Annotated in this window: 55 protein-coding genes (1 of these 55 cut by a window edge); 24 read left to right on the top strand and 31 right to left on the bottom strand. The window is 63.7% G+C overall.

The genetic code is table 11. The features are described from left to right. From AC1DYJ_RS04670 to AC1DYJ_RS04650, 5 genes are all read left to right on the top strand, one after another. Positions 1-703, top strand: the 3' portion of a protein-coding gene (locus AC1DYJ_RS04670; RefSeq protein WP_477287862.1) for an ABC transporter substrate-binding protein. 566 nt of this gene lie to the left of the window's left edge; the window shows 703 of its 1,269 coding nt (coding positions 567-1,269); the start codon falls outside the window, past its left edge; its stop codon occupies positions 701-703. A gap of 271 nt (positions 704-974) precedes the next feature. Then, positions 975-1,835: a carbohydrate ABC transporter permease gene (locus tag AC1DYJ_RS04665; protein WP_477287860.1), complete on the top strand. Its 861-nt coding sequence runs from the start codon at positions 975-977 to the stop codon at positions 1,833-1,835. After that, positions 1,832-2,668 carry a carbohydrate ABC transporter permease gene (locus AC1DYJ_RS04660; RefSeq protein WP_477287858.1) on the top strand — a complete coding sequence of 279 codons (837 nt, stop codon included), beginning with the start codon at positions 1,832-1,834 and terminating at the stop codon, positions 2,666-2,668. Before AC1DYJ_RS04665 ends, AC1DYJ_RS04660 begins: the two co-directional genes overlap by 4 nt. Before the next feature lie 11 nt (positions 2,669-2,679). After that, positions 2,680-3,759: an ABC transporter ATP-binding protein gene (locus AC1DYJ_RS04655; protein ID WP_477287856.1), complete on the top strand. Its 1,080-nt coding sequence runs from the start codon at positions 2,680-2,682 to the stop codon at positions 3,757-3,759. 30 nt (positions 3,760-3,789) lie between these two features. Then, entirely contained in the window at positions 3,790-5,823 is a 2,034-nt protein-coding gene (locus AC1DYJ_RS04650; RefSeq protein WP_477287854.1) for an aldo/keto reductase, read from the top strand. A gap of 223 nt (positions 5,824-6,046) precedes the next feature. Here the strand turns inward: AC1DYJ_RS04650 and AC1DYJ_RS04645 are convergent, their stop codons facing one another. Next, positions 6,047-6,475, bottom strand: a complete 429-nt coding sequence (locus AC1DYJ_RS04645; protein WP_477287852.1) for an Lrp/AsnC family transcriptional regulator — start codon at positions 6,473-6,475, stop codon at positions 6,047-6,049. 150 nt (positions 6,476-6,625) lie between these two features. Between AC1DYJ_RS04645 and AC1DYJ_RS04640 the strand changes: the two genes are divergently transcribed. Continuing rightward, a complete protein-coding gene (locus AC1DYJ_RS04640) occupies positions 6,626-7,729 on the top strand; it encodes a saccharopine dehydrogenase family protein (RefSeq protein WP_477287850.1) in 1,104 nt (367 codons plus the stop codon). A gap of 255 nt (positions 7,730-7,984) precedes the next feature. On the opposite strand, the gene AC1DYJ_RS04635 is transcribed toward AC1DYJ_RS04640, so the two are convergent. From AC1DYJ_RS04635 to AC1DYJ_RS04615, 5 genes are all read right to left on the bottom strand, one after another. Continuing rightward, the gene (locus AC1DYJ_RS04635) at positions 7,985-8,851 is read right to left on the bottom strand and encodes a glycosyltransferase (protein ID WP_477287848.1); all 867 of its coding nucleotides are present in this window, start codon (positions 8,849-8,851) and stop codon (positions 7,985-7,987) included. A 216-nt stretch (positions 8,852-9,067) separates the two neighbouring features. Further along, positions 9,068-10,456: a dihydrolipoyl dehydrogenase gene (gene lpdA / locus AC1DYJ_RS04630; RefSeq protein ID WP_477287846.1), complete on the bottom strand. Its 1,389-nt coding sequence runs from the start codon at positions 10,454-10,456 to the stop codon at positions 9,068-9,070. A gap of 203 nt (positions 10,457-10,659) precedes the next feature. After that, positions 10,660-11,967, bottom strand: coding sequence for a dihydrolipoamide acetyltransferase family protein (locus tag AC1DYJ_RS04625; RefSeq protein WP_477287844.1), 1,308 nt, complete (start codon positions 11,965-11,967; stop codon positions 10,660-10,662). 1 nt (position 11,968) lies between these two features. Further along, a complete protein-coding gene (locus tag AC1DYJ_RS04620; protein ID WP_477287842.1) occupies positions 11,969-12,982 on the bottom strand; it encodes an alpha-ketoacid dehydrogenase subunit beta in 1,014 nt (337 codons plus the stop codon). A gap of 3 nt (positions 12,983-12,985) precedes the next feature. Continuing rightward, positions 12,986-14,218 carry a thiamine pyrophosphate-dependent enzyme gene (locus AC1DYJ_RS04615; RefSeq protein ID WP_477425969.1) on the bottom strand — a complete coding sequence of 411 codons (1,233 nt, stop codon included), beginning with the start codon at positions 14,216-14,218 and terminating at the stop codon, positions 12,986-12,988. 346 nt (positions 14,219-14,564) lie between these two features. Between AC1DYJ_RS04615 and AC1DYJ_RS04610 the strand changes: the two genes are divergently transcribed. Both AC1DYJ_RS04610 and holA read left to right on the top strand, forming a co-directional pair. Continuing rightward, positions 14,565-15,500 (top strand): hypothetical protein, encoded by a 936-nt coding sequence (locus AC1DYJ_RS04610; RefSeq protein ID WP_477287838.1) that lies wholly within the window; start codon positions 14,565-14,567, stop codon positions 15,498-15,500. A 54-nt stretch (positions 15,501-15,554) separates the two neighbouring features. Beyond that, positions 15,555-16,598: a DNA polymerase III subunit delta gene (gene holA / locus AC1DYJ_RS04605; RefSeq protein WP_477287836.1), complete on the top strand. Its 1,044-nt coding sequence runs from the start codon at positions 15,555-15,557 to the stop codon at positions 16,596-16,598. Between the two features lie 243 nt (positions 16,599-16,841). On the opposite strand, the gene AC1DYJ_RS04600 is transcribed toward holA, so the two are convergent. The 7 genes from AC1DYJ_RS04600 to mnmE all read right to left on the bottom strand — a co-directional run bounded on the left by AC1DYJ_RS04600 (position 16,842) and on the right by mnmE (position 24,918). After that, entirely contained in the window at positions 16,842-17,624 is a 783-nt protein-coding gene (locus tag AC1DYJ_RS04600; RefSeq protein WP_477287834.1) for a DUF2182 domain-containing protein, read from the bottom strand. A gap of 27 nt (positions 17,625-17,651) precedes the next feature. Continuing rightward, positions 17,652-18,278, bottom strand: a complete 627-nt coding sequence (locus AC1DYJ_RS04595; protein ID WP_477287832.1) for a DUF1326 domain-containing protein — start codon at positions 18,276-18,278, stop codon at positions 17,652-17,654. A 590-nt stretch (positions 18,279-18,868) separates the two neighbouring features. Further along, positions 18,869-19,756 carry a ParB/RepB/Spo0J family partition protein gene (locus AC1DYJ_RS04590; protein ID WP_477287830.1) on the bottom strand — a complete coding sequence of 296 codons (888 nt, stop codon included), beginning with the start codon at positions 19,754-19,756 and terminating at the stop codon, positions 18,869-18,871. A 63-nt stretch (positions 19,757-19,819) separates the two neighbouring features. Continuing rightward, a complete protein-coding gene (locus AC1DYJ_RS04585; RefSeq protein ID WP_477287828.1) occupies positions 19,820-20,617 on the bottom strand; it encodes a ParA family protein in 798 nt (265 codons plus the stop codon). 62 nt (positions 20,618-20,679) lie between these two features. Next, entirely contained in the window at positions 20,680-21,312 is a 633-nt protein-coding gene (gene rsmG / locus AC1DYJ_RS04580; RefSeq protein ID WP_477287826.1) for a 16S rRNA (guanine(527)-N(7))-methyltransferase RsmG, read from the bottom strand. Beyond that, the gene (mnmG, locus tag AC1DYJ_RS04575) at positions 21,309-23,183 is read right to left on the bottom strand and encodes a tRNA uridine-5-carboxymethylaminomethyl(34) synthesis enzyme MnmG (protein ID WP_477287824.1); all 1,875 of its coding nucleotides are present in this window, start codon (positions 23,181-23,183) and stop codon (positions 21,309-21,311) included. Before mnmG ends, rsmG begins: the two co-directional genes overlap by 4 nt. 412 nt (positions 23,184-23,595) lie before the next feature. Beyond that, positions 23,596-24,918 carry a tRNA uridine-5-carboxymethylaminomethyl(34) synthesis GTPase MnmE gene (gene mnmE, locus AC1DYJ_RS04570; protein WP_477287822.1) on the bottom strand — a complete coding sequence of 441 codons (1,323 nt, stop codon included), beginning with the start codon at positions 24,916-24,918 and terminating at the stop codon, positions 23,596-23,598. 169 nt (positions 24,919-25,087) lie between these two features. Here mnmE and AC1DYJ_RS04565 point away from each other — a divergent pair, with 169 nt between their 5' ends. Next, positions 25,088-27,109 (top strand): thioredoxin domain-containing protein, encoded by a 2,022-nt coding sequence (locus AC1DYJ_RS04565; RefSeq protein ID WP_477287820.1) that lies wholly within the window; start codon positions 25,088-25,090, stop codon positions 27,107-27,109. 13 nt (positions 27,110-27,122) lie between these two features. Here AC1DYJ_RS04565 and yddG read toward each other — a convergent pair whose 3' ends face one another. The 4 genes from yddG to hemE all read right to left on the bottom strand — a co-directional run bounded on the left by yddG (position 27,123) and on the right by hemE (position 31,444). Further along, entirely contained in the window at positions 27,123-28,037 is a 915-nt protein-coding gene (gene yddG, locus AC1DYJ_RS04560; protein ID WP_477287818.1) for an aromatic amino acid exporter YddG, read from the bottom strand. Positions 28,038-28,395: 358 nt separating this feature from the next. Beyond that, positions 28,396-29,661 (bottom strand): transcription termination factor Rho, encoded by a 1,266-nt coding sequence (rho, locus tag AC1DYJ_RS04555; RefSeq protein ID WP_112560220.1) that lies wholly within the window; start codon positions 29,659-29,661, stop codon positions 28,396-28,398. A gap of 221 nt (positions 29,662-29,882) precedes the next feature. Beyond that, positions 29,883-30,413, bottom strand: a complete 531-nt coding sequence (gene hemJ, locus AC1DYJ_RS04550; RefSeq protein WP_477287973.1) for a protoporphyrinogen oxidase HemJ — start codon at positions 30,411-30,413, stop codon at positions 29,883-29,885. A 2-nt stretch (positions 30,414-30,415) separates the two neighbouring features. Further along, the gene (gene hemE, locus AC1DYJ_RS04545) at positions 30,416-31,444 is read right to left on the bottom strand and encodes a uroporphyrinogen decarboxylase (protein WP_477287814.1); all 1,029 of its coding nucleotides are present in this window, start codon (positions 31,442-31,444) and stop codon (positions 30,416-30,418) included. Between the two features lie 266 nt (positions 31,445-31,710). Here hemE and AC1DYJ_RS04540 point away from each other — a divergent pair, with 266 nt between their 5' ends. The 5 genes from AC1DYJ_RS04540 (at position 31,711) to dnaQ (ending at position 35,794) form a co-directional block, all read left to right on the top strand. Then, on the top strand, positions 31,711-32,667 hold the full coding sequence (locus AC1DYJ_RS04540; RefSeq protein WP_477426030.1) for a pyruvate, water dikinase regulatory protein: 957 nt from the start codon (positions 31,711-31,713) through the stop codon (positions 32,665-32,667). A 271-nt stretch (positions 32,668-32,938) separates the two neighbouring features. Next, on the top strand, positions 32,939-33,538 hold the full coding sequence (locus AC1DYJ_RS04535) for a Maf-like protein (protein WP_477287812.1): 600 nt from the start codon (positions 32,939-32,941) through the stop codon (positions 33,536-33,538). Continuing rightward, positions 33,531-34,367 (top strand): shikimate dehydrogenase, encoded by an 837-nt coding sequence (locus AC1DYJ_RS04530; protein ID WP_477287810.1) that lies wholly within the window; start codon positions 33,531-33,533, stop codon positions 34,365-34,367. Before AC1DYJ_RS04535 ends, AC1DYJ_RS04530 begins: the two co-directional genes overlap by 8 nt. Before the next feature lie 13 nt (positions 34,368-34,380). After that, complete coding sequence (gene coaE, locus AC1DYJ_RS04525) at positions 34,381-34,965, top strand: dephospho-CoA kinase (protein ID WP_477287809.1); 585 nt, start codon at positions 34,381-34,383, stop codon at positions 34,963-34,965. 124 nt (positions 34,966-35,089) lie between these two features. Next, positions 35,090-35,794, top strand: coding sequence for a DNA polymerase III subunit epsilon (gene dnaQ, locus AC1DYJ_RS04520; RefSeq protein WP_477287807.1), 705 nt, complete (start codon positions 35,090-35,092; stop codon positions 35,792-35,794). Between the two features lie 273 nt (positions 35,795-36,067). Here the strand turns inward: dnaQ and secB are convergent, their stop codons facing one another. Together secB and AC1DYJ_RS04510 are read right to left on the bottom strand one after the other, a co-directional pair. Next, positions 36,068-36,568 carry a protein-export chaperone SecB gene (secB, locus tag AC1DYJ_RS04515; protein ID WP_142867504.1) on the bottom strand — a complete coding sequence of 167 codons (501 nt, stop codon included), beginning with the start codon at positions 36,566-36,568 and terminating at the stop codon, positions 36,068-36,070. 325 nt (positions 36,569-36,893) lie between these two features. Then, positions 36,894-37,391, bottom strand: a complete 498-nt coding sequence (locus tag AC1DYJ_RS04510; protein WP_477287969.1) for an FxsA family protein — start codon at positions 37,389-37,391, stop codon at positions 36,894-36,896. Positions 37,392-37,589: 198 nt separating this feature from the next. Here AC1DYJ_RS04510 and AC1DYJ_RS04505 point away from each other — a divergent pair, with 198 nt between their 5' ends. Genes AC1DYJ_RS04505 through AC1DYJ_RS04490 form a run of 4 tightly spaced genes read left to right on the top strand, consistent with a single transcriptional unit; the run spans position 37,590 to position 40,303 of the window. Beyond that, positions 37,590-38,294, top strand: coding sequence for a Tim44/TimA family putative adaptor protein (locus AC1DYJ_RS04505; protein ID WP_477287805.1), 705 nt, complete (start codon positions 37,590-37,592; stop codon positions 38,292-38,294). 25 nt (positions 38,295-38,319) lie between these two features. Then, entirely contained in the window at positions 38,320-39,420 is a 1,101-nt protein-coding gene (gene mltA, locus AC1DYJ_RS04500; protein WP_477287803.1) for a murein transglycosylase A, read from the top strand. Continuing rightward, positions 39,417-39,938: a Smr/MutS family protein gene (locus AC1DYJ_RS04495; RefSeq protein ID WP_477287801.1), complete on the top strand. Its 522-nt coding sequence runs from the start codon at positions 39,417-39,419 to the stop codon at positions 39,936-39,938. The genes mltA and AC1DYJ_RS04495 overlap by 4 nt, the downstream gene beginning before the upstream one ends. After that, positions 39,935-40,303 (top strand): helix-turn-helix domain-containing protein, encoded by a 369-nt coding sequence (locus AC1DYJ_RS04490; RefSeq protein WP_477287799.1) that lies wholly within the window; start codon positions 39,935-39,937, stop codon positions 40,301-40,303. The genes AC1DYJ_RS04495 and AC1DYJ_RS04490 overlap by 4 nt, the downstream gene beginning before the upstream one ends. Positions 40,304-40,392: 89 nt before the next feature. Here the strand turns inward: AC1DYJ_RS04490 and AC1DYJ_RS04485 are convergent, their stop codons facing one another. From AC1DYJ_RS04485 to AC1DYJ_RS04470, 4 genes are all read right to left on the bottom strand, one after another. Next, the gene (locus AC1DYJ_RS04485; protein WP_477287797.1) at positions 40,393-40,623 is read right to left on the bottom strand and encodes a hypothetical protein; all 231 of its coding nucleotides are present in this window, start codon (positions 40,621-40,623) and stop codon (positions 40,393-40,395) included. Positions 40,624-41,011: 388 nt separating this feature from the next. Continuing rightward, on the bottom strand, positions 41,012-41,629 hold the full coding sequence (locus tag AC1DYJ_RS04480; RefSeq protein WP_477287795.1) for a transglutaminase-like cysteine peptidase: 618 nt from the start codon (positions 41,627-41,629) through the stop codon (positions 41,012-41,014). A gap of 191 nt (positions 41,630-41,820) precedes the next feature. Next, the gene (locus AC1DYJ_RS04475) at positions 41,821-43,098 is read right to left on the bottom strand and encodes a polyhydroxyalkanoate depolymerase (protein WP_477287793.1); all 1,278 of its coding nucleotides are present in this window, start codon (positions 43,096-43,098) and stop codon (positions 41,821-41,823) included. Between the two features lie 253 nt (positions 43,099-43,351). Further along, on the bottom strand, positions 43,352-43,711 hold the full coding sequence (locus tag AC1DYJ_RS04470) for a septal ring lytic transglycosylase RlpA family protein (RefSeq protein ID WP_477287791.1): 360 nt from the start codon (positions 43,709-43,711) through the stop codon (positions 43,352-43,354). 309 nt (positions 43,712-44,020) lie between these two features. Between AC1DYJ_RS04470 and AC1DYJ_RS04465 the strand changes: the two genes are divergently transcribed. Beyond that, entirely contained in the window at positions 44,021-44,206 is a 186-nt protein-coding gene (locus AC1DYJ_RS04465; protein ID WP_477287789.1) for a hypothetical protein, read from the top strand. A gap of 266 nt (positions 44,207-44,472) precedes the next feature. Here AC1DYJ_RS04465 and AC1DYJ_RS04460 read toward each other — a convergent pair whose 3' ends face one another. From AC1DYJ_RS04460 to tauA, 8 genes are all read right to left on the bottom strand, one after another. Next, on the bottom strand, positions 44,473-45,264 hold the full coding sequence (locus tag AC1DYJ_RS04460) for an ATP-binding cassette domain-containing protein (protein ID WP_477289458.1): 792 nt from the start codon (positions 45,262-45,264) through the stop codon (positions 44,473-44,475). 7 nt (positions 45,265-45,271) lie between these two features. Further along, positions 45,272-46,048 carry an ABC transporter permease subunit gene (locus AC1DYJ_RS04455; protein WP_477289460.1) on the bottom strand — a complete coding sequence of 259 codons (777 nt, stop codon included), beginning with the start codon at positions 46,046-46,048 and terminating at the stop codon, positions 45,272-45,274. Further along, on the bottom strand, positions 46,045-47,214 hold the full coding sequence (gene ssuD / locus AC1DYJ_RS04450) for an FMNH2-dependent alkanesulfonate monooxygenase (RefSeq protein WP_477289462.1): 1,170 nt from the start codon (positions 47,212-47,214) through the stop codon (positions 46,045-46,047). The genes AC1DYJ_RS04455 and ssuD overlap by 4 nt, the downstream gene beginning before the upstream one ends. 70 nt (positions 47,215-47,284) lie before the next feature. Further along, complete coding sequence (locus tag AC1DYJ_RS04445) at positions 47,285-48,238, bottom strand: sulfonate ABC transporter substrate-binding protein (RefSeq protein WP_477289463.1); 954 nt, start codon at positions 48,236-48,238, stop codon at positions 47,285-47,287. A 287-nt stretch (positions 48,239-48,525) separates the two neighbouring features. Beyond that, positions 48,526-48,696, bottom strand: a complete 171-nt coding sequence (locus AC1DYJ_RS04440) for a hypothetical protein (RefSeq protein WP_477289465.1) — start codon at positions 48,694-48,696, stop codon at positions 48,526-48,528. 86 nt (positions 48,697-48,782) lie between these two features. After that, positions 48,783-49,643 carry an ABC transporter permease subunit gene (locus AC1DYJ_RS04435; protein ID WP_477289467.1) on the bottom strand — a complete coding sequence of 287 codons (861 nt, stop codon included), beginning with the start codon at positions 49,641-49,643 and terminating at the stop codon, positions 48,783-48,785. Continuing rightward, entirely contained in the window at positions 49,640-50,425 is a 786-nt protein-coding gene (locus AC1DYJ_RS04430) for a taurine ABC transporter ATP-binding protein (RefSeq protein WP_477289469.1), read from the bottom strand. The genes AC1DYJ_RS04435 and AC1DYJ_RS04430 overlap by 4 nt, the downstream gene beginning before the upstream one ends. A gap of 164 nt (positions 50,426-50,589) precedes the next feature. Beyond that, positions 50,590-51,603 carry a taurine ABC transporter substrate-binding protein gene (tauA, locus tag AC1DYJ_RS04425; RefSeq protein ID WP_477289471.1) on the bottom strand — a complete coding sequence of 338 codons (1,014 nt, stop codon included), beginning with the start codon at positions 51,601-51,603 and terminating at the stop codon, positions 50,590-50,592. A gap of 216 nt (positions 51,604-51,819) precedes the next feature. Here tauA and AC1DYJ_RS04420 point away from each other — a divergent pair, with 216 nt between their 5' ends. The 5 genes from AC1DYJ_RS04420 to AC1DYJ_RS04400 all read left to right on the top strand — a co-directional run. Beyond that, positions 51,820-52,428 (top strand): histidine phosphatase family protein, encoded by a 609-nt coding sequence (locus AC1DYJ_RS04420; protein ID WP_477289473.1) that lies wholly within the window; start codon positions 51,820-51,822, stop codon positions 52,426-52,428. Positions 52,429-52,847: 419 nt separating this feature from the next. Beyond that, entirely contained in the window at positions 52,848-53,297 is a 450-nt protein-coding gene (locus tag AC1DYJ_RS04415) for an RrF2 family transcriptional regulator (RefSeq protein ID WP_477289475.1), read from the top strand. 16 nt (positions 53,298-53,313) lie between these two features. Beyond that, on the top strand, positions 53,314-54,681 hold the full coding sequence (locus AC1DYJ_RS04410; protein WP_477289476.1) for an FAD/NAD(P)-binding protein: 1,368 nt from the start codon (positions 53,314-53,316) through the stop codon (positions 54,679-54,681). A gap of 389 nt (positions 54,682-55,070) precedes the next feature. Further along, positions 55,071-55,424, top strand: a complete 354-nt coding sequence (locus AC1DYJ_RS04405; protein WP_477289478.1) for a winged helix-turn-helix transcriptional regulator — start codon at positions 55,071-55,073, stop codon at positions 55,422-55,424. A gap of 238 nt (positions 55,425-55,662) precedes the next feature. Further along, the coding region (locus AC1DYJ_RS04400; RefSeq protein ID WP_477426028.1) for a helix-turn-helix domain-containing protein at positions 55,663-55,831 on the top strand (169 nt) is incomplete at its 3' end.

Raw genomic sequence — 55,831 nt, 5'->3', positions numbered from 1 at the left:
CGACACCGAATTCTTCCGCATGATCTCCAACGAGCAGGGATGCGGTTATTTCGCCGAGGACGGGCAGTCGATCACCGTCAACCAGCCGAAATGCGTCGATACGCTGGCCAAGATCAAGGACATGAAGGACGCCGGCATCATGTCGTCGGCCGACTGGGGTACCAAGATCACCAACAACACCGCCGGCACCGTCGCCACCCAGATCTATGGCGGCTGGTATGAGGGCACCATCCGCACTGAATCGGCCGGCGAGAACGGCAAATGGGGTGTCTACCTGATGCCTAGCCTGACCGCAGACGGCCCGCGCGCCGCCAATCTCGGCGGTTCCTCGCTTGCCATCACTTCGGCCTCGAAGAACAAGGAAGCCGCCTACGCCTATCTGAAATACACGCTGGAGACCAACGAAGGCCAGATCACCATGCTGAAGGATTTCGGCCTGGTGCCGTCGCTGATCTCGGCGCTCGACGACCCCTATGTTGCGCAAGGCCTGCCCTATTGGGGCGGCCAGGCGGTGTGGAAGGACATTCTCGCCACGCTGCCCAAAGTGGTGCCGAGCCGCGGCACCCCGTTCCAGAGCGACGCCGAAATCATCATGCGCGCGGTGCAGACCAAATATCTCGGTGGCGGCTATCCGGATGCCAAGGCAGCGCTTGATGATGCTGCCAACCAGATCGCGGCGGCGACTGGATTGCCGGTCAAGTAAGCGCTTCTTACCTTCTCCCCTTGTGGGGTGAGCAGCCGGTTCGCCGCAGGCGAATTCATCGTGCCAGTGGCACGATGAAAGGCCGGCGAACGCCGGGACGCTGCGAAGCAGCGGGGACCCGGCAGGGTGGATCGGCCACCACGCCCCGGCCCTTCGCGGGCTCAGGGCGTTCGAAACTCGAAAAGCCAAGCAATTGGCTTTTCGTTCGCTAGCGCGAACCGCTTCTCACCCCACAAGGGGAGAAGGCAAGAAAGAAAGGAAGGAGGAAACCATGCGCACACAGAACGCCACCGCGTATCGCTTCCTCACGCCTTACCTGCTGATCTTCGCCATCTTCTGGGTGTGGCCGATCATTTCCTCGTTCATGATCTCCTTCCAGGCGACGCGCACCGTGCCGTGGCGCTGGGCACCCACCTTCAACTGGGGCCGGCTGATCGGCGACCCCGCCTTCTTCAACGCGCTGATGAACACGCTGCTCATCCTCGTCATCCAGGTGCCGGTGATGATTTCGCTGGCCATCGTCATGGCGGTGCTGCTGAACTCGCCGCTCTTGAAGGCGCGCGGCCTCTACCGCTTTGCCTTCTTCGCCCCGGTCGTCGTCGGCGAGGTCGCCTATTCCGCGGTGTTCCGGCTGATGTTCAATCTCGATTTCGGCATCATCAACAAGCTGCTCGCCGGCGTCGGCCTGGCCAAGATCGACTGGTTCTCCAACGTCACCCCGGCCATGGCGCTGATCATGATCGCGGTGACCTGGCGCTGGGCCGGCTACAACGCCATCATCCTGCTCGCCGGCCTGCAGTCGATCCCCGAGGACGTCTATGAGGCGGCGACGCTCGACCGTGTCAGCAAGGTCAAACAGTTCTTCTACATCACCTTGCCGCTGCTCAAACCGGTCATCGTCTTTTGCGCCGTGCTGTCGATCATCGGCACCATGCAATTGTTCACCGAACCGTTCCTGATCACCGAGCGCGGCGGTCCCGGCGGCGGCACCGAGACGCTCGGCCTTTTGCTTTACCGCCAGGGGTTCCGATCGCTCAATTTCGGCTACGCCTCGGCCGTCGCCTACACCATGGCGGCGCTCGCCATCGCCATCACTTTGGTGCAACTCTGGCTAACGCGGGAGCCGAAATGAGCTCGCTCTCGCAACGCCGTCTCGGCCGCAGCGTCCTGCTGCATCTGGTCCTGACGCCACTGGCGCTGGTCTGGTTGTTTCCGCTGTGGATGATGATCGTCTTCTCGACCATGCCTGACAACGGCATCTTCAGCCCCGGCATCGAGCTTCTGCCGCACGACAATTTCCTCGCAAACTTCCACAATCTCCAGCGCGACACCGACTTCGTCGGCGCCATCGGCATTTCGGTCTCGGTGGCGGTGACCTACACCGTGCTGTCGGTGCTGCTGACATCGATGGCTGGCTGGGCGCTGGCGCGCTATCATTTCGTCGGCAAAGGGTTTGTCGTCGCCATCATCCTCGGCACCATCACGCTGCCTTACGCGGTCGTGCTGATCCCGCAATTCATCATGGTGGCGCGCGACTTCCAGCTCGCCAACACCTGGGTGGCGTTGATCGTGCCGCCGCTCTTCAATTCACTCGGCGTGCTGTTCATGCGCCAGGCCTTTTCGATGATGCCGCACGATCTGTTTGACGCGGCCCGCGTCGAGGGCGTCAAGGAATGGCGCATCTTCCTGTTCGTCGCGCTGCCTCTGGCGCGGCCGATGCTGGCGGCGCTCTCCATCATCCTGTTCCTCGCCTCGTGGAACAATTATCTTTGGCCGCTTTTGATCAACAGCCAGCCCGGCGCGATGACGGCGCCGGTGGCGCTCGGCACGCTGATCGGCCTGACCAAAGTGTCGTGGGGCGGCCTGATGGCCGGCGCCGTCATGCTGACCGTGCCGATGCTCGTCGTCTTCGTGCTGTTGCAACGCCATTTCATCGCCGGCATCGCCGCCGGCGCCGTCAAGTAGGATAGAGCGATATGGCGGCAGTCACCCTCACCAATGTCCTCAAGCGCTTCGGCGTTTATGAGATCATCCACGGCGCCAACATCGACATCGCCGATGGCGAGTTCGTCGTCTTCGTCGGCCCGTCCGGCTGCGGCAAGTCGACATTGCTGCGGATGATCGCCGGGCTGGAGGACATCAGCGGCGGCGAGATCGCCATTGGCGGCAAGGTGGTGAACGATGTCGAGCCGGCCGAGCGCGGCATCGCCATGGTGTTCCAGTCCTATGCGCTCTACCCGCACATGACGGTCGAGCAGAATCTGAGCTTTGGTCTCAGAATGACCGGCAACCCGAAGGAGGACACCGAACGGCGGGTGAAACGGGCCTCCGAAATCCTGCGCATCACCGAGCTGATGGCGCGGCGGCCGAAGCAACTCTCCGGCGGCCAGCGCCAGCGCGTCGCCATCGGCCGCGCCATCGTGCGCGAACCGCAAGTGTTCCTGTTCGACGAGCCGTTGAGCAATCTCGACGCCGAGTTGAGAGTCCAGATGCGGGTCGAAATCTCGCGCCTGCACAAGGAGCTCGGCACGACGATGATCTATGTCACCCACGACCAGACCGAGGCGATGACGCTGGCCGACCGGATCGTGGTGCTGCGCGGCGGCCATGTCGAGCAGATCGGCCGGCCGCTCGACCTCTACGACAATCCCGACAACCAGTTCGTCGCCGGCTTCGTCGGCTCGCCGAAGATGAATTTCATCAAGGGCCGCGTCGTCGGCCGCAATACGCACAGCGTCACCGTCGAGTTGGTCGGCGAGGAAAAGGCCCGCATCACGCAACCGCTGACCGGCGCCGTGCCGGAAACCGGAGCCAAGGTGATTGTCGGTGTGCGGCCCGAACATTTCGGCAATGAAGGCGAAGGCGACGCCGACCTCACCGTCGGCATCGACGTCGTCGAGCATCTCGGCGGCACCACCTTCATCTATGCCCGGACCGCCCATGGCGAGGACCTGGTGATCCAGCGCGACGCTGCAAAGGTTCCGAATACCGCCGAGATCACCGTGTCCATCCGGAAATCCTATCTGTTCGACGAAAACGGCCAGCGGCTGCGCTGACCTCTTCCAGCCTTTCCAAGGAGAATGACCATGACTTCAACCGCGCCCATCCGCTGGGGGATCCTCGGGCCGGGCGACATCGCCAAGGCCTTTGCCGGCGGCGTGGCCGGATCGCGCACCGGCACGATCGTCGCGCTCGGCGCCCGCAACCCCGGCAAGGCAGGCTTGGCTCAGACGTTTCCCGGCGCCCGCATACTTGACGGCTATCAGGCGCTGCTCGACGACGCGGAAGTCGACGCCGTCTACATCGCCATCCCGCATCCCGGCCACGCCGAATGGGCGATCAGGGCGGCGGAGGCCGGCAAGCATGTGTTGTGCGAAAAGCCATTGGCGCTGACCGCCTTCGAGGCTGACGCCATGATCCACGCGGCGCGCAAGGCCGGCACCTTCCTCGGCGAAGCCTTCATGTACCGGCTGCACCCGCAGACGCTGAAGCTGGTCGAGCTGATCAAGTCCGGTGTCATCGGCGAGGTCAGGATGATCAAGTCGAGCTTCGGCTTCGCCATGCCGGGCTTCATGCCGCTGCACCGGCTCTACGCCAACGATCTCGCCGGCGGCGGCATTCTCGATGTCGGCGGCTATCCCGTCTCGATGGCGCGGCTGATTGCCGGGGCGGCAGTCGGCAAACCTTTCGCCGATCCGGACAAGGTCGTCGGCACCGCCCATCTCGGCCAGTCCGGCGTCGACGAATGGGCCTCGGCGCTGCTGCATTTCCCCGGCGGTGTCGTCGCCGAAGTGTCCTGCAGCATCTCGCTCAACCAGGACAATGTGCTCCGCATTCTCGGCACCAAAGGCCGCATCGAAGTGCCGGACTTCTGGTTTGCCGGCGGCGGCGGCCGCGATGGCGGCCTCGGCAAGATCGACGTGATCCACGCCGACGGCAAACGCGAAACCATCAGCGTCAACGAGACCCGCCATCTCTATTCCTTCGAGGTCGACGCCGCCGGCGAGGCGATCCTGGCCGGCGGCCAGGAATTCGCCTGTCCCGGCATGTCCTGGGCCGACAGCCTCGGCACGCTGCGCGTGCTCGACAGATGGCGCAGTGCGGTCGGCCTCGAATACGAGATTGAAAAGCCGGCTAAGCGCATCAACACCATCTCCGGCCGGCCGCTGCGCACCGACGGCACCGCCATCGCCAAGCGCAAGATACCCGGCCTGGCCAAGCCCGCCTCCGTGGTGGCGCTAGGCTTTGAGGATTTCCGCACCTTCTCCTCGGGCTCGATCCTGCTCGACGCCTTCTTCGAGGCCGGCGGCAATCTGTTCGACACCGGCTATGTCTACGGCGCCGGCTACACCGAGACGCTGCTGGGCCAGTGGCTGAAAAACCGTGGCGTGCGCGAGCAGTCGGTCGTCATTGCCAAGGGCGCGCATTCGCCACTCTGCTATCCCGACGTCATCGGCAAGCAGCTCGCCCAGTCGCTCGACCGCCTGCAGACCGACCATGTCGACATCTATTTCATGCACCGCGACAACCCCGATGTGCCGGTCGGCGAGTTCGTCGACGCCATGGACGCCGAGGCGAAGGCCGGCCGCATTCGCGGTCCGTTCGGCGGCTCCAACTGGACGATGGCGCGCATGGACGAGGCGATCGCCTATGCCGAGAAGAACGGCAAGCAGAAGCCCGGCGCGCTCTCCAACAATTTCTCGCTGGCCGAGATGCTGGAGCCGATCTGGGCCGGTTGCATCACCTCGTCGACCGACGACTGGAAGTCCTGGCTGACCAAGCGGCAGATGCCCAACTTCGCCTGGTCAAGCCAGGGCCGCGGCTTCTTCACCGACCGCGCCGGCCGCGACAGAAAGGACAATGAGGAGCTGGTGCGGGTCTGGTACTCCGAGAAAAATTTCGGCCGCCGCGACCGCGCCATCGAACTGGCGCAGCGGCTCGGCAAAAGCCCGATCCATGTCGCGCTCGCCTATGTGCTGGCGCAGCCCTTCCCTTCGGTCCCGCTGATCGGCCCGCGTACGCTGGACGAGCTGGAGGACAGTTTGAAGGCGCTGGATATTGCGCTGTCGCCGGAGGATTTGGCGTGGCTGGATGAAGGGCCGGAAAGGCGGCGGGCTTAGGATTGTTTGGGGCGCAAAAAGGAAAGCGCTGCGTTCCTTCGCCCCCCTCTCTGCCCTGCCGGGCATCTCCCCCTCAAGGGGGGAGATCAAATGTCACGTCGGCTTTCGCCAATCTTCGACGTCGCAAAATGAGGCGAAGCGCCCAAACTGCCAATCTCCCCCCTTGAGGGGGAGATGTCCGGCAGGACAGAGAGGGGGGCCTCGCGCCAGCATCTCAACCGTTTCACCGATCGATCCTTGTCGACAAAATAATCGACGACGCGGTCCGCTCGACCCCATCCATCGCCCCGATCTCATCCAGCAGCGCGTCGAGATCTCTTATCGACGGCGCGTCGACGATGACGATCATGTCGAAATTGCCGCTGACCGAATGCAGCGTCCTGACCGGCGGCAGCGCCTGCAAGGCGCGCACCACCTTGTCGGCGAGTTTTGGCGTGACGGTGAGCAGCACATGCGCCCGCACCAGCCCTTGCTCATAGTCCGGCGCCAGCCGCACGCCATAGCCGACAATAATGCCGCGCTGTTCCAGCCGCTCGATCCGGCTTTGCACCGTGGTGCGCGACACGCCGAGCTGGCGCGCCAGTTCGGCGGTCGAGGCGCGCGCATTGGCGCGCAGCAGGGAAAGCAGCTTTTGTTCGGCGTCGCTGAGCATTTCGACGATCCTTGTCGTCTTATCGTCCAAAGAGAGGGTTCGTTTCGAACAATTCCACGCTTCCTTTCGCCAGGCAAGCTGCGATTCTCAAGGCCATGTCGCTCAACCGCGCAGCGGTTCGGGCCAAAGGCTTTTGTGAGGGATCCAATCATGAAGAAAATCATCGTCGTCGGCGCCGGCAAGATCGGCTCCACCATTGCAGGCATGCTCGCCGACACCGGCGACTACCATGTCACCGTCGTCGACCGCGCGGCCGCGCAGCTTGCCGCGGCCGAACTTCCCGCCGGCGTCGAGGCGCTGGAACTCGACATCACCGCTCCCGGCGCCTTGGAAGCAGCCCTTGCCGGCGGCTTCGCCGTGCTGAGCGCCGCGCCCTTCCATCTCACCACCCGCATCGCCGAAGCGGCCGCCGCCACCGGCGTCCACTATCTCGACTTGACCGAGGATGTCGTCTCGACCCGCCGCGTCAAGGAGCTGGCCAAGTCGGGCAAGAGCGCCTTCATCCCGCAATGCGGCCTGGCGCCCGGCTTCATCTCGATCGTCGCCAACGATCTCGCCAGCCGTTTCGACTCGCTGGAAAGCGTGCGCATGCGCGTCGGCGCGCTGCCGCAATATCCGTCCAATGCGCTGAACTACAATCTGACCTGGAGCACTGACGGCGTCATCAACGAATATTGCGAGCCTTGCGAGGCGATCGTCGAGGGCGAGCTGATCGAAGTGCCGCCGCTGGAGGAGCGCGAGGAATTTTCGCTCGATGGCGTCACCTATGAGGCCTTCAACACCTCCGGCGGGCTCGGCACCCTGGCCGAAACGCTGAAAGGCAAGGTGCGCACGCTGAACTACCGCACCATCCGCTATCCCGGCCACGCCGCGATCATGAAGGCGCTGCTCAACGACCTCGGCCTGCGCCACCGCCGCGACGTGCTGAAGGACATTTTCGAGAGCGCTTTGCCGGCAACGCTGCAGGACGTGGTCATTGTCTTCGTCACCGTCTCGGGCCGCCGCAACGGCCGCCTGCTGCAGGAAACCTACGCCAACAAGATCTATTCGCAGCGCGTCGGCGACCAGGTCCGCAGCGCCATCCAGATCACCACCGCATCCGGCATCTGCGCCGTGCTCGACATGCTGGCCGACGGCAGCCTGCCGGCGACCGGCTTCGTCAAGCAGGAAGACATTGCACTGGATGCATTCCTGGCCAACCGGTTTGGACGGGCCTATGCCCAGCACGAGATGGTGAGCCGGCTCGCGAGCTGAGCTCCTTTACCCTCCCCCTTGTGGGGGTGAGCAGCCGGTTCGCAAAGCGAATTCATCGTGCCAGTGGCACGATGAAAGGCCAGCGAACGCCGGGACGCTGCGAAGCAGCGGGGACCCGGCCAGGTGGATCGGCTTTCACTCCGGCCCTTCGCAGGCTCAGGGCGTTCGAAGGTCGAAAAGCCAAGCAATTGGCTTTTCGTTCGCTGCGCGAACCGCATCTCACCCCCACAAGGGGGGGGTAAAGCGCCGCTCCAGCTACTTCCGCAGCACCATCGGTCGCCCGAGCAAAAACCGGATGAAATTATCCACGGTCCGCGGCGCCATGCTCGCCTGCGCCCCCTGTCGCCGCGCGCTTTCCTTTCGCGCGGGCACATTGGCTTCGACACCCGGCCGTCCCACGGTGAAAGACGGCTCCGCGACCGGCTTTCCCTTCAACACATTGGCGGCGTTGTTGTCGTGGATGACGATGCACCATTGCGCGCCCTTCGACGCCGCCACGACGGTGTTGTGGATCGTTGCCATCTTCGCGTGGTGCGCACCGTAGATGCCGCTCATCGACGGCGATCTCTTTTCGACCAGCGTGCCGAAAGCCGACGTCACGTAGTCGTGGTCGGTGTACCAATTGGTCGCCACGTGGAAATTGTGGCCGTGCGGAAAGGCGATGTACAGAGGTTGCGTATCCACCGTGCCTTTGGCGATCTCCGTGCGGGCATAGTGGTCGGCCCGCTCCATGAAGGTCGGGGCCAGCGCGTCATCGCTGTCGAGCCGCGTCAGCGAAACATACTCGGCATCGCTATCGGCCTGGACGAACGCATTGAAGCGCTCATTGTGATCCGCGCCGGCCTCGACGAGGATCGGCCTGACATCGACACCGGCCACGCAATCGCACACTGTCCTGATGTAGTTCTCGTGCGTGTCGGCATCGAATGCGAGCAGGACGGTAAAATCCTTCAGCGATTGCGCTTCAAGCGATGGCGCGCAATAGGTGTCGAACAAGGCCAGCCGCTCGACCAGCCACACCGGGTCGAGATTGGCGCGGCCCTTGCCATCCCACTGGCTCGGCTTGAAGCGCGCGGCGATGTTGTAGCGAATGGCGATGTATTTCTTCAGCCCGGTGCCCATGGGCTGACACTTAGTACATTCTGCTGACTTGCGACAATCGGTGGCTGGCGATGCCGCGCACTTCCCTTCTCCCCTTGTGGGAGAAGGTGGATCGGCGCTATCGCGCCGAGACGGATGAGGGGTGTTCCAGCGGAGTGAGACGCTGGTATTCCCTGGAGCACCCCTCATCCGTCGCCTTCGGCGACACCTTCTCCCACAAGGGGAGAAGGGGGAGCTTTAAATATGCAACGCGTGCCCCAGCGCCTTCAGCGCCGCTTCCTGGAATCCCTCGCCCTGCGTCGGATGGGCGTGGATCGTCCCGGCGATATCCTCCAGCCGCGCGCCCATCTCCAGCGCCAGCCCAAAGGCCGCCGCCAGTTCCGATACGCCTTGCCCGACCGCCTGGATGCCCAGCACCAGATGATTGTCCGCGCGCGCCACGACCCGGACAAACCCGTCTTCGCCGAGTTTGGTCATCGCCCTGCCATTGGCGGCGAAGGGGAACTGGCCGATCTTGATTTCGCCCAGCGCCTTCGCCTCTTCCGGCGTCAGACCTGCGGTGACCAGTTCCGGGTCGGTGAAGCAGACGGCGGGGATAGCCCGCTTGTCCCAGCTGCGCTTGTGGCCGGCGACGATCTCGGCGACCATTTCGCCTTGCGCCATCGCCCGGTGCGCCAGCATCGGCTCGCCGGTGACGTCGCCAATGGCGTAGATGCCGCGCATCGAGGTGCGGCACTGGTCGTCGATCTTGATGAACTTGCCCGCCATATCGAGGTCGATCTGGTCGAGGCCCCAGCCTTCGGTCACCGGCTTGCGGCCGACCGTCACCAGTATCTTGTCGGCGGCGATTTTGGTGCTCTTGCCGTCCGCGGTCTCGACCAGCAGCGCGTCGCCCTTCACGCCCTTGGCCTTGGCGCCGAGCATGACTTCGACGCCGAGCTGACCAAGCCGCTTCACCACCGGCCGGGTGAGCTCCGCATCATACTGCGCCAGCACGCGCGGCAGGGCTTCGACCACGGTCACCGCGGCCCCCATCTTGGCGAAGGCCATGCCGAGCTCCAGCCCGATATAGCCGCCGCCGACAACCGCGAGCTTCTTCGGCACGTCGCTGAGCGCCAGAGCCTCGGTCGACGAAATCACTGGCCCGCCGAACGGCAGGAACGGCAGTTCGACCGACGCCGAGCCGGTGGCGATCACTATCGTTTCGGCGCGAATGATCTGCGTGCCGGTCTCGGTCTCGACCGCGACGGTCTTGCCATCGCGAAACGTCGCCCAGCCATAGACGGTCTTGACCTTGGCCTTCTTCAGCAGCCCGGCGACACCGCTGGTCAGCCGGCTCACAATGCCGTCTTTCCAGGCGACGGTCTTCGACAGATCGAGCGCGGGCGCCGCGACCGAGATGCCGAGCGGACTGGCGCCGCCGGCCATATGCGCGACCTTCTCGAACTCTTCCGCCGCATGGATCAGCGCCTTGGACGGAATGCAGCCGACATTGAGGCACGTGCCGCCCGGTTTGCCGGCTTCGACGATCACCGTATCGATACCGAGCTGGCCGGCCCGGATGGCGCAGACATAGCCGCCGGGACCAGCGCCGATGACGAGCAGCTTGCAGGAGATTTCTTTCATCTTGGCACACTCTTTCTGGTGGCGAAGGCCCCCTCATCCGTCCGCTTCGCGGCCACCTTCTCCCCGCTGGGGAGAAGAGGCGAGCACCGGCGCCGGCGACCTCCTCTCCCCTTGGGGAGAGGTCGGATTGCCCCGAATTGCCCTTTGCAATTCGGTTTTGGCAATCCGGGTGAGGGGGCCTTGGCGACCGTTCTCATCGCCCCTCAATCCACGAAAATCAGCGCCGGCGTTTCCAGCAGCGCCTTGATGCGCTGCACGAACACCGCGGCGTCCCAGCCGTCGACCACCCGGTGGTCGAAGCTCGACGACAGGTTCATCATCTTGCGCGGGATGAACTGGGTGCCGTCCCAGACCGGGCGCACCATCATCTTGTTGACGCCGACGATCGCCACTTCCGGATGGTTGATCACCGGCGTCGTCGCCACGCCGCCCATGGCGCCGAGCGAGGTGATGGTGATGGTCGAGCCCGACAGCTCGTCGCGGCTGGCCGTGCCGGACTTCGCCGCATCGGCGAGCCGGTTCAGCTCGGCCGCGCAATCCCAGAGGTCGCGCGCCTCGGCGTGCTTGACCACCGGCACGACCAGCCCCGACGGCGTCTGCGCGGCAATGCCGATATGCACGCCGCCATGCTGGTGGACGATGCCGGCCTCGTCGTCGAACAGCGCGTTGATGTTGGGCTGGTCGGCAATCGCCTTGACCATCGCCCGCATCAGGAACGGCAGCAGCGTCAGCTTCGGCCGCTCGACGCCCTTGCGCTTTTCCTTGTTGAGCGCGGCGCGCAATTCCTCGAGCGCGGTGACGTCGATCTCCTCGACATAGGTGATGTGTGGGATGCGCGATTTCGCCAGCGACATTTTTTCGGCGATCTTGCGCCTCAGCCCGATGACCTTGATGTCCTCGACGCTGTCATTGCGGGCGAGACCCGACGCCTTCGCCACCTGCGGCCCACGCGCCAGAAAAGCTTCCAGATCTTCATGGCTGATGCGGCCGGCAGGACCGGTGCCTGAGACCTGGCGCAGATCGATGCCGGCTTCCTTTGCCCGCAGCCGAATGGCGGGCGACGCCAGCGGCTTTTCCCCCTCCGGACGCGGCGCGCCGGACACCCGCTCTGCGGCTTTTGGCGCGAAAGCTACAGGCGCGGTTTTGGCCGCCGGCTCTGCCGGCTTGGGCTTTGCAACCGGAGCAGCTTCGGGCTTTGCTTCGGCCGGTTTTGCCGACTCTTCGGCTTTCGCCGTCTGCCCACCGGCATCCGGCTTGAAATTGCCCTCACCCGCCACTTTCAGCCGCACGATCGGCGAGCCGATCGCCACCGTGTCGCCGATCTCGGCGCCCAGCCACAGGATCTCGCCATCGACCGGCGAAGGAATTTCGACCGTCGCCTTGTCGGTCATCACGGCGGCAAGCACGGAGTCCTCGCGCACGAGATCGCCGACCTTGACGTGCCATTCGACAAGCTCGGCCTCGGCGACGCCTTCGCCGACATCGGGCAGCTTGATGATGTGTTCGCCCATCTTAAGCTCCCATGGTTTCGAGAAGCGCGCGGCCAACACGGGCCGGCCCCGGGAAGTACTCCCACTCCTGCGCATGCGGATAGGGCGTGTCCCAGCCGGTGACGCGCGCCACCGGCGCTTCGAGGTGGTAGAAACAATTCTCCTGCACCAAAGCCGAAAGCTCGGCGCCGAAGCCGGAGGTCAGTGTCGCCTCGTGCACGACGACGCAGCGCCCGGTCTTCTTGACCGAGGCAACGATGGTGTCGAGGTCGAGCGGCAGCAGCGTACGCAAATCGATGATCTCGGCATCGATGCCGGTTTCTTCCACGGCCGCCTGCGCGACATAGACCATGGTGCCGTAAGCGAGCACGGTGACGGCGGAGCCCGCCCGGCGGACCGCCGCCTTGCCGAGCGGCACGGTGTAATGACCGTCGGCGACTTCGCCCAACTCATGCTTCGACCATGGCGTCACCGGCCGGTCGTGATGACCGTCGAACGGGCCGTTATAGAGCCGCTTCGGCTCGAGGAAGATCACCGGGTCCGGATCCTCGATTGCCGCGATCAGCAGCCCCTTGGCGTCATGCGGGTTGGACGGCACCACCGTCTTCAGCCCGGACACGTGGGTGAACAGCGCCTCCGGACTCTGGCTGTGCGTCTGGCCCCCGAAAATGCCGCCGCCGGTCGGCATGCGCACCACGATCGGACAAGTGAAATCGCCGTTCGAGCGATAGCGTAGCCGCGCTGCTTCCTGGGTCAGTTGGTCGTAGGCCGGATACATGTAGTCGGCAAACTGAATCTCCACGCACGGCTTCAAGCCATAGGCGGCCATGCCGATGGCCGAACCGACAATGCCGGATTCGTTGATAGGCGCATCGAAGCAGCGGCTTTTGCCATATTTCGCCTGCAGGCCATGCGTCACGCGGAAAACACCGCCGAAATAGCCGACATCCTCGCCATAGACGACGACTTTTTCGTCCCGCCCCATCGACACATCCATGGCGTCGCGGATGGCCTCGATCATGGTTCGTCTCGGCATGGTTCAGACTCCCGCCTGCTGGCGCTGGCGCCTGAGATGCGGCGGCATCTCGGCAAACACGCCCTCGAACATTTCGCGCGTCGACGGCTTGCCGCCGGCATGCAGCGTGCCGTTGCTCTCGGCTTCCTTCTGCGCCGCGATCACCGTTTCCAGGATTTCGGCTTCCGCCTGGGCATGGCGCTCATCCGACCAGACGCCGCGCTGGATCAGATGGTTCTTCAGCCGCACGACCGGGTCGCCGAGCGGCCAGGCATCGGATTCGGTCTTCGGCCGATAGGCCGACGGATCGTCCGAGCTCGAATGCGCGCCGGCGCGGTAGGTGACATATTCGATCAGCGTCGGCCCGAGATTTTTGCGCGCCCGCTCCGCCGCCCATTTGGCCACCGCATGCACGGCAAGATAGTCATTGCCGTCGACGCGCAGCGCCGGAATGCCGAAGCCAAGGCCACGCGCGGCAAAGGTGCCCGAGCCGCCGCGGGCAATGCCCTGAAAAGTCGAGATCGCCCACTGGTTGTTGACGACGTTGAGGATGACCGGCGCCTTGTAGGTCGATGCGAAGACAAGGGCGGAATGGAAGTCGGATTCGGCAGTCGAGCCGTCGCCGATCCAGGCCGCGGCGATTTTCGAATCGTTGGAGATCGCCGAGGCCATCGCCCAGCCGACCGCCTGGATGTACTGCGTCGCCAGATTGCCGGAGATCGAGAAGAAGCCGTGCTCCTTCGACGAATACATGATCGGCAGCTGCCGCCCCTTCAGCGGGTCGGCCTCGTTGGAATAGATCTGGTTCATCATCGTCACCATCGGATAGCCGTCGGCGATGAGCAGGCCGGCTTGCCGATAGGTCGGGAAATTCATGTCGCCCGGCGCCAGCGCCTTGCGGAAGGCGCAGCTCACCGCTTCTTCGCCCAGATGCTGCATGTAAAACGAGGTCTTGCCCTGGCGCTGCGCCATCTGCATCCGCGCGTCGAAGCTGCGCAGCGTCATCATGTGGCGCAGGCCTTCGAGCAGCTCCTCATCGGTGAGCAGCCCGGCCCACGGCCCGACCGCCTCGCCGTCGCGGTTCAGCACACGGATAATCGAAAACGCCATGTCGCGGATGGTGCGCGGATCGACATCGATCTCGGGCCGCGGCACCGAGCCGGCATTGGGGATGGGCACGTTGGAGAAGTCAGGCGTTCCGCCCGGACGCACCTCCGGCTCCGGCACATGAAACCGCAACATCCCAGCATCGGCCATGACCTTCATCCTCCAATGTTGCCCGGTCGCGAATATTTGCACATCTGCGCCGCCAGACCAGTGCGATTTCGTGAGGGCCAGAACACGCACCCATCCTCCCGGTCATCGGCCTGTTCAGGACCGACGTGGCACGCGGCGCCAAGATGCAGATATGGCGACGAAATTTCTTGTCGATGTTTTAGGGTGGCGCGCAATTAGGCGGAAGTTTGCGGGGCGATTGCCGCCAGATAAGGCAAGTGGGACGCTCGACTCGCGCGGCCTCCCCTTCTCCCCGCCCCGCCGCAATTCAGTTGCGTCCGCCGGACGCAAAACCCTATCTTTGCGGGATCGTTTGGGGGAAGCAGGCATGCCAGGACGATCGACGGCCTTCATTGCTTTGGCCATTGTTGCGTTTCTGGCATTGGCCGGTCGAACGGCTTTCGCCCAGTCGGAGTCGGACGATTGCATCAGCGTCTTCTATCGTACGAAGGATGTTGCCTGCCTCGACCGCCTCGTCGCCACCTTGGACAATGCTCCGCCCGGGATCGATAACGGAACGATCATCGGGTTTTTCGCCGCCTTGTTCGACAGCGCACCGGAGCTGCGGCAAAAACTGCTGGATGGGGTGCGTTCCGATCGCGCGGCTGAGTTCTATCTGGCCTCACTTCGCAAGGCAGGTCTGGTTGACGAAGCCCGTCGTTTCGCGTCGACGCGAAAATCGAACGATCCAGTATCCGCCGACGTCACGCCGCTGAAAACGGTGATCCCGGTCTCCATTGCGATGGACAATGATCTACTGCTTGGCGCCTATATGGCGACGGGAGACCTGACCTACATCGATCATGTTCTAGAAAATCTTCGCACCAGTCGTGACGGCATGGCGGCGGATGCGATCCGCATCGGTCTCGTGATGGGGAAATTCGGCGGCGCAGGAGCGCCGGGGCGCCGCAACATCATGATTATTGAGGCTTGCCGGAAATACGGATGTCCCAGGAACCAGCCATCGTCAGATATGATGCGTTCGTTGACGATCGCGTCGGCCGTATGGGCCATTCGGTCGCTGGCGGGGACCGACATCGCCGTCAAACAGGAACTCGATCGCTTTTTCCAGACCAATCCACGTCTGGCGACCATTCTGGCGAGAGAGCAGAACGCGTTTGCCAACTACCTGATTTTGGTGACCGTGTGGTCGGTGAAGAAGGATGAGGCGATCGACGCTGCATTGACGGGCTATGAACGTCTCGGCCCTGCCGATACCTTGCTCAATCCGGACAGCGTCAAATCCCTTGAAGGCAAGAAGTAGCGCTGAACATCAAGTTTGTTCACCCGGCGCCCATGCCGTGCTAACCACCCATTCATGGCGCAGAAAAAGGGATACGAGGTCGATTCGTGGCTGGCGAAGCCGGACGCGCGTATCTCGATCGTCCTGCTCTACGGCCCCGACCGCGGGCTGGTGGCCGAGCGGGCGAAAGCCTTTGCCGAAAAGACCGGCCTGCCGCTCGACGATCCTTTCTCGGTCGTCCGGCTCGATGGCGCGGAGGTCGATCGCGACCAGGGCCGGCTGCTCGATGAAGCCCGCACCGTGCCGATGTTTTCCGACCGGCGGCTGTTGTGGGTGCGCAACGCCAGTGGCCAGAAGCCACTGGCCGAGGACGTCAAGGCGCTGACGGCGGAACCCGCGCGCGATGCCATCATCCTGATCGAGGCCGGTGACCTGAAAAAGGGCGTCGGGCTGCGCGCCGTGGTCGAGGCCGCCGACACCGCTATGGCGCTGCCTTGCTATGCCGACGAGGCCCGCGACATCGACACGGTGATTGACGACGAACTGCGCAAGGCCGGCATGACGATGGCGCTCGATGCGCGCCAGGCGCTGCGCCGCAATCTCGGCGGCGACCGGCTGGCGTCGCGCGGCGAGATCGAAAAGCTGGTGCTTTATGCACATGGCCAGCGGGAGATCGGCCTCGACGACATCAAGGCGATGTCCGGCGACGTCTCCGGCGCTTCTTTCGACGATGCCGTCGACGCGGTGCTGCAAGGCAAGATCGGCGACTTCGACACCGCCTTTACCCGCCATTGCCTGTCCGGCGGGCATCCGTTCCTGGTGCTGTCGTCGGCGATGCGGCAGTTGCAGCAGCTGCAGGTCATGCGCGGCCAGATGGACTCAGCCGGCCGCAATGCCGCTTCGGCTGTGGCCGGCGCGCGCCCACCGGTTTTCTTCACCCGCCGCAAGCTGGTGGAAAAGGCGCTGGAGCGCTGGACCATCGATGCGCTGACCCGCGCGCTCAACCGGCTGCAGACGGCTGTACTGCAGACACGGCGCAGGCCGGACCTGTCCGAAGCCCTGGCCCGCCAGGCGTTGCTTGGCATTGCAGTGGAAAGCGCAAGGCTGGGGCAGCGGTAAGGCGATTGGCTTTCCCCTCGACGCTTCGTCATCCTCGGGCTTGACCCGAGGATCCATGCCGTGGCCTTCAGCGTAGAGTGCAGCCGTGCAGAATTCTGTAATCGCAGCAACGCCTTAGTGTCACGGCATGGATAGAGAACGCTTGCGCTCCTTCGCGCCCCCCTCTGCCCTGCCGGGCATCTCCCCCACAAGGGGGGAGATCAGCCGTCGCCAGCGCTTTCGCCGTTCCCGCACCTCCATCCGTCAATTCATTATCATCGCGTCCATCGGCTGGAACGTCGGCAGCGCCTGCGGAAAGGCCAACACCGCGGCGCCATAAAGGAGCAGAGCGACACCCGACAGCTTTGCGATCCTCTGCCCTGACGGCAGGGTCTTTTCGGCAAAGATCAGCAACGTGACCACGGCCATCGCGGCGATGTTCATGATGCCGAGAGGAAAGAGCGCGAGGAACAAAAGCCAGCAGCAGCCCAGGCAAAACAGTCCATGCTCCAGGCCCATGCGCACCGCGCCCCACCGACCGTCGCGCCATGAGGTCAGGATGAAACCCATTGGCGTACGGCATTTGGCCAGGCACAGATCCTTCAGCGGTGACAATTGATAGGCGCCTGCCATCACCAGCAGCGCGCCGCCGATGCGCGCGGCCGTGGCGGCCGACATTCCCGCATGCGCTGCAATAAGCTCTGCGCCCGCCGCACCGCCAAAGGCGAGCGCGCCCATCGCGCCCCAAAGCAGCATGTAGGCAGCCACGAAAAACCAGGTCGAGACAAAAGTCTCGGCGCGCCCCCGCTTGCCGGCCTGAACGCGATGAAACGTCAGCACCATCGGTGCGGCGGTCGGGAACATCATGGCAATCATCATGATCATCCAGACGGCAAGAAACAGCGGCGCCTTCATCCCCATGGTGGGTGAATACATCTGCATGTCCGCGTCCATGCCGAGCGACTGCCAGACAAGCATGGTCCACGCTGCCGCGGCGACAACAAGCAGCAGCGCGAGAATGATGTTTCGCTGCAATATCAGCGCCATGGGGCCAAGTCCGTTGCGGCTGGAAAACTACTGCTGGCCGGACCAATTGATCGGGGCATAGTGGCCGTTGCGGCGGGAATTGTCCCAACGCATGCCATGGTCGCTGAACGTGCTGCCTTCTGCCCCCATCGCCAGAGCGAGCCAATCGGGGTTGACCGGATGGCCGGTGGCCGCCCACATCTGCCCGTCCTCGCGCATGGTCGGCAACGGCTCAACCGCCATCTGCATGATGCCCTCAATCTCAGCCGACCGCTTCTTGCCGTCGATCCGATAGTCTATCGGCACCTTCTTGGCGCCGAGGTTCGTGCCGATCATGGGTGCCAGCACCGCCATCGGACCGCCTGCGGCGCCGGTGAAGATCGCGCCCAGCGCTTCCGTTTGCTTGTCGTCGGCCCGTTCGTCGATATACGCGGCAGCCGTCCAATTGCCGTCGGCCATCGGGCCCGGTGCGTGCGCAACCATCACAACATTGAGGCCATCCAACCGAACCTCACCGTATTTGCCGGTGTCGATATGAAAGGCCAGGCCAACGTCGCAAACGCCTCGCGTCGGCTTCGATGTCAGCTGCGCGTTGGCGGACAGCAGGCAAGGACACACGACATCGCAGTTGCAATTTTCGAAGTAACTTCCAGACAATTGCCAGCTGACCGCCATGTGCACCTCCCCGCTTGCGTCGGGCGCGTCGGCATATCGCTTGGGCGAGGTGGTGCCGTTCACAAATGCGAACGGCAATTGGCCCCGCCGCGACTGGTCGGCACGCTAGGGCAATGTAAGCTATATCTAATTTACGTTACGCCGTTGCCCGGCACTGTCAAGCAGCGGCGCGGGCGCTGGCGATTGGCGAAAGCCGAGGCGATGTTGCGATCTCCCCCTTGTGGGGTTGAGGAGTGGTCCGCGCAGCGGACGGAAAGCCAATTGCTTGGCTTTTCGAGCGACGAACGGCTGGCAAGCCAGAGGGGGGCGCTGTCCCGCCGACGTCTCAGTCAGTCACAGCCAGACTATTGAGAGTCATAGGGGGACGTGTGGGCGAAGGGCCGGTCAGGTCAGCGTTCCTTCGCGCCCCCCTCTGCCCTGCCGGGCATCTCCCCCACAAAGGGGGAGATCAGCAGCCCTCGCCGCTTTCGAAATTGCGGAGAGCCCAGCGCAATAGCGGCGCTCGCGTCTATCACCGATATATCAGCGCAAAAACCTAAGCTTAAGCCAAAACGTCATTTGCCGGCTAAATAGCGTGACGGCTCAATCGCCTAGCGCTCGTCCTTCAACCGCCGGCACAGTTCATCAAGCTGCTCCAGGCTGCGGTAATTCACGCGGATCGCGCCGCCCTTGCCCTTGTGCTCGATGGTCACGATCATGCCGATCGTGTCGGTCATCAGCTTTTCCAGTGCCAGCGTGTCGGCATCCTTGTCCGATCCACTTTGTGCCGGCTTGGCCTTGGGTGGCGTGCCGCCCGCCGGCATCTGCGCCAGTGCTTCGGCTTGGCGCACCGAAAGACCCTCTTCGACGATCTGCTTGGCGAGCCCGGCCGGATCCTGCGCCGTCACCAGCGTGCGGGCATGGCCGGCCGACAGCGCGCCGTCGACCAGCATGTCGCGGATAACGTCGGGCAGCTTCAGCAGCCGCAGCGTGTTGGCGACATGGCTTCGGCTCTTGCCGATGACATTGCCCAGGTCAGCTTGCGTATAGCCATGATCGTCGATCAGCTGCTGGTAGCCCATCGCCTCCTCGACCGGATTGAGGTCGGTGCGCTGGACGTTCTCGATGATAGCCAGTTCAAGTGCCGTGCGGTCGTTGACGTCGCGAATGATGATCGGGATCTCGGTCAGACCGGCGCGCTGCGCCGCCCGCCAGCGCCGCTCACCGGCGATGATCTCGTAGCGGCCAGCCTGCGTCGGCGACGGTCGCGCCACCACCGGCTGCACCACGCCATGCTCGCGGATCGATTGCGCGAGATCGGTCAGGTCGGCGTCGCCAAAATGCCGGCGCGGGTTTTTCGGGTTCGGGCTGACAAACTCGATCGGCACCTTGCCGTCGGCGCTTGCGGCTGGCTTTTCCGGCGCCGCCGGGCGATCGATCTCGCCGATCAGGGCCGCCAGTCCACGCCCCAGTCTTTTTCTCGAAAGGTCTTCGTTCATCTCAATTCCAGATTCTTGGATCGTTTCGGTATCGAATCGGTTGGTTTCATCACCCAATTCTAATCAAGCGGCGCGCAATTTACGCTCGCGGCGGATCACTTCGGACGCCAGCTGCAGATAGGCCTGGCTGCCCGAGCATTTCAGATCATAGAGGATCGCCGGCTTGCCGTAGGACGGCGCCTCGGACACCCGCACATTCCTAGGGATGATGGTCTCGTAGACCTTGTCGCCCATATGCGCCCGCACATCCTCCACCACCTGGTTGGCGAGGTTGTTGCGGCCGTCATACATGGTCAGCACGATGCCCTGGATGATCAGGTCCGGATTGATGGTGCGACGCACCTGCTCGACCGTCTCGAGCAACTGGCTGAGACCTTCCAGCGCGAAGAATTCGCATTGCAGCGGCACAAGAACAGAATCGGCTGCCGCCATGGAATTCAACGTCAAAAGGTTGAGCGAGGGCGGGCAGTCGATCAACACATAGCCGAACGGCGCGCCGCGTTCGGTCGCGGCACGCAGCGCATTGCGCAGCTTGAGCACCCGGTCGGGCGCCGACGCGATTTCCATCTCGATGCCGAGCAGGTCGAGCGTCGACGGCACGATCGACAGGCCGGGGACAGCCGTCGGGATCGCCGCCGCTTCCAGGTCGAGCTCGCCGGTCAGCACGTCATAAGACGACACCGTGCGGTCCTTGCGGTCGATGCCGAGACCGGTCGAAGCGTTGCCTTGCGGATCGAGGTCGACGATCAGCACCTTTTCGCCGATCGCGGCCAGCGCCGTGGCCAGGTTGATGGCGGTCGTGGTCTTGCCGACGCCGCCCTTCTGGTTGGCGACGGTGATGATGCGGGGGCCAGTTTTCATGGGTCTATGCCAAATATTCATTTGCGGGTCGCCAAAGGGTCGCCGGCGGTCGCGAAGAAGGCTTACGCAGTCCGCAGATCGGCCAATTCGAGGATGACGCCGTGGGCGTCGGTCATACTCGGATGTTCTACCAGATCGAAGGCCCAGCGGTGAGTGCTTTCTTCCACTTCAGCGCGGTAATCCCGGCCTTTGTGGAACAGAGCGCGCGACCCCTTGGTCAGCCATGGCGCCGACAGATCGAGCAGCGCCGGAAGCGCGGCAAGCGCCCTTGCCGTGACGATTTCCGGTGCGGAAACAAGCGCATAGCTGTCGTCGATGCGCCGCGCAACGACCCGAGCCGGCAAACCGAACTGGCCGATCACCGCTTGCAGGAACGATGCTTTCTTGCGGTTGCTTTCGACCAGATCGATCGACGCGCCGTCGCGCTCCACCAGCAGGAAAGCCAGCACCAGACCGGGAAAGCCGCCGCCCGAGCCGAGATCGACCCAGCGTTTGGCCTCAGGTGCGATTCGCGCCAGCTGGGCACTGTCCAGAATGTGGCGACCCCAGACATCGTCCAGCGTCGACGGCGCGGCAAGGTTGATGCTGCGGTTCCATTTTAGAAACAGCTGTTCGAACGCCACCAGGCGCTCGAATGTTTCACGTGAAACCGGTCCCGCGGCCTCTTGCAGGCTCTTCCATGAGGCAGCGCTCACGCAACGGCCCTTTGCGCCGCCGATTCGGCATTGCGGACATGCGCGACGATGATCGCCAGCGCCGCTGGCGTCATGCCTTCCATGCGCTGCGCATCGGCGATCGAGCGCGGCTGCCGCGTCCGCATCTTCTGCTTTAGCTCATTAGAAAGTCCTGGAACATCGGCGAAGTCGACCGAGGCAGGGATCAACCGGCTTTCCTCATGCCGGATCTGCGCGACATCCGCTTGCTGACGATCAAGGTAGACCGAATATTTCGCTTCCGTTTCGAGCCGCTCTGCTGTCTTCGCGTCGATGGCGCCAAATGCCGGCGCCACGCGCGTCAACCAGGCGACATCGACACCGGGATAGGCGAGCAGTTCAAACGCCGAGCGGCGCACGCCATCCTTGTTCACCTCAAGCCCATGCCGCGCCGCTTCATTGGGCGTCATGGTCGTTGCCCGGGCGAGGTCGCGTGCCTTATCAAGGTCCTCAGTGACTTCATTGAATCGCTGCATCCGCTGCGACGAAGCAATCCCGAGCCGCATCGCCAGCGGCGTCAGCCGCTCATCGGCATTGTCGGCCCGCAGCGACAGCCGGAACTCCGCCCGCGACGTGAACATGCGATAGGGCTCGGCAATGCCGCGGCTGGTGAGGTCGTCGACCATCACGCCGATATAGGCTTCAGTCCGGCTAAGCACGATCTGGTCGCCCGCCGAAGCCTTGCGCGCGGCGTTCAGCCCGGCAAGCAGGCCTTGCGCGCCGGCTTCTTCATAGCCGGTGGTGCCGTTGATTTGTCCGGCCAGGAACAGACCGGCGATGCGCTTGGTTTCCAGCGTCGGCTCGAGCTCGCGCGGATCGACATGGTCGTATTCGATGGCATAGCCCGGCTGCAGCATGGTCGCGCGCTCCAGCCCGGGAATGGTCTTCAGGATGTCAAGCTGTACATCCTCGGGAAGGGAGGTCGAAATACCGTTAGGGTAGACGGTGTCATCGTCGAGGCCTTCCGGCTCCAGAAAGATCTGGTGGCCTTCGCGATCGCCGAACTTGACGATCTTGTCTTCGATCGACGGGCAGTAACGCGGCCCGACACCTTCGATCGAGCCGGAATACATCGCCGAGCGGCCGAGATTGGCTCGGATCAGCTCGTGCGTCGCCGGCGTCGTGCGAGTGATGCCGCAATGAATCTGCGGATTCTTGATTGTGTCGGTCAGCAGCGAGAACGGCGAGGGATGTTCATCCGCCGCCTGGCTTTCCAGCGACGCCCAGTCGATGGTGCGGCCGTCCAGCCGCGGCGGTGTGCCAGTCTTCAGCCGCCCGAGCGCGAAACCGGCGCGGCTCATGGTTGCCGACAGGCCAAGGCTCGCCTGCTCGTTCATTCGCCCGGCGACGATCTTCTTCTCGCCAATATGAATGAGGCCGCGCAGGAAAGTTCCAGTGGTCAGAACAACGGCGCCGCAAGCTAGCCGCCGCCCACCAGCCAGGACCACAGCCGCGATCCGTCCCTCTTCGATCTCAAAATCCAGGACCTCGCCCTCGACGACGTCGAGATCGTTCTGCTGCCGAATCGCTTCCTGCATGGCCAGCCGATAGAGCTTGCGGTCGGCCTGGGTGCGCGGCCCGCGCACGGCGGGGCCCTTGCGGCGGTTGAGCAGGCGGAACTGGATGCCGGCCGCGTCGGCAACCCGACCCATCAGCCCGTCCATGGCGTCGATCTCGCGCACCAGATGGCCCTTGCCCAACCCGCCGATCGCCGGGTTGCAGGACATGACGCCGATCGTGTCGAAGCGCAGCGTGACCAGCGCGGTCCTGGCGCCAGCGCGCGCGGCAGCACTGGCCGCCTCGCACCCGGCATGGCCGCCGCCCACCACAACCACATCATAGTGATCGATCATTTCGTCTTCCAAATTCAGAGGTTGCCGACACATGTCCCCGAGAGGCGGCGCTGTCAAGGATGGCGGGCGATTCGTTTTGCCTTGCGCGCGTGGTGGCAGCGAGATTGCGATGTTTCACGTGAGTCACGGGACCGGCGGGTATTTACCGCGGATAGCGCGGCCCCTCATCTGCCTGCCGGCATCTTCTCCCCGTGAACGGGGAGAAGGGCGCAGCTCAGACGCCGGCGCGAACTTTGGTGGTTGGCGAAATCCCCGATGACAGCATCTTTCTCCCCGTCACTATACGGGGAGAAATGTCCGGCAGGACAATGAGGGGCAGCGCTGGCCTCCGATGCAACCGGCGCTTGTTTCACGTGAAACGACCCGGCGGCCATGTTTCACGTGTCAGGCAAGTCCCAATGTTTCACGTGAGTCACTTCCCGATACAAAACTGCGAGAAAATGACATCGAGCAAATCCTCGACATCGACCGCCCCAACAATCCGCCCCAGCCGATCCGCAGCGAGCCGCAGCTCCTCCGCCCGCAATTCCTGGCCACGCGCCTCCTGCGCCAAAGCCGAGACCAGATAGTTCATCGTCTCATTGAGCAGCTCTACATGCCGCAGCCGCGACGGCAGGATATCGCCGGCACTGCCAATCGAAGCGGCGGCCCACCCGCCGATGTCAGCCAGCAGTTCAGCCAATCCCGTTCCGTTCATGGTCGATATCGCGGCATCATAGGTTCCGGCCGGCAGCCCATCTTTCAGCAGGTCAACCTTGGTGCCAATCTTCAAAGTCGGGATGCCCGCCGGCATGTCCCCAACAGTGACCGGGTTCACCAGATCCTCCAGCGCCAGCACCAGGTCAGCAGTACGCGCCTTGGCGCGCGCCTTCTCGATGCCGATTGCCTCGACCTTGCCTGGCGCGTCGCGCAGGCCCGCTGTGTCGGTCACTCTTACCTTTACGCCGTTAAGGTCCAGCACCACCTCGAGCAAATCCCGCGTGGTGCCCGGTTCATCCGTGACAATCGCCGCCTCGCGCCGGGCAAGCGCGTTGAACAGGCTGGATTTGCCGGCATTCGGTGCACCTAGGATGACCACCTCAAAACCGTCGCGAATGATCTCCGCAGCGTGAAAACCGTCGATATGGCGGCTGATCTCGTCCACCATCGCCTTAACGTCCGACCAGACCGTATCCGAAACGGAACCCGGGACATCCTCCTCATCCGAGAAGTCGATTTCGGCCTCGATCATCGCCCGCGCATGGATCAGCCGTCGGCGCCAGCTGACATAGAGCGCGCTCTGCGCGCCCTCGGCATTCTGCACGGCAAAGCGGCGTTGCGCCTCGGTTTCGGCGTTCACCAGATCGGCCAGCGCCTCGGTCTCAACCAGATCCAGCTTGCCGTTGAGAAAGGCGCGGCGGGTGAATTCGCCGGGCTCGGCATGACGCACGCCATCGAAGCCGGCGATCGTCTCCAGCATCTTGCCGGCAACAGCGCGGCCGCCATGAACATGGAATTCGGCGACGTCCTCGCCGGTAAAGCTGTTCGGACCTGGAAAGAACAGCACCAGGCCGTGATCGATCAGCGCTCCGTTCGGCACCCTCAGCTTGCGCAACGCCGCAACCCTGTCCTTAACCATGCTTCCGGCGATCGTTTCGACTACGAATCGAGTCTTCGCGCCGGAAATGCGGATGACGGCGATACCTGCGGGCAGGCGGCCGCTGGACAGCGCAACTATCGAATCGCCTGAAATCATTTGCCCGCTCTAGCCAATCGCTTCGGGTGGTCTCCGTTTCGCGGAAACGGTGACCGCCCTATCTCTTTGTTTTAACGCAATTCCGACTTCGGAAAACCGCTCACACTTTTCCTGGAATTGCTCTAGCTTGAAACCCATCCCGACACCGCCAAACCGAGCGTGCCCGCCCTTGACCTTGCCTGCGCAAAACCTGCTTGCCGACGAAGCCAGCCCCTATCTGCAGCAGCACAGCGGCAATCCTGTGCATTGGCGGGCCTGGTCGCCGGCGGCGCTCGCCGAAGCCAAGGCTTTGCAGCGGCCGATCCTGCTCTCGATCGGTTACGCCGCCTGCCACTGGTGCCATGTCATGGCGCATGAAAGCTTCGAGAACGACCAAGTCGCCGCCGTCATGAACCGGCTGTTCGTCAATATCAAGGTCGATCGCGAAGAGCGGCCGGACATCGACCAGATCTATATTGCGGCGCTTTCCTCCATGGGCGAGCAGGGCGGCTGGCCGCTGACCATGTTCCTCAACCCCGACGGCAAGCCATTCTGGGGCGGCACCTATTTTCCACGCGAGGCGCGTTATGGCCGTCCGGGCTTCATTCAGGTGATGGAAGCGGTCGACAAGGCCTGGCGGGAGAAGCGGGAAAGTCTCGACCAGAGCGCCGACGGCCTGACCAATCATGTCGAGGCGCGGCTGGCCGGCATTCACGCCAAGGCCACGCTCGACAAAGCGACGCTCAGCGATCTCGCCGGCCGCATCGACGGCATGATTGACCGCGATCTCGGCGGTTTGCGCGGCGCGCCAAAATTTCCCAATGCACCGTTCATGCAAACGCTCTGGCTGTCCTGGCTGCGCGACGGTGCCGCCTCGCACCGCGACGCGGTTCTCATCAGCCTGGAGAAGATGCTGGCCGGCGGGATCTACGACCATGTCGGCGGGGGCTTGAGCCGTTACTCCACAGATGCCGAGTGGCTGGTGCCGCATTTCGAAAAGATGCTCTACGACAATGCGCAGCTCATCCGCCTGTGCAACTGGGCCTATGCCGCAACCGGCAATGATTTGTTCCGGATACGAATCGAAGACACGGTTGCCTGGCTGCTGCGCGAAATGCGTGTCGAGGGCGGTGCCTTTGCTGCCAGTCTCGATGCCGACAGCGACGGCGAGGAGGGGCTTTTCTACACCTGGAGCAAGGATGAAATCGAGTCCGTGCTTGGCGACGATTCGGCCTTGTTTTTCAGATACTTCACGCTCTCCAGCCCACATGGCTGGGAAGGCAAGCCGATCGTCCATCAGACCGATGCCCAGCAGAGCCAAAGCGTGCCTGACCGGGACGTACTGATCCCGTTGAAGGAAAAGCTGCTGGCGGCGCGGGAGCAGCGCGTCCGTCCGGGCAGGGACGGCAAGGCGCTGACCGACTGGAACGGCCTGATGATCGCGGGTCTCGCCGAAGCCGGCCGCTCGCTGGACCGTCGCGACTGGATCGACGCAGCCGCAAAAGCCTTCGCCCACATCGCCGAAGCCAGCCAGGACGGCCGCCTGCCGCACTCCATGCTCGGCGCCAAGAAACTGTTCCCGGCACTGTCCAGCGACTATGCCGCGATGACCAATGCGGCCATTGCGCTGTTCGAAGCGACAGGCGACTCAAGCTATGTCGATCAAGCGAAACAGTTCATCGATCAGCTCGACCGCTGGCACAGGGATAGCGACGGGACCGGCTATTACCTGACGGCCTCCGACAGCACCGATGTGCCGATCCGCATCCGCGGCGATGTCGACGAGGCGCTTTCGTCCGCCACCAGCCAGATCATCGAGGCCCTGGTTCGGCTGGCCTCGGTCACCGGCGATCTCGAATTGCAGGACAAAGCCTGGCGCGTCGCGGAACACGCCATGGGCCGGGCAGGGCACCAGTCCTATGGCCAGGCTGGTATCGTTAATGCCTGTGCCCTGGCGCTCGAACCATTGAAGCTGGTGCTGGTCGACTCGCCAGAGAGTCCAAGCCTCGTTCCGGTTGCGAATCGGAATCCCGACCCGCGTCGCGTCGACATCGTCGTAGCAATTGGAACGGAAGCGAATCGACCGGCTTTGCCGGGTGGCATCCTGCCACCAACCGGCCGACCGGGCGCATGGTTTTGTACCGGCCAGATCTGCCTGCCGCCGGTGACCGATCCGCAGGATCTCGAAGCTCTGCTGCGACGCAGCCAATAAGCTCAACTGCCATTCAGTCCAAGGCTGACGGAAGCGGCGTGGCGTCGATCGCGGGCGCGCGCGGCTTGAACAGCAAATCCCTGGCCGCCACCACAGCCCCGACGGTGATCAGGATGCAGGCGAGCGCGACGGACCAGTGGAAGACGCCAAAACCAGCCAGCAGAAGCACGATCACCGAAAACAGCGGCGCGGCATAGGACAGCGCGCCGAGGATCATGATGTCGCCGTGCTTGCAGCCATAGTCCCAGGCATAGAAGCCGGCGCCGAGCGGTATCGTACCGAGGATGACAATGGCGCTCCATTGCGTCGCCGTCTGCGGCCAGACGGTTGTTTCAAGCGTCAGATGCAACACCAGGGCAACCGCCGCCGTGATGAAGCAGTAGCCGGCCACGACATCGGTCGGCACCTTGCCGAAGCGGCGCGACAGCACCGAATAGGCTGACCAGACGAAGGCGCAGAACAGCGCGATGACATGGCCGGTCATCACCCCATTGGCCAGTCCGACGTTACCGCCTTTAGTAATCACCACGATGGCGCCCGCCAGGCCAAGCACGACCCCGACGATGTGGTGAAGCCTGAGCTTTTCTCTTGGCAGGAAGGCGGCGAAGACAACGATCAGCAACGGCCAGAGATAGGCGATCAGGCTGACCTCGACCGGCTGCGCCGACTGGATGGCGAAGAAATAGGCGCAGTGATAGATGCACAGACCCGCCGTGCCGAGCGCCCAGACCTGCCATGGCTGGCGCAGCGACCGGATCGCCGCCGGGCGAACGAGCCAGCTCGACGCGCCGACCAGCCCGCCAAGCAGGAAGGTCATCGCCGCAAGCTGAAAGGGCGGAATGGGTCCCGCCGCCGTCGAAAGCAGCGCCAGGAACGACCATGTCAGAATGGCGGAGAAGCCGATCAGGGTCGGGATTGTTTTCTTCATGCGGCTTCCAATCGTCGAGGCCTTGAGTCCTCGCACGAAGGGAGCGGCGGAAGTTGCCGTCTATGGTCACTCCGTATCGGGAATGCGACCTGTCGCCGGCCGATAAAGCGGGCGATTGGCCCTGCACGGAGCAGGTGTGTTTGCCGGTGGTGACGGATGCTGGGGAGTTGGAGCGATTGTTGCGGCGCCGGTAGCGGGCCTTACCCTCCCCCTTGTGGGGAGGGTCGGCTCATGATCGCAGCGAAGCGTAGATCGTGAGACGGGGTGGGGGGTGCTCGTAAAGCGCTTTCGTTGCGCAGACCCCCACCCCGCTCCGCTTCGCGGATCGACCCTCCCCACAAGGGGGAGGGTAAAGCACTTACGTGTTCATCGAATCGAAGAAATCGGCGTTGGTCTTGGTCTGCTTCAGCTTGTCGATGAGGAACTCGATCGCGTCGGTGGTGCCCATCGGCGCCAGGATGCGGCGCAGCACGAAGATCTTCTGCAGGTCCTGCTTGGAGACCAGCAGGTCTTCCTTGCGGGTGCCGGACTTCAAAATGTCCATGGCCGGGTAGATGCGCTTGTCCGCCACCTTGCGGTCGAGCTGGATTTCGCAGTTGCCGGTGCCCTTGAACTCTTCGAAGATGACTTCGTCCATCCGGCTGCCGGTGTCGATCAGCGCGGTGGCGATGATGGTCAGCGAGCCGCCTTCCTCGATGTTACGCGCCGCACCGAAGAAGCGCTTCGGCCGCTGCAGCGCATTGGCGTCGACACCACCGGTCAGCACCTTGCCGGATGACGGCACAACGGTGTTGTAGGCGCGGCCGAGGCGGGTGATCGAATCGAGCAGGATGACGACGTCGCGGCCATGTTCGACCAGGCGCTTGGCCTTTTCGATGACCATTTCGGCGACCTGGACGTGACGCACCGCCGGCTCGTCGAAGGTGGATGAGATAACCTCGCCCTTCACCGAGCGCTGCATGTCGGTCACTTCTTCCGGCCGCTCGTCGATCAGAAGCACGATCAGATAGCATTCCGGATGGTTGGCGGTGATCGAATGGGCAATGTTCTGCATCAGCACCGTCTTACCGGTACGCGGCTGCGCGTTGATCAGTGCGCGCTGTCCCTTGCCGATCGGCGCCACCAGGTCGATGACGCGCGGCGAGATGTCCTTCGAGGTCGGATTGTCGATCTCCATCTTCAGCCGCTTGGTCGGATAGAGCGGCGTCAGATTGTCGAAATGGATCTTGTGACGGATCTTTTCGGGATCGTCGAAATTGATGGTGTTGACCTTGAGCAGCGCGAAATAGCGCTCGCCCTCTTTCGGGCTGCGGATCGGCCCTTCAACGGTGTCGCCGGTTTTCAGCGAAAAGCGGCGGATCTGCGAGGGCGAGATGTAGATATCGTCGGGACCCGGCAGGTAGTTGGCGTTGGCGGAGCGCAGGAAACCGAAACCGTCCTGCAGCACCTCGACCACGCCATCACCGATAATCTCGATTTCCTGGGCGGCCAGTTTCTTCAGGATGGCAAACATCAGCTCCTGCTTGCGCATGACGCTGGCGTTTTCCACCTCGAGCGATTCGGCATAAGCGATCAGCTCTGGCGGTTTCTTGTTCTTGAACTCTGCGAGTTTCATTTCTTGCATAGACGGACTCTGAGTAGGCTTTTTGAGGGAAATATCGGCTGGATGCGACAAATGCCGGGCGCGGCCGAAAAGCGAAATGGGCGGCGCATGACGGGAAGGAAGACCCGTCTTGTATCGTCGGTCGGTTGAAAGAGCAAGCCGCCTTTTGCGGAGCACCTCTCGGGCTCCGCATCGTGCTTTCTGAGAAAACCGGTTCCGGTTTTCAGGTCGTCTGCGAAGCCTCAGAACGGCTTGACGATGACCAGCACCACGATGACGATCATCAGCAATGTGGGGATCTCGTTGACGATCCGCCAGTGCCTGGCCGGTTTTTCGTTGCGATCCTCGGCGAATTTCCTCACCGCTCCCGATAGATAGCCGTGCACGCCCGACATCAGAATGACCAAGCCGATCTTGGCGTGCAGCCAGCCGCCGTGGAAACCAAAGCCCTTCCAGGCGAGCCACAGGCCGAACACCCAGGTGATGACCATGGCCGGGTTGATGATGCCGCGCAGCAGCCGGCGCTCCATCACCTTGAAGGTTTCCGACTGAGCCGAGCCTTTCTCGGTATCGGCGTGATAGACCAGCAGCCGCGGCAGATAGAGCATGCCCGCCATCCAGGAGATGACGGCAATGACATGGATGGCCTTGGCCCAGGGATAGAAATCATCAGGGCCGAACAGGAACAACAGCCCGGCCAGCACCAGGAACACCGCAATGGCGATGGCCGCGCGACGCATGGCGCCGGCGCCGCTTTGATCTTTGCCCATCATGGTCATGACGCGCTCCGCACCTGCTTCACCATTGCCTCGACATGCGCCACCGGTGTCTCCGGCGTGATGCCGTGGCCGAGATTGAAGATCAACGGTCCGTCGCCCAGCGCCTTCAGGATCGCATCGATGCCGTCGGATAACGCCTTGCCGCCAGCCACGAGCCGCAAGGGATCGAGATTGCCTTGCACGGCGCCACCGGCCTGCAATGCCTTCGCTGCCGCCAGGGGCACCGTCCAGTCGATCCCCAGCCCCGTCACACCGGTCTTCTCACGATAGCTCTCATAGCGAGCACCGGCACCTTTGGGAAAACCGATGATTGGAACATCGGGATGAACGGCGCGCACCTGCCTGACAATCTCCGCCACGGGTTGCACACAGAACTGCTCGAAAGACGCATCGTCGAGCACGCCGGACCAGGAATCGAAAATCTGCACGACATCGGCGCCGGCTTCTATCTGGCGAATGAGGTAGGCGGCTGAATGATCGGCCAGCACCTTCAGGAGTTGCTTAAAGGCTTCTGGCTCGCGATAGGCAAACAGCCGGGCCGGCGCCTGGTCGGGCGTGCCGTGGCCGGCAATCATGTAGGTCGCCACCGTCCACGGCGCGCCGCAGAAGCCGATCAGCGTCGTCTCGTCAGGCAGCTTTGCCCGCAGCCGCCGAACCGTTTCGTAGACGGGCGAGAGATTCACGTGAAACGTTTCGCTGTTGAGCGCTGAAATCTCCGGTGCCGTGATGGGCGTCAGCAGCGGTCCTCGACCCTCCTCAAAGCGCACGTCGCGGCCGAGCGCATGCGGCACGACAAGGATGTCTGAGAACAGGATCGAGGCATCGAAGCCGAAGCGCTCGATCGGCTGCAGCGTCACTTCGACAGCCAGGTCCGGATTGTAGCAGAGATCGAGGAACGATCCGGCGCGCTTCCTGGTCTCGCGATACTCCGGCAGATAGCGCCCGGCCTGACGCATCATCCAGAGCGGCGGCGGAAACACAGCCTTGCCTCTCAGAACGTCCAGCATGATGCGGTTCTCGGGCATTGAGCGCTCTCTTCCCTGCCTTCTCTTATAATTAAATAGTCTATTTCTAGAATCTTCTGATTCTAAGAGTCTGTTGGTTGTGGTGGTTGTCACCTGTCCCGCTTCGCTCTCGAAAAGGCCAGCCAGCATATTGTCGCGTGCTTCTCTCGCGGGATTGGCGGAGAGTGTGGATGACCAGGATTCCATTACTGGAGTCAAAGGCTTGACGACAGCGCTGCAAAACGCGCCCTGTGGATGGAGCCCGAACAAAAACGACCGTCCCCAAAATTGTCCCCAGCCGCCCAACGAAGCCGACAGCGCATCGAATTGTGGACAACTCGCCATCTGATACAGTCGCCTCCGGCCGGTCCTCTTCCCGGTCCCTGTTTATCCACACAAGCCCACAGCCTGAGGCGCCCCCTGTGAACAAACCCCAGAGCTTCTTCCACCTGCACCTGATCTCCGACGCCACCGGCGAAACGCTGCTGGCGGCCGGTCGCGCGGCTTCCGCGCAATACAAGGATGCCCGCGCCATCGAGCACATCTACCCGCTCATCCGCACCGAAAAGCAGGTGGCGAAAGTGTTCGAGGACATCGAGGAGGAGCCGGGCATCATTCTTTATACGGTGGTCGACCAGAAGCTGGCGCGCGGCATAGACGAGCGTTGTGCCGCCATGGGCCTTCCCTGCGTTTCGGTGCTGGAGCCGGTGCTCACCGTGTTCCAGTCCTATCTCGGCACCCCGGCCGGCCGCCGCGTCGGCGCCCAGCATGTGCTCGACGCCGACTACTTCCGCCGCATCGATGCGCTCAACTTCACCATGGAGCATGATGACGGCCAGCTGCCGGCCAATATGGATGATGCCGACATCGTGCTGATCGGCATTTCCAGGACGTCGAAGACGCCGACCAGCATCTATCTCGCCAACCGCGGCATCAAGACCGCCAACATCCCCATCGTGCTCGGCGTGCCGGTGCCCGAAAGCCTGGTCAGCGCCTCGAAGCCGCTGATCGTCGGCCTGATCGCCACTGCAGAACGCATCTCGCATGTCCGGCAGAATCGCATCTTGGGCAACAGCAGCACCTATGAGGCGACCGATTATGTCGACCGCGCCCTGATCACCGAAGAGCTCGCTTATGCTCGCCAGATCTGCACCCGCCACAACTGGCCAATGATCGACGTCAGCCGCCGCTCGATCGAGGAGACCGCTGCGGCGATCGTTGCCCTCAGGGGGAAGAATAGATAGATGAGCGAAGAATGAGTTTGCCGCGCTTCCTGGCGGAGGTTCGGCGCTGCCCCTCACCTGCCTGCCGGCATCCTCTCCCCGTATAGTGACGGGGAGAGGGGCGCTGGTCGTCGATGGCTTCGCCAATCGACGGCGTTACAGGAGACGGCGCCGAAACTGAAGCTGCCCCTTTCTCCCCGTCACTATACGGGGAGAAATGTCCGGCAGGACAATGAGGGGCGGCATCGACGTTGCAGATCAAAATCGAACCGCTCCTGCGCCCGAGTGAACCATGACCGAAAAAATCATCCTCGCCTCCGGCAGTCCGTTCCGAAAAGCCATGCTCGTCAACGCCGGGCTCGACATCGAAGCCGTGCCGGCCGATGTCGACGAGCGCGCGCTCGAGGCGCCGTTGCAGGATAGCGGCGTGTCGCCCGAAGACGTCGCGCTGATCCTCGCCGAGGCCAAGGCCACCGAGGTCAGCGAGCGCAGGCCGGGGGCGCTGGTGCTCGGCTGCGACCAGACTTTGTCGCTGGGCGACGAGGTGTTCCACAAACCGGCCGACATGGAAGGCGCCCGCCGTCATCTGCTGGCGCTGTCTGATAAAACGCATCAGCTGAACAGCGCCGCGGTGCTGTGCCGCGACGGCAAGGTGTTGTGGCGCCATGTCGGCATCGCCAGCCTGACCATGCGCAAGCTCGATCCTGCCTTCATCGGCCGGCATCTCGCCCGCGTCGGCGCCAAGGCGCTCTCCAGCGTCGGCGCCTACCAGATCGAAGGCGAAGGCATCCAGCTGTTCGAAAAGATCGAAGGCGACTATTTCACCATTGTCGGCCTGCCGCTGTTGCCGGTGCTGAAGGAATTGCGTGCGCTCGGAGACATCGATGGTTGAGAAGAAAGCTTTTGTCACCGGCCATCCGATCGCCCATTCGCGCTCGCCGAAAATCCATGGCTATTGGCTGGCGAAATACGGCATCGACGGCAGTTATCGCGCCATCGATGTCGCGCCGGCCGATTTTCCCGAGTTCCTCAGGACATTGCAGGCCAACGGCCTTCAGGGCGGCAACGTCACCATCCCGCACAAGGAAGTGGCCTTCGCCAAGGTCGAGCGCCGCGACGAAGCGGCCGAGATAACCGGCGCCGTCAACATGCTGTGGCTGGATGACGGCGTGCTGTGGGGCGGCAATTCGGACTGGCTCGGCTTTGCCGGCAATCTCGACGAGCGCGCGCCGGGCTGGGACAAGAATGGTCCGGCCGTGGTTCTCGGCGCCGGCGGCGCGTCGCGCGCCGTTATTCACGCGCTGAAGGTGCGCGGTGTGAAAGATATCCGAATCGTCAACCGCACCTTCGCGCGGGCGCAGGAACTGGCGGACCGCTTCGGCGCTGGCGTCACGGCGCATGGCGCGGTCGGCGAATTGCTTGGCGATGCCGGCCTGCTCATCAACACCACGGCGCTCGGCATGCATGGCGATGTCACGCTCGCCGCCGATCCCGCCGGGCTGCCGGGTCATGCCATCGTTTCCGACATTGTCTATGTGCCGCTGGAAACGCCGCTGCTTGCCGCGGCGCGGGCGCGAAACCTGAAGACGGTCGACGGGCTCGGCATGCTGCTGCATCAGGCCCTGCCCGGCTTCGAGCGCTGGTTCGGCAAGAGGCCGGAGGTCACGCCGGAGTTGCGCAACATGATCGTCGCCGACATTGTTGGCAAGGTCGCCAAATGATGGGCGCCAAACGATGATCGTGCTCGGCCTCACCGGATCGATCGGCATGGGCAAGTCGACGACGGCCAAGATTTTCGCCGACGCCGGCGTGCCGGTGCATGATTCCGACGAAACCGTGCATCGGCTTTATTCCGGCAAGGCGGCGCCTCTGGTCGAGGCGGCTTTTCCTGGAACCGTGGTTGCCGGCTCGGTCGATCGCACCGAGCTGGCACGGCGGGTGCTCGGCAACGCCGCTGCGCTGAAGACGTTGGAGACAATCGTTCACCCGCTGGTGCGGGCCGATGCCGACGCCTTTCTGGCGCAGCACCGCGAAGCCGGCGCACCGCTGGTCGTGCTCGACATTCCGCTGCTGTTCGAAACCGGCGGCCGCAACCGTGTCGACAAGGTCGTCGTCGTCACCGCGCCGGCCGACATCCAGCGCGCCCGCGTGCTGGCGCGGCCCGGCATGAGTGAGGAAAAGCTGGCGGCGATCTTGGCCAAGCAGGTGCCCGATGCCGAAAAACGCCGGCAGGCCGATTTTGTCATCGACACGGGCGAGGGGATGGACGCAGCCCGCGGTGCTGTCGACGCCATCATCGCCGAACTGTCGGGGCGCTAAACCAGCCAGCCAACTCCCGGGGGATAAGTCCGGCCCATAAGGCTCCTGACGGCAGGCTGTCGGCATTGCCCATTGCCATTTTGTTCCGGTGTATGATTCTGCTCATATAAAGTGAGCTGATTCTATGCGTGAGATCATCTTCGATACCGAAACCACCGGCCTCGACATGCGCGACGACCGCATCATCGAGCTGGGTGGCGTCGAACTGGTCAACCGCTTCCCGACCGGCCGCACCTTCCACAAATTCATCAATCCGCAAGGGCGCGCGATCCATGCCGAGGCGCAGGCCGTGCACGGCATCAGCGCCGCCGACCTGGTCGGCAAGCCGACATTTCCCGAAATCGCTCAGGAATGGCTCGACTTCACCGACGGCGCCAAGCTGATCGCGCACAACGCCACCTTCGATATAGGCTTCCTCAACATCGAGTTCAGCCGGCTCGACCGACCGGCGATCGATACCGGCCGCGTGGTCGACACGCTCGCTCTGGCGCGCCGCAAGCACCCGATGGGGCCCAATTCGCTCGATGCGCTCTGCCGCCGCTACGGCATCGACAACACCCGCCGCACCAAGCACGGCGCGCTGCTCGATTCGGAACTTTTGGCCGAAGTCTATATCGAGCTGATCGGCGGCAAGCAGGCCGCGCTCATTCTCGAAACGGTGGCGGTGCAGGTCAATGGCAATGGCGACGTCGCCGACATCGACATCTCGATCGCCGCCCGGCCGATCGCCTTGCCCCCACGCCTGACCGAGGCCGAGCGTGCGGCGCATGCCGGGCTGGTCGCGACCTTGGGTGAAAAGGCGCTGTGGCTGAAGGTGGCGGCGGGGTAGTCTTTCGAGCGGGATTAGCGTCATCCCGTTGCGCCCCTTCGCGCCCCCCTCTGTCCTACCGGACATCTCCCCACGAGGGGGGAGATCAGGCGTCACACCGGCCTTCGCCAATCTCGAGCGTTGTACGGACAGGCGCGGTCGCGCAAGCTGCTAATCTCCCCCCTTGTGGGGGAGATGCCTGGCAAGGCAGAGGGGGGCGCTGTCCCGCCGGCGCCTCCAACAAAAAGCCCGGCACAAGGCCGGGCTTCTCAACTCGTACGCGTGACGCTTGCCTCAGCTCACCTTGACCTTCGATGCCGCCTGATCCTCGGCCAGCTTCTGCTGGAACATCTGGGCGAAATCGATCGGGTCGAGCATCAGCGGCGGGAAGCCGCCGTTGCGGGTGGCTTCGGCGATGATCTGGCGGGCGAAGGGGAACAACAGCCGCGGGCATTCGATGAACAGGATCGGCAGCATGTGCTCCTGCGGGAAGCCGGAGATGGCGAAGACGCCGCCATAGACCAGCTCGACGTTGAACAGCACTTCCTGGTCGAAGGAGGCCTTGGCGTTCAACGTCAGATTGACGTCGAACTGCTTGTCGGACAGCGGGTTGGCGTTGACATTGACGTTGATGGCGATGCCGGGGGCCTTGTCGCGGCCGCGCAGCGAGTTCGGCGCGCCGGGGCTTTCGAAGGACAGGTCCTTCACATACTGGGCAAGCACGTTGAGCGACGGCTGTGCCGTTTCGCCGTTGCCGTTTGCGGCGCCGACCGGCGCGTCATCTTTGCTGGCCATGAGCCTTGATCCTTTTGCCTGGGCAGCAGCGCTGACCGAATTGAAATCGGGCGTTGGCTAGCATGGTCGGCATGACAAGACAAGGTTTGCCGCCTTGCTTCTCGGTTCGTCATCCCAGGGCGAAGCAGCCGCGCAGCGGCGTCGCGGAGACCCTGGGATCCATGCCGTGACGTTGGTCGAAGGGCGCGGCGGTTCAGAATGGCCATCGTCTCGCTGACACCCCAAGTTCTGCACCGTTGCAGCGTTCGAAGGTCGCGGCATGGATCCTGGGGTCTGCGCGCGTCGCTTCGCTCCTTGCTCCGCCCCAGGATGACGAAGCGCAGTCTCAGTCGTCTTTCAAACGCCGCCACGGCGAATTGTAGTCGGGCCCGCGCTTGAAATCGTCCTCGCGCGAATAGTCGCCGTCGTCTAGATCGATGACCTTGTCGCGCGACCTGCCGCGGAAACCGCCGGTGAAATCGGTAGCGACGACGATGCGGCCCTTGAGCCGGCTCCAGGCAAGGTCGCGCACCGGCGGCAGGAACAGAAGCAGGCCGATAATGTCGGTGATGAAGCCGGGGATGATCAAAAGGATCGCGGCGACTACGATCATGGCGCCATGCGCGAGCTGGCGGCTGGGATCGCCGCCGCCGGCCATCTCGGCGCGCACCCGCGCCATGACGCCAAAACCCTGGTTCCGGAGCAAAAGCACACCGGCAATGCCGGAAGCCAGCACCAGGCCGACCGTCGCCAGTGCCCCGACCTCGCGGCCGACAATGACAAAACCGGCGATTTCCAGCAGCGGCAGCGCAAGCAGGAACAGAGGGAGGAAGGAAATGCGCAAGTCTTGACCGATCGTTTCCATGTTTTGCCGGGCGGCGTACAATCGCCGCTGGCACTGAGGCCGTTAGATAGGTATGCCTGCCTTTGATTTGAATGATTGCGCCATGCGTTCTATATGCTTTGCATGTTGAACGCTATGCGACCGCGGCCCGGATTGGCCGGCGGTCCCGGCCAGGTCAGGGATTGATTGGCGAAAGATATGGGATTCTTCGACTTCGGCACCATTTTCTTTCTGATTGCCGCAGTGGTGATCTTTTTCCAGCTGCGCAACGTGCTCGGCCGCCGCACGGGCAGCGAACGCCCGCCCTTCGATCCCTATTCGGCCAGCCGCACCGACAAGGACGCGACCCAAAAGCCCGAAAATGTGGTTTCGCTGCCGCGCAAGCGGTTGCCGGGCGAAACCGCTGCCGAAACCTATGCGGCCATCGACGCGTTCGCCAAGCCCGACACCGAGCTCAACAAGGGCCTGCGCACCATCAAGGACAATGATCCGTCCTTCGAGCCCAAGGGTTTCGTCGACGGCGCCAAGATGGCTTATGAGATGATCGTCATGGCCTATGCCGATGGCGACCGCAAAACGCTGAAGAACCTGTTGTCGCGAGAGGTTTTTGACGGTTTCGTCGCCGCAATCGGCGACCGCGAGGCGAAAGCCGAAAAGATCCAGTCCTCCTTTGTCGGTATCGACAAGGCCGACATCGTCTCGGCCGAGATGAAGGGTGGCGAGGCGCACATCACGCTGCGCATCGTCAGCGAGCTGATCTCGGCGACCCGCGACAAGGCGGGCGCCGTCATCGACGGCGATCCCGAGACGGTGGCCGAGGTCAAGGACGTCTGGACCTTTGCCCGCGACACGCGCTCGCGCGATCCGAACTGGAAGCTGGTCGCCACCGAGGAAGAAGACTGAAATCCGGACCATTGGCGAGGCTGCGGTGTCGCTATCGTCCCTTTTCGTCGAAAAATCCTTCACCGATCTCCCCGGCTGGGAAGCGGACGATCACCTGCCCGCTTACGAAGCCTTCCGCCGTTCGGCCTTCCATATCCTGACCAAGCCTTACCGCACCGGTTCGCTCGGCGTCCGGTTCGATGCCTTTGCCGGCGCCTATGACGAGGCACGCACCGTTTCGCCGGCGAATCGGTCGGCGGCGCGGGCTTTCTTCGAGCGCCATTTCGTTCCGGCAAAGGTTCAGGCTGAAAATGCAGGTCTGGTCACCGGCTTCTATGAGCCGGAGGTCGAGGCCTCGCCGGTGCGCACGGATGAATTCACGGTGCCGCTGCTGGGGCGGCCTTCCGATCTTATCGACATCGACGGCGCCAACCGTCCCGAAGGCATGGACGAGTATCTCGCCTTCGCCCGCGATACGCCGCAGGGGCCGGTGGAGTATTTCGACCGCGGCCAGATCGAGCGCGGCGCGCTCACCGGGAAAGGCCTGGAAATCGCCTGGCTTGCGGAAAGAGTCGATGCCTTCTTCATCCATGTCCAGGGCGCGGCCAGACTGAAGATGACCGACGGCCGGCTTTGCCGCGTCACCTATGCCGCCAAATCCGGCCAGCGTTTTACGGGGCCGGGCAAAATCCTCGCCGATCTCGGCGAGATCCCGCTGGAAAACGTGACGATGCAGTCGATCCGCGCCTGGTTCAGGGCGCATCCCGACCGCATTGACGAAATCCTGTGGCAGAACCGCTCCTACATCTTCTTTCGCGAAGCGGAAGTCGACGACGCTACGCTCGGTCCGATCGCGGCCGCCAAGGTGCCGCTGACGCCGGGCCGCTCGCTTGCGGTCGACCGGCTGCTGCACACGTTTGGCACGCCCTTCTACATCGACGCCCCGACGTTGACCGCGTTCGCGCAAAAACCGTTTCGGCGGCTGATGATTGCGCAGGACACCGGCTCGGCCATCACCGGGCCGGCGCGGGGCGATCTGTTCGCCGGCTCCGGCGATGCCGCCGGCGAGATCGCCGGGGTCGTGCGCAATCACGCCGATTTTTACGCGCTGGTTCCACGCGCTCTCGTTTCGGGAACGAATCGATGAGCCGGCGCCCCGATAAGCTCAGCGAAGACGACCGGGTGCTGTGGAATCTGGTGGCACGCACCGCCCGGCCGCTGAAGGGCCGGACGGCGGTCGACATCCCGGACACCGTCGCCGACCCCAAACCGGTGCAGGCGCCGGTTGCTACAAATTCGGTCTCTGCCGCCAAGCCGAAGGCGCAGCATGTCGCGCATGCACTGGACGAGCCGACGCTGGACAAGCTGAAGAAAGGCCGGCTGCCGATCGAAGGCCGCGTCGATCTGCACGGCATGACGCAGGACGAGGCCTATTCGCTGTTGTTTTCGTTCCTGCACCGGGCGCATGCCGGCGGCATCCGCTATGTCCTGATCATTACGGGAAAAGGTTCGTCATCGGGCGGCGATGGCGTTCTGCGGCGCGCCGTGCCGGCCTGGCTGTCGACGCCTGCCTTCCGGCCGCTGGTCTCCAGCCACGACCACGCCGCCCGCAACCATGGCGGTTCGGGCGCGCTCTATGTCCGGTTGAGGCGGCTCTCGAGATGACGCCATTCGGCGAAAAACTCCGGGCGCTTCGAGCCGAGCGCGGCGTCCGCCAGAAAGACATGGCGCAGGCGATCGGCGTTAGCGCTGCCTATCTGTCGGCACTGGAACATGGCCGCCGTGGTGCGCCGACCTGGACATTGATCCAGAAGATCATCGGCTATTTCAATGTCATCTGGGACGATGCCGAGGAGCTGGCGCGGCTGGCCGAAGCTTCGCACCCGCGCGTAAAACTCGATACATCAGGGCTCAGCCCGGCAGCCACCGAACTTGCCAATCTGCTGGCCGAAAACATCGAGAAGCTGGACGAAGCCGAGCTTCGCCGCATCACGGCGTCGATCCGGGCGGCACTTGGACGGCGGGCGTAGGCTGGGCCGAGGGCACGAACTCCCTCCGGCATTCACCTCATCCCGCAAGCGATGCCCGCTGGCGGATAGCCAGCGGGCATATGGCGAGATTACTTCGCGCCGGCCGGGCCGTTGGGGCCACCGCGGCCGCCCGTGCTGTCATGATTGCCGCCGCGGCCGCCCAGGCAGTTCTTGCCACTGACTTCGCAGCAGCGGTTGCCCCAATTGCTCTCGGTCGAGGTCTTGGAGCAGCTCGGGATGGTCTGATCGGCCAAAGCCGATCCGGCCAGCGACGACACCGCGACGGCGGCCAGGAAGGTGTTACGCAAGAAAGCAGTCATTTGAAGTCTCCATTGTTGGATTGGTTGGGTTCTGTTTACGGCTGTGTGTCGCCGGCGCAGACGGTTTGGTTCACGGAGACTGTGAAAATTTTTGGAGGGTGGTTCGGGAGGCGCGGTCGGCAACGCTGGCGCTGCCGCTCATCCGCCTGCCGGCACCTTCTCCCCGTATAGCGACGGGGAGAAGGGAATAGCTTCGGCGTCGCTGCCGTTTGCCGCACCGCTGGTGATTGGCGAACTCATCAATGACGGCGCTCTTTCTCCCCGTCACTATACGGGGAGAAATGCCCGGCAGGGCAATGAGGGGCAGCGCCGACCTATCTTGTGAAAATGACCAAGGCGTCGTTATGGACTGCCTGCAGCAGCCTGTTCGAAACCGCCGTGTCCGTATTTACTGAACCGCGCCGACCAGCACCTGCTGGCCACCGCGGATCGAGACCCAGCGGCCGGTGTTGTCGATCGCCTGCCGCTTGAGGAAGCGGTAGCCGGTGGCGTCCCAGATCTTCACCTTGTCGGTGAGATTGTCGAGGACGTAGTCGCCCTTGTCGGTGCGCACGGTCAGCACCGCATGGCCCTCGCCGTCGGGCTTGCGCACGACGGTGATCAGCAGATCGGCCAGCGATACGCCAGAGCGGGAGAGCTGACGGCGCTTTTCCAGGACATAGTCCTCGCAGTCGCCGACGCCCTTGTCGGGATAGGCCCAGACTTCGTCCTTGCCGTAAATGTCGTAGTCGCTCATCGGCTTGACGGTGGCGTTGACCCTTGACGTCACGCTGATCAGCTTGCGCATGAAGGCGTCGGTCATCGCGGCGGGGTTGAGATTGCTTGGCCGGATCGAGCATTCGCTCGGATGCGACTTGCAGAAATCATAATGGCCGATCGGCTGCGAGGTCATGCCGCCCGTCGCCATGGCGCCGCCCGCCAGTGCCGGCCCTGCCCAGCAGCCAGAGATCGCCAGCCCTGCTGCGGCGCACAAGCGCAGCGTCCGTGCCATCGGTGAGGAAGTCATTGTCCCCGTTCGCCCTTGTTGTTAACGAAAGGTTAAAGGGGATTTACACTCCGTGTCAATTATCGGGGGAGCCAGATTCTCCAGCATGGTTACCCGCGCCCGCCCGACAGCGTCTATTGTGCAACAGAACGCCTCTGGCGCGCAAAGTCGCCCGCTGCCGCAGGCAATGCGCGCCACGGCTGTGTCGAGCCTCAGCCCTTGGCGGAGCGGACCAGCCTCGGTTTCACCGCAACGCGGTTCTGGCGGCCATAGCTGGTGATGAAATCGACGATGCGCGGCACGATTTCCGAGCGGAAACGCGAGCCGTTGAAGACGCCGTAATGGCCGACGGCCGGCTGCATGTAGTGGGCATGCCGGTCGGCCGGAATGTTGGGGCACAGGTCGTGTGCTGCCTGGGTCTGGCCGAGACCGGAAATGTCGTCGTTCTCGCCCTCGACCGTGAACAGCGCGACGTTGCGGATCGCCTTGGTGTCGACCACCTCGCCGCGATGCATCATCTCGCCCTTGGGCAGAGCATGGCGCACGAACACCGTGTCGACGGTCTGCAGATAGAACTCCGCCGTCAGGTCCATCACCGCCAGATATTCGTCGTAGAAATCGCGGTGCTTCTCGGCATTGTCGCCGTCATGCTTGACCAGGTGCATGAAGAAGTCCTTGTGGGCGATGATGTGGCGGTCGAGGTTCATGCTCATGAAACCCGACAGCTGCAGGAAGCCCGGATAGACCTCGCGGCCGAAGCCCGGCACCGGCCAGGGCGCGTTCATGATGACGTTGTCGCGGAACCAGTCGATGCCCTTTTCCTTGGCCAGAAGATTGACCGCGGTCGGGTTGCGGCGGGTGTCGATCGGCCCGCCCATCAGCGTCATGGTCGAGGGCACGAAGGGATCGCCGCGCTTTTCCATCAGCGCCACCGCCGCCAGCACCGGCACCGAAGGCTGGCACACCGCCATCACATGGGTGTCTGGCCCCAGCGCATGCAGCATGTCGATGATGTAGTCGATATAGTCGTCGAGGTCGAAATGGCCGTCGGTCACCGGCACCATGCGGGCGTCGACCCAGTCGGTGATGTGCACATCGGCATAGGGCAGCATCGCCTCGACCGTGCCGCGCAGCAGCGTCGCATAATGGCCCGACATCGGCGCCACGATCAAAAGCTTGGGGTCGGCCTTGCGCCCAGCAGGCACGGATCGCTCGAAGCGGGTGAGGTTGCAGAACGGCTTCGACCACACCGTCTTTTCGCTGACCTCGACGCTCTTCCAGTCGACCACGGTCTTGGTCAGGTCGAAATGCGGCTTGCTGTAACGGCGCGTCGTGCGCTCGAAGAGTTCGGCGGTCGCGGCGATCGAGCGGCCCCACGGCGTGTGCGAAAACGGGTTGAGGGGATTGGTGTAGAACAGCCGCACCGCATCGGCATAGAGCCGCGCGGGCTGCAGGGCGGCATGGTTCATTTCGTAGAGCTGGTAGAACATCAGGTACTCCGCAGCTGCCGTGACGAAGGGACGACGAGCAGCGCCGAGCCTTGAATGTCTCGCGCGGAGGTTAACAAGATATTGCTGCGATGCAATACGTCACGTGGCGTGACATATGCCATTCTTTGGTCCAAGGCGTTGAGAATCCGCTTTGAACGGCAGCAGCCGGCTCACTGTGCAGCTGCGAAACGCGCAGCTGTTGGATATACGGGTCAGGATGCGTCCGGCCCGGATGGGCCGGACTTGGACAGATTTAGACGCGTGCCATGCAGACGGACGTGTGGCCCGAACCGATGAAGCCGAGCTGGCTGGCGGCGCCCTTCGACAGGTCGAGCACGCGTCCCTTGATGAACGGGCCGCGATCGTTGATGCGCACGATGACGCTGCGGCCATTGTTCTGGTTGGTCACTTTCAGCTTGGTGCCGAAGGGCAGGCTGCGATGCGCGGCAGTCATTGCCGACGGGTTCATGCGCTCGCCATTGGCGGTCCGGGAGTGCAGCGCGTACCACGAGGCACGGCCGCATTGGGCGGCGGCGGAGGAGGCGGATACGCCGGCCATCAGGCCAGCCGCGATCGTTACCGCGACAAGCGCGGTCTGATTTATTGTCTTCATGTGGGGGGATTGGCTCCGTTTTGGACAGACCCCAGCCGTTAAGTGTCGAATAAGGCAGGAAATGCGGCAGTGATCTGGCGGTTCCGTGGCGCTGGCACACGTTTGGAGTCACTGGGAAACAGTTTGTCAGGGGTTTTTCGCGATGCGCTGGGGTATTTCAGGCAGCTTTCGCGGCAATCCTGCAGATACCCGCAGCAAGATAAGGCATTATTATACAAGTAAAAACACGCGCGACTGGACCTCATCCTTTCGCTCTTTCATCAAGGCCATGGCGCAGTTGACGATCGACTTGGGAAAGGAATCTCGGCGATGAGACTGTTCAGATATCTGCTGGCCCTGATTGTGCTGGCCATCGGCGCGTTGTGGTCGCTGCAAGGCATTGGCTGGGTCGGCGGCAGCTTCATGACCGGCCAGTCGCAATGGCTCTATATCGGCATCGTCACCATGCTGGTCGGCCTGCTTGGGCTGGGCTGGGCGAGCCGCTCGCCGAGGTGAGCTTTCGACGAAAGGTCGCCTCACAAAGATCGCCCCCCACTCCGTCGAGCTTCGCTCGCCACCTTGCCGGGGCGAGCCACGGGTCTCGCCCGTCCTTCGGACCCCCCGATCGACGGGGGAGAGGAAAGGCGCGAGCTTAAGCAAGGTTGGCTCCCTTCCTCTCCCTCCGGAGGGGGGAGAGGTGGCTCGGCGAAGCCGAGACGGAGTGGGGGAACCACCTGGCAATCGCGCCGCCGCCGCCGGCGAACCCCGAATACCGACAGCCCCTACCCGAACAACTGGTCCAAAATCCTGCCCTCGAGCCGGGCGAGCTCGACCGAACCGCGCCGGCGCGGCCGCGCCACCGGTATGTCGAGGTCAAGCGCGATCCGGCCGGCGTCGATCACCACCACCCGGTCGGCGAGCGCCACCGCCTCGGCGACGTCATGCGTGACCAGCACGGCGGTGAATTTCTGTTCGAGCCAGATGCGCTCCAGAAGCTGCTGCATTTCGATCCGGGTCAGCGCGTCGAGCGCGCCGAGCGGCTCGTCCAGCGCCAGGATCTGCGGTTGGCCGATCAGCGCGCGCGCCAGCGCCACGCGCTGTTTCTGGCCGCCGGACAGCACCGACGGCCATTCGTCCGCACGATCGGCGAGCCCGATCTGGCCTAGAATGTCGAGCGCGCGCCGCCTGGCCTCCGCACCAGTGGCAAGCCCGGTCAGCCCAACCTCGACATTCTTCACCACGCTGGCCCACGGCAACAGCCTCGGCTCCTGGAACATGAAGCGCGTGCGGCTGTGTCCCTGCTCTTCCGCGCCAAACGTCAGCGCCCCGCCCGTCGGCCGATCGAGCCCGGCCAGCAACCGCAACAGCGTGCTCTTGCCGCAGCCGCTCTTGCCGATGACGGCCACGAACTGTCCGACCGGCACGTCGAGATCGATGCCGTCGAGCACGATTTTGTCGCCGAAACGCTTTTCCACGCCCTTGAAGGCAAAGGCGCGCGGGCTTTCGACCGCTGGCGTCGGGGGTGACGGCTCCGGCGCGGCGACGAAGGAACGGACGGCGGCGAGGGTGGGCATCGAGACCTCAAACGCTCTGGAAGGCGGGATGCCAGCCAAGCGACAGCCGCTCGAGCAGGCGGGCAAGGCTGTCGGCAAGCTTGCCGAGCAGCGCATAGATCAGGATCGACAGCACGACGACGTCGATGAGCAGGAACTCGCGCGCCTGCATGGCCATGTAGCCGAGGCCGGAACTGGCCGAAATGGTCTCGGCGACGATCAGCGTCAGCCACATAATGCCCAAGGCGTAGCGCAGGCCGACGAAGATCGCCGGCAGCGCGCCGGGCAGGATCACCTGAAAAAACAGCGCGCGGCGGTCCATGCCGTAGACCCGGCCCATCTCCACCAGCTGCGGGTCGACGCTCTGGATGCCGAGCAGCGTGTTGACGTAGATCGGGAAAAACACACCGAGCGCCACCAGGAAGAGTTTTGCCTCTTCGTCGATGCCGAACCACAATATGACCAGCGGGATCAGCGCCAGATGCGGGATGTTGCGGATCATCTGCAGCGTCGTGTCGGTCAGGCCGCGGCTCAGCGCCGATAGTCCGTTGGCGAGGCCAAGCGCAAAGCCGATCGAGCCGCCGACGGCAAAACCCGCCAGCGCACGCGCCGTGCTGACGCCGATGTTTTCGATCAGCTCGCCCGACAGCGTCAGCCGCCAGAACGCTTCGGCCACCGCGCTCGGCGCCGGCAGCACATTGGCCGGCACGACGCCCGCGCGGCTGGCCGCTTCCCAACCAACGATGACCAGCGCCGGCAACAGCCAGCCGATGCCGTTCTGTTTGACGCGTTGAGCCAGTGTCACGACGAGGCCTGCAGGCGGTTCGCGCCATGGAAGCCGACCGCGAACTCGTTGGCGATGTTCTCATGCGTCTGCGCCCGTTTGGTCCCGAGCCCAAGCCGCGGGAACAGAAGCTCGGCAACGCGATAGGCTTCCTCGAGATGCGGGTAGCCGGAGCCGATGATGGTGTCGATGCCGATCGCCTGGTACTCACGGATGCGCTCGACGATCTGCTCCGGCGCGCCGACCAATGCCGTGCCGGCGCCGCCGCGCACCAGCCCGACGCCGGCCCACAAATTGGGCGAAACCACGAGCTTGTCGCGGCGGCCGCCATGCAGTTCGGCCATGCGCCGCTGTCCCACGGAGTCCATTTCCTTGGTAAAGCGCGCCTGGGCGTTTTCGATCTGCGCGTCGGTGACATGGCTGATCAACCGGTCTGCGGCGCGCCAGGCTTCTTCCTCGGTCTCGCGCACGATGAAATGCAGCCGGATGCCGAAACGCAGTTTCCGGCCGCGCCGTTCGGCCTTGTTGCGCGCAGCAGTGAGCTTCTCGGCGACCTGCGCCGGCGGCTCGCCCCAGGTCAGATACATGTCGACGAGGTCGGCGGCGAGCTCCTGACCCGCATCCGACGAGCCGCCGAAATAGAGCGGCGGCCGCTCCTGTTGCGGCAGAAGGTCGAGGCGGCCATTGTCGACGCGGTAGTATTTGCCATTGAAATTGACGCTCTGGCCCGACACCAGTGCGCGCCAGATGGTCAAAAATTCCTGCGCCTGCGCATAGCGCTCGTCATGCGGCAGGAACACGCCGTCGCCGGCAAGCTCGGTCGGGTTGCCGCCGACCACGACATTGAGCAGCAGGCGGCCATTGCTTAAGCGGTCGAGCGCCGCGGTCTGGCGCGCCGCAAAGGTCGGCAGCGTCACGCCGGGCCGCAGCGCCACAAGGAATTTGAGTTTTTCGGTCAGCGCCGCAAGGCCAGAGGCTGTGATCCAGGAATCCTCGCAATTCTGCCCGGTCGGCAGCAGCACACCGGGAAAGCCGAGCCGGTCGACGGCCTGCGCGATTTCCTTGAAGTAGGCGAATTCCGGCGGGCGCTGCTGCTGCTCGGAGCCGAGATAGGAGCCGTCGCCATGCGTCGGAATGAACCAGAAGAAATCGAGCGGCCTGGCTTGCAAACTGTCTGGAGCGGTCATGGCGCAATCCCTGAATTTTTGAAACGGCAAAAGGCGCCGGACGTTTCCGCCCGGCGCCGCACGAGAAACATCAATTGCCCGGCGCGGACCACACGGCATCGGAGATGCGCACAGCGTTGGGGATCAGCTTGAGCTTGTAGAAGCGGTCGGCCGTCGCCTGCTGGCCGGCGATGATCTCGTCGGTGATCGGGAAGATGCCGAATTTGCTGCGCTTGGCGGCGATCGTCTGCGCATCGAGCGGCACGCCGGTCACTTCATGCAAGGCCGCGGCCACCTTGTCGCGGTTCGCGTCCGCCCATTTCGCCGCCTCGCCGAGCGCCGCGATCGTCGTGGTGATCGTCTCCGGATGCGCCTTGGCGAAATCCTTGTTGGCGAGGAAATAGGTGTTCACCTTGAGCACATCGCTGGAACGCGCCAGGACGCGCGGCTGGTAGCGCGTCTCGGCGATGGCGTAGAACGGATCCCAGACAGCCCAGGCATCGATCTGGTCGCTGGCAAAGGCGGCTGCCGCATCCGCCGGGCTGAGATAGACCGGGGTGATCTGGTCGAAGGGGATGTTTGCCTTCTCAAGCGCCGCAATAAGCAGATTATGGGCGCTGGTGCCCTTGCCGACACCGATGCGCTTGCCTTTGAGGTCGGCAAGCGACTGGATCGGCGACGCCGGCTTGACGAAGATCGCTTCGCCGTCGCCATTGGCCGGGAGTGCCGCGGCATAGACGATGTTGGCGCCGGCCGACTGACCGAAGATTGGCGGCGCGTCGCCGGTCCAGCCGACATCGATGGCGCCGACATTGAGCGCCTCGACCAGCGGCGGTCCGGCGGTGAATTCAACCCACTTCACCGCGACACCCTTGTCGCTCAGCGCCTTCTCGATCACCTGCTGCTGCCGGGCGATGACCGGCAGGCCGGTTTTCTGGTAGCCGATGTTGAGCTGCTTCAGCTCCTGCGCCGAAGCACTGAGCGACAAGCCAACGCTCGCAGCCAAAAGGCCGATGCCGAAAACACGTCTGGTCAGGCTGAACATGATCCCTCTCCTTCGCTTGCGAACCGGCGCCGGGAAGGCTCCCTGCCGTGGATGAGGGCTAAGGCTAGGTAGTTCTATAAATTTAGTAGAGGAATGGAGTTGCGAGATGAGCTGATAAGGCGGAATTGTTTTCTGCGATTGAGCGAAGGCGGCCGGTGCCAGGGCAATGAGGGGCGGCGCTGGCTTTGGTGGCTTGTGTTCAGCACGAGCTTGGAAAGCTTGGCGCTGCCCCTCACCTGCCTGCCGGCATCCTCTCCCCGTAAACGGGGCGAGGAGCGCTAATCCCCTCACTGCGACCAATACTGCCAGGCCCAGTAAAATCCCTCGTCGCGCGGCGGCAGGCGGTCGCGGTCGGCGTCGGCCGGGGCCGGCGATTTCGGCTGCGGCTCAAGCAGCGGGTTCCAGGCGAGCAGCCAGTTGCCGAGATGGGCAAACAGCACGGCGGTGGATTGGGTCATGACATCACTCCATTCCGTTTGTCTGGGCATTGGCGGCTTCGACCTCGACCAACGGGCCGCTGTGCGCATCGAGCCTCTGGGTGTTGTCATTCGCGTCCCGCCCACGGAACCAGCTGACGCTCGATCCGGCGGATGATGAATTCCAAAGCGAAGGCTATGGTCGCAATCACCAGAATGCCCATCACCACGACGTCGGTGACCAGGAACTGTGCGGCGGACTGGATCATGAAGCCGAGGCCGCGCGTCGCGGCGACCAGCTCGGCGGCGACCAGCGTCGACCAGCCGGCGCCGAGCGCGATGCGCAGGCCGGTGAGGATCGACGGCAGAGCGCTGGGCAGGATGACATGGCGCACGAGCTGAGCCCGCGTCGCGCCGAGCGACCGCGCCGCATCGATGCGTTCCTTTGAGACACCGCGCACGCCCGACGCCGTCGACAGCGCCACCGGCGCCAGCATGGCGATGGCGATCACCAGGATTTTCGACGGTTCGCCGATGCCGAACCAGATGATGACCAGCGGCAGATAGGCAAGCGGCGGGATCGGCCGCAGGAATTCGAGCAGTGGATCGAAGATGCCGCGCCCGACCGTCGAAATGCCGATGGCCAGGCCAACTGGCACACCGATGACGATGGCCGCGAGCAGCGCTGCGAACACACGGCCGAGACTGGCGACGATGTGCTGAAGCAGCGTGGCGTCGACGAAGCCGTCGCGGATAACGATGATGAACTTGTTCCACACAGCCACTGGCGACGGCAGAAACACCGGCGACACCAGCTGCAGGCGTGCTGAGAGCGCCCAGGCCGCCAGCACGACCAGGATGGTAACGGCGCTGACCGCGCGGGAAGAGATCCAGCTGCGTTTAGCCCGTGGCCGCGACCACGGCACCGAGATGGCATCGGTCTCGCCGGCTTTTATCGTCGGCCGCTCATTGTATGCGGTGACGCTCATGCCGCCTCTCCTTCGAAGATCGCATCGGTCAGGTCGGCGCGAGCCGCGGCAAAGGCCGGATCGGCCTTGATGCCCCTGATAGGTTCGCCCGAGGCATAGCGCCGGCTGAAGCCGGTCTCGAATGTCCGCACCACATGTCCGGGGCCTGGCGCCAGCACGACGATGCGTGTGGCCAGCACCAGCGCCTCCTCGATGCCGTGCGTGACCATCAGCACGCCGACCTTGGCTGCGGTCCACAAATCGAGCAGCGTCGTCTGCATGCGCTCGCGCGTCAGCGCATCGAGCGCGCCGAGCGGTTCGTCGAGCAGCAGGAATTCCGGTTCGGCGGCGAGCGCGCGGGCCAGGCCGACACGCTGGCGCATGCCGCCGGACAATTCCCAGATGCGCTTGTCGCCGACGCCTTCGAGCTTGACCAGCGCCAGCAGCTCGTCGGCACGCCGCGCCCGTTCCGCCTGCGGTACGCCGCGCAGCCTGAGCGCAAAGGCGACGTTTTCGCGCGCCGTCAGCCAGGGAAACAGCGCATCGTTCTGAAACACGACGGCCCGGTCGGAGCCTGGGCCGGTGATCGGCCTGCCGCCGGTCGTGGCTACACCGCGCGCGGGTTCGATCAGGCCGGCGGCAACGTTGAGCAGCGAGGTCTTGCCGCAGCCGGAGCGGCCGACAAGCACGACGAAATCGCCCTTGGCGATATCGATGGAAACGCGTTCGACGGCCGGCTGGCCGTCATAGTGAACCGACACTTTGTCCAGGACGAGATGGGGGTCGAGCACGAGATGCGGCATGAAATAGCTCCGGAAAGAAATCCGCCTGCCCCGAAACCGCTCCTCGCAAAGCGGCTCCGGGACAGGCAACACGCGGCGTCAGGGAAGAAGAAACCGCGCGTGTTCAGAGCAATTCCAGGAAAAGTGTGAAGCGGTTTTCCGTCCGGAATTGCGAAAAAAGAAGATCAGTTCGAGGCGAGAGCTTCCGTCACGTATTTCGACGACACGTAGTTCGAATAGTCGGGCAGCACGGCGTCGATCTTGCCCTGCTCCTTGAGGAAGGCCGATGCGGCCTCGATCGCCTTGACCGTGCCGCCGCCGAGGAATTTGTCCGACGCCTGCTCTTCCAGTGTCGGGAAGACGTAGCCCTTGAGCAGCTGCGGCACCTCTTCCAGCTTCGCGCCGGTAAGCTTGGCGATCTTGGCCGCTTCCGGCGACGACACCGACCATGCGTCGGGCTTGGCCAGGAACTGGGCGTAGGATTCGCCGGTCACCTTGACGAAGTCGCGCACGGCCTCGGGGTTCTTGTCGGCAAAGTCGGTGCGCACGATCCAGGCGTCGAAGGTCGGCGCGCCCCAGGCGGCAACCTGCGAAGAATCCAGCACCACCTTGCCAGTCGTCTTGATCTGGCCGAGTGCCGGATCCCAGACATAGGCCGCGTCGATATCGCCGCGGGCGAAAGCGGCGGCGATCTCCGGTGGCCGCAGATTGAGGATCTCGACCGACTTCGGATCGACCTTCTCGTGCTTCAGCGCGGCAAGCAGGCTGTAATGCGTGGTCGACACGAACGGCACTGCCACCTTCTTGCCGGCGAGGTCGGCGATCTTCTCGATGCCGGAGCCGTTGCGGGCAACCAGCGCTTCGGATTCGCCGATCAGGCCGACGACGAAGATGGTCTGGATCGGCAGTTCGCGGCTGGCGGCAGCGGCCAGCGGGCTCGAGCCGACATAGCCGATGTCGACGGAACCGGAGGCAACGGCGGCGATGACATCGGCGCCGGAATCGAACTTGCGCCAGTCGATCGTGGCCTTGGTCGCCTTTTCATAGGCGCCGTCAGCCTGCGCTACTTTCGAAGGTTCGACCACCGTCTGGTAGCCGATGGTGATCTTGAGGTCCTGCGCCTGGGCCGGGCCGAGGAAGGCCGCACCCGCCAGGGCTGCCGACGACAGGAGGACAATGCGTCGCGAAATGCTGGACATGAAAGGCTCCATGAAAGAGAGAAAAACCGGATGCCTGTTCATAGTCAGCTAATTCTATCGTTCTTGTAGAGTTAAATCCTTCCAAGCAAAGCGGGCTTGTTAGAAAAAAGCCACCGGCCGATACCCGTCAACGAACCGCGATCCTCTACGCACGATAGTGTAGAGCTGGCGCAAACGCACACCCGGTCGTCTCGGTCGACCCAAAGAGAGCCTGTCATGCTGGTACGCCTGACCATGATCTGCAGCGGTGCAACGCCCGCCACGCGCAAGGGGTCGTTTCCCCTCGACGAGGCGCTGGAGCCGCAATCCCTGGCGCTGGCGGCAACGATGACCCTGCGCCGCGCCGACCGGGTCTGGGTAAGCCCGTCGCTGCGCGCCCGGCAGACCGCCGAGGCGATGGGGCTCAAACCGTCGGTCGAGCCGCTGCTTGCCGAGCAGGATTTTGGCCGCTGGGCCGGCAAGGGTTTCGCCGAGCTGCAGGCGCTTGACCCCGACGGCATCCCCGCCTGGCTCGGCGATGTCGAGGCCGCGCCGCATGGCGGCGAGTCGCTGGCCGATGTGGCGCGTCGTAGCACGAGCTTCATGGACGGCTTGATCCGGACGAGCGGCCACACCGTCGCGGTGACGCATGCCAGTGTCATCCGCGCGGCAATCGTTCATGTGCTGGGCGCGCCGCTTGCGGCCTGTCGCAGGATCGACGTCGAGCCGCTCAGCCTCACCGATTTGCGCAGCGACGGCGACCGCTGGATGCTGCGCTCGAGCGGCGTGCCGGTGGCCAGACCCGGCAAGTCCGCCGGAACACAAAGCGACGAGCCGGAGACCTGACATCGGGCCAAGCGCGACGGGCCGGTGGTCGGCAGCCGGCGTTTCCGCTGATCCGGCGACAGCGACCGGAAATTCCCGGCAAACTCCCGAATGCCGCAAATCCATGCTGCAAATCGCGCGCGATTTGAAAACACGTTCCGCGTGTTCAGGGGTAAGTATAGTAATCTTATCGACATTAGGGAACTGGAACAGCCACCTATCGCTAGGATCGCTCGCTGCTGGCTGTGACCTTAACGGCAAAAAGCCCTGCTAAAGTGGCCTCTGCGGCGTGAAAACACAGCAAAATCAAGGTTGCTCGGCTTGTATATCATGTCACTAGAATTTATGTGTCGAAGCAGCTTGCACGCGGCGGGGAGGCACGTCAGGCGTTTCGCAACCGATGGTTTTGCGCCATCGCCTGACAGAGAAGCATTCGCTCCATGCTCACCAAAAAAGGCAAGTACGGGCTCAAGGCGCTGGTCCACCTGGCGCAATTGCCGGCCGGGCAGCTCGCCTTTGTCGGCGACATCGCCAGCGGCAACAACATCCCGAAGAAATTCCTCGACGCCATTTTGGGCGAATTGCGTAATGCCGGCTTCGTTCAGAGCCGCAAGGGCAAGGAAGGCGGCTATCGCCTGGCGCGCCCGGCCGACGAGATCAAGGTCGGCCATATCGTGCGCGTTCTCGACGGACCGCTGGCACCCATCCCGTGCGCCAGCCGCACCCAGTATCAGCGCTGCGAAGACTGCAATGAGGCGACATGCCAAGTCCGACATCTGATGCTCGAGGTCCGGCAGGCCATCGCCGAGGTGCTCGACCAGCGCACGCTGGCCGAGATGCGCGACATTGTCATCGACGACCTGCCTCTGACGCAGAAGGTCCTCGCCTGACGCTGAGCGTGCGCGCATGAGTGTCGGGCGCACCAATTCCATCATCCCCAGCTCGATCATCATTGTCGGCGGCGGCGCCAGCGGTGTCGTGCTGGCCGCGCACCTCCTCAAATCGCCCAACCCGGACCTGCGCGTCACGCTGATCGAAAAGCGTCCGCATTTCGGCCAGGGCATCGCCTATTCGACGCTGCTGTCGGCGCATGTGCTCAATGTCAGCGCCGCGGGCATGAGCGCCTATGCCGAGGATCCCGGCAATTTCTGGCGCTGGCTGCAGGCGCGCGGCCTCGTGAGCCAGGAGCAGACGCCGCAGACACCATATTATGCGCCGCGCAGCGTCTATGCCCGTTACCTTAAGGAACTGCTCGACGAGCTCGAAGCGCGTGAGAAGGAGACCGGCCGCCTGCGGCTGATCCGCGAGGAGAGCCTGTCGATCTCGCCGACCTCCTCCGGCGTCGAGGTGACGCTGGCCAACGGCACCAGCGTGGTTGCGCATCTGGCGGTGCTCGCCACCGGCCATGACGAGCAGCCCGGCGCTGGCCAGGGCCACGCCATCCGCATGGGCACCGAGGCCGACACCGCGCTCGATCCGGACGCAAGCGTGCTGGTGCTGGGCACGGGCTTGAGCATGGTCGACGCCTTCCTCTCGCTCGAACAGCGCGGCCACAAGGGCGAGATCGTCGCCGTGTCGCGGCGCGGCCTGCTGCCGTCACCGCACCGCAAGGGCAATCCGATCAAGCTCGACGTCGCCGACATCCCGCTCGGCACGCAATTGTCCTATTTCGTCAGCTGGTTCCGCGACCTGATCCGCGAAAACCAGAAAGCCGGCATCGACTGGCGCGACGTCGTCGACGGTCTCAGACCCTTCAACCAGAAGATCTGGCAGAACTGGCCGTCCTCGGCCAAGCGCCGTTTCGTCGAGCACACCAAGGCCTGGTGGGACATCCACAGGCATCGCCTGGCGCCGGAGGTGCATGCCCGCGTCACCGAGGCGGTGCGCACTGGTCGCATCCGTCCCGTCGCCGGCCGTGTCGTCGGCATCGCGGCGGGCGATGGCTTCGCCGTCGACATCCAGTCGCGCCACACAAAGGCGCTGGAGACGCTTGAGGTCGCCCGCATCTATGATTGCACGGGCATCGCACGGGACATTTCGACGACGTCGAACAGCGTCGTGCGCTCGCTGGTCGACCGCGGCCTGGCGCGGCCGGACCCGCTGCGGCTCGGTCTCGATGTCTCAGCCAAATGCGAAATCATCGCCGGCGACGGCACGGCTTCGGCCAAGATCCTCGCGGTCGGCCCGCTGACCCGCGGCACCTTCTTCGAGATCGACGCCATCCCCGACATTCGCGTGCAATGCGCGCGGCTGAGCAAGCAATTGCTGGGCTAGGGCAATTCCGGAAAAGACCATGAATTTGATGGGCTACCCGGCGGCAGGCAAAAGAATGGCCGGTGCAGGAGGTGCTTGGGTTGAAAAGCGTCCGCACCGGCCATTGCGGGATTAGGCTTGGATTTTGGGATCGTCGCCCCGCACCGGCCAAGTTACATACATATTAGCCGTAGCTCAATTACGACTGAAGTCCCTACCGCGAGGGAAAGCCTGGACATCATTCCGGGGAAAAGTTCGTCAAAACCAAAGAGAGACCGGATTGGGATCACGAACACTCATTCTCGCTCTCCTTCCACGAACCTTGCCGGCACGGTGGCAGTCCGCAACCCAGCCATGTGGCGGGGCAAATTTCGCTTCCGTCGCCGCAAGGCCTTGCCTAAAATCGGCGCATGACCCAACGCGGAAGACTTTATGGCTGCCCGGTCGAGTTCGCCCTCGACGCGCTCGGCGGCAAATGGAAAACGGTGATCATTGCGCGGATCAAGCAAGGCCCGCTGCGCTATTCCGATTTGCGCCGGCTGATCCCTTCGCTGTCCGACAAGATGCTGACGCAGCGCCTGGCCGATCTCGTCGAGATCGGCTTCGTCGTGCTCGAGACCTCGGCTGACGGCAAGCAGCGCTACACCTTGACCCCGCGCGGCCACGATCTGGCCGGTGCACTCCAGGCGCTCTATGACTGGGGCAGCGTGCATGGCCGCGCCGAAGGCGTGCGCTTCCGCACCGACATCGACGCGGCTGCTTAGTCCTGAGAATTTAGAATCGTCTCTGCGGCACGTACCCCCACCCCTAACCCCTCCCCACAAGGGGGAGGGGGACTCTCGTTGGCGCTGACCTCGGCAAACTGCTGAAGTTCGACGCTTGCCAGTGAGGGCGCGCGGCAGCGTTCCCTCCCCCTTGTGGGTGTTTGGACCGGGGACATCGCGAACAGGTGTGCGAGGACATCGCGAACAGTTTTGCGCTTTTTGCGCGAGGAGGTTCGGGATGCCATTCGAGGACAGAAGCGCGATGAGACAGAAGGAAGAGTTTGTTCGTCTGGCGGTGGCGCCGGGAGCGAATGTGAGTGCGTTGTGCCGGCGTTTTGGCATTGGCCGGACCTGTGGTCACAAGCTGCTTTCGCGCTATCGGGTCGATGGCGAGGCTGGCCTGGTCG

Source organism: Mesorhizobium sp. P2_B11 (assembly GCF_056404855.1).
Note: the sequence above shows the minus strand (reverse complement) of the source record. Positions and strands in the feature narration are given on the sequence as shown.

Bases quoted from the DNA above. Each gene is read 5' to 3' on its own strand.
- AC1DYJ_RS04420 (WP_477289473.1), top strand. From the start codon at position 51,820: ATGCTGGTACGCCTGACCATGATCTGCAGCGGTGCAACGCCCGCCACG.
- AC1DYJ_RS04485 (WP_477287797.1), bottom strand. From the start codon at position 40,623: ATGACTGCTTTCTTGCGTAACACCTTCCTGGCCGCCGTCGCGGTGTCG.
- AC1DYJ_RS04445 (WP_477289463.1), bottom strand. From the start codon at position 48,238: ATGTTCAGCCTGACCAGACGTGTTTTCGGCATCGGCCTTTTGGCTGCG.
- AC1DYJ_RS04465 (WP_477287789.1), top strand. From the start codon at position 44,021: ATGAGACTGTTCAGATATCTGCTGGCCCTGATTGTGCTGGCCATCGGC.
- AC1DYJ_RS04430 (WP_477289469.1), bottom strand. From the start codon at position 50,425: ATGCCGCATCTCGTGCTCGACCCCCATCTCGTCCTGGACAAAGTGTCG.
- secB (WP_142867504.1), bottom strand. From the start codon at position 36,568: ATGGCCAGCAAAGATGACGCGCCGGTCGGCGCCGCAAACGGCAACGGC.
- AC1DYJ_RS04405 (WP_477289478.1), top strand. From the start codon at position 55,071: ATGACCCAACGCGGAAGACTTTATGGCTGCCCGGTCGAGTTCGCCCTC.
- AC1DYJ_RS04535 (WP_477287812.1), top strand. From the start codon at position 32,939: ATGACCGAAAAAATCATCCTCGCCTCCGGCAGTCCGTTCCGAAAAGCC.
- AC1DYJ_RS04650 (WP_477287854.1), top strand. From the start codon at position 3,790: ATGACTTCAACCGCGCCCATCCGCTGGGGGATCCTCGGGCCGGGCGAC.
- mnmE (WP_477287822.1), bottom strand. From the start codon at position 24,918: ATGATTTCAGGCGATTCGATAGTTGCGCTGTCCAGCGGCCGCCTGCCC.
- AC1DYJ_RS04410 (WP_477289476.1), top strand. From the start codon at position 53,314: ATGAGTGTCGGGCGCACCAATTCCATCATCCCCAGCTCGATCATCATT.
- dnaQ (WP_477287807.1), top strand. From the start codon at position 35,090: ATGCGTGAGATCATCTTCGATACCGAAACCACCGGCCTCGACATGCGC.
- tauA (WP_477289471.1), bottom strand. From the start codon at position 51,603: ATGTCCAGCATTTCGCGACGCATTGTCCTCCTGTCGTCGGCAGCCCTG.
- AC1DYJ_RS04470 (WP_477287791.1), bottom strand. From the start codon at position 43,711: ATGAAGACAATAAATCAGACCGCGCTTGTCGCGGTAACGATCGCGGCT.
- AC1DYJ_RS04595 (WP_477287832.1), bottom strand. From the start codon at position 18,278: ATGGCGGTCAGCTGGCAATTGTCTGGAAGTTACTTCGAAAATTGCAAC.
- AC1DYJ_RS04600 (WP_477287834.1), bottom strand. From the start codon at position 17,624: ATGGCGCTGATATTGCAGCGAAACATCATTCTCGCGCTGCTGCTTGTT.
- AC1DYJ_RS04495 (WP_477287801.1), top strand. From the start codon at position 39,417: ATGAGCCGGCGCCCCGATAAGCTCAGCGAAGACGACCGGGTGCTGTGG.
- holA (WP_477287836.1), top strand. From the start codon at position 15,555: ATGGCGCAGAAAAAGGGATACGAGGTCGATTCGTGGCTGGCGAAGCCG.
- AC1DYJ_RS04505 (WP_477287805.1), top strand. From the start codon at position 37,590: ATGGGATTCTTCGACTTCGGCACCATTTTCTTTCTGATTGCCGCAGTG.
- hemJ (WP_477287973.1), bottom strand. From the start codon at position 30,413: ATGATGGGCAAAGATCAAAGCGGCGCCGGCGCCATGCGTCGCGCGGCC.
- AC1DYJ_RS04440 (WP_477289465.1), bottom strand. From the start codon at position 48,696: ATGACCCAATCCACCGCCGTGCTGTTTGCCCATCTCGGCAACTGGCTG.
- AC1DYJ_RS04590 (WP_477287830.1), bottom strand. From the start codon at position 19,756: ATGAACGAAGACCTTTCGAGAAAAAGACTGGGGCGTGGACTGGCGGCC.
- AC1DYJ_RS04655 (WP_477287856.1), top strand. From the start codon at position 2,680: ATGGCGGCAGTCACCCTCACCAATGTCCTCAAGCGCTTCGGCGTTTAT.
- AC1DYJ_RS04530 (WP_477287810.1), top strand. From the start codon at position 33,531: ATGGTTGAGAAGAAAGCTTTTGTCACCGGCCATCCGATCGCCCATTCG.
- AC1DYJ_RS04665 (WP_477287860.1), top strand. From the start codon at position 975: ATGCGCACACAGAACGCCACCGCGTATCGCTTCCTCACGCCTTACCTG.
- AC1DYJ_RS04415 (WP_477289475.1), top strand. From the start codon at position 52,848: ATGCTCACCAAAAAAGGCAAGTACGGGCTCAAGGCGCTGGTCCACCTG.
- AC1DYJ_RS04435 (WP_477289467.1), bottom strand. From the start codon at position 49,643: ATGAGCGTCACCGCATACAATGAGCGGCCGACGATAAAAGCCGGCGAG.
- rho (WP_112560220.1), bottom strand. From the start codon at position 29,661: ATGCAAGAAATGAAACTCGCAGAGTTCAAGAACAAGAAACCGCCAGAG.
- yddG (WP_477287818.1), bottom strand. From the start codon at position 28,037: ATGAAGAAAACAATCCCGACCCTGATCGGCTTCTCCGCCATTCTGACA.
- AC1DYJ_RS04475 (WP_477287793.1), bottom strand. From the start codon at position 43,098: ATGTTCTACCAGCTCTACGAAATGAACCATGCCGCCCTGCAGCCCGCG.
- AC1DYJ_RS04460 (WP_477289458.1), bottom strand. From the start codon at position 45,264: ATGCCCACCCTCGCCGCCGTCCGTTCCTTCGTCGCCGCGCCGGAGCCG.
- AC1DYJ_RS04585 (WP_477287828.1), bottom strand. From the start codon at position 20,617: ATGAAAACTGGCCCCCGCATCATCACCGTCGCCAACCAGAAGGGCGGC.
- AC1DYJ_RS04625 (WP_477287844.1), bottom strand. From the start codon at position 11,967: ATGGGCGAACACATCATCAAGCTGCCCGATGTCGGCGAAGGCGTCGCC.
- mnmG (WP_477287824.1), bottom strand. From the start codon at position 23,183: ATGATCGATCACTATGATGTGGTTGTGGTGGGCGGCGGCCATGCCGGG.
- AC1DYJ_RS04660 (WP_477287858.1), top strand. From the start codon at position 1,832: ATGAGCTCGCTCTCGCAACGCCGTCTCGGCCGCAGCGTCCTGCTGCAT.
- AC1DYJ_RS04490 (WP_477287799.1), top strand. From the start codon at position 39,935: ATGACGCCATTCGGCGAAAAACTCCGGGCGCTTCGAGCCGAGCGCGGC.
- lpdA (WP_477287846.1), bottom strand. From the start codon at position 10,456: ATGAAAGAAATCTCCTGCAAGCTGCTCGTCATCGGCGCTGGTCCCGGC.
- AC1DYJ_RS04635 (WP_477287848.1), bottom strand. From the start codon at position 8,851: ATGGGCACCGGGCTGAAGAAATACATCGCCATTCGCTACAACATCGCC.
- AC1DYJ_RS04620 (WP_477287842.1), bottom strand. From the start codon at position 12,982: ATGCCGAGACGAACCATGATCGAGGCCATCCGCGACGCCATGGATGTG.
- ssuD (WP_477289462.1), bottom strand. From the start codon at position 47,214: ATGACCGCTCCAGACAGTTTGCAAGCCAGGCCGCTCGATTTCTTCTGG.
- hemE (WP_477287814.1), bottom strand. From the start codon at position 31,444: ATGCCCGAGAACCGCATCATGCTGGACGTTCTGAGAGGCAAGGCTGTG.
- AC1DYJ_RS04480 (WP_477287795.1), bottom strand. From the start codon at position 41,629: ATGACTTCCTCACCGATGGCACGGACGCTGCGCTTGTGCGCCGCAGCA.
- AC1DYJ_RS04610 (WP_477287838.1), top strand. From the start codon at position 14,565: ATGCCAGGACGATCGACGGCCTTCATTGCTTTGGCCATTGTTGCGTTT.
- coaE (WP_477287809.1), top strand. From the start codon at position 34,381: ATGATCGTGCTCGGCCTCACCGGATCGATCGGCATGGGCAAGTCGACG.
- AC1DYJ_RS04645 (WP_477287852.1), bottom strand. From the start codon at position 6,475: ATGCTCAGCGACGCCGAACAAAAGCTGCTTTCCCTGCTGCGCGCCAAT.
- AC1DYJ_RS04615 (WP_477425969.1), bottom strand. From the start codon at position 14,218: ATGGCCGATGCTGGGATGTTGCGGTTTCATGTGCCGGAGCCGGAGGTG.
- AC1DYJ_RS04640 (WP_477287850.1), top strand. From the start codon at position 6,626: ATGAAGAAAATCATCGTCGTCGGCGCCGGCAAGATCGGCTCCACCATT.